The 57,671-nt window shown below is 63.1% G+C and carries 47 protein-coding genes (2 of these 47 running past the window's edge); 23 read left to right on the top strand and 24 right to left on the bottom strand.

What is annotated here, in order from left to right:
- The 6 genes from GIB19_RS18745 to mreB form a co-directional block, all read right to left on the bottom strand.
- Positions 1-1,478: the 5' end (the start) of a YhdP family protein gene (locus GIB19_RS18745; RefSeq protein ID WP_274887568.1), read on the bottom strand. It extends 2,338 nt beyond the left edge of the window; only the first 1,478 of its 3,816 coding nucleotides appear in the window; the start codon lies at positions 1,476-1,478; its stop codon lies beyond the left edge, outside the window.
- A gap of 82 nt (positions 1,479-1,560) precedes the next feature.
- On the bottom strand, positions 1,561-3,018 hold the full coding sequence (rng, locus tag GIB19_RS18740; protein WP_027595592.1) for a ribonuclease G: 1,458 nt from the start codon (positions 3,016-3,018) through the stop codon (positions 1,561-1,563).
- 54 nt (positions 3,019-3,072) lie between these two features.
- Positions 3,073-3,684 carry a Maf family protein gene (locus GIB19_RS18735; protein WP_099428390.1) on the bottom strand — a complete coding sequence of 204 codons (612 nt, stop codon included), beginning with the start codon at positions 3,682-3,684 and terminating at the stop codon, positions 3,073-3,075.
- Positions 3,685-3,717: 33 nt separating this feature from the next.
- On the bottom strand, positions 3,718-4,206 hold the full coding sequence (gene mreD, locus GIB19_RS18730) for a rod shape-determining protein MreD (RefSeq protein WP_027595590.1): 489 nt from the start codon (positions 4,204-4,206) through the stop codon (positions 3,718-3,720).
- Positions 4,206-5,228 carry a rod shape-determining protein MreC gene (mreC, locus tag GIB19_RS18725; RefSeq protein WP_446731393.1) on the bottom strand — a complete coding sequence of 341 codons (1,023 nt, stop codon included), beginning with the start codon at positions 5,226-5,228 and terminating at the stop codon, positions 4,206-4,208. The genes mreD and mreC overlap by 1 nt, the downstream gene beginning before the upstream one ends.
- A gap of 195 nt (positions 5,229-5,423) precedes the next feature.
- Positions 5,424-6,461, bottom strand: a complete 1,038-nt coding sequence (mreB, locus tag GIB19_RS18720) for a rod shape-determining protein MreB (protein WP_003255163.1) — start codon at positions 6,459-6,461, stop codon at positions 5,424-5,426.
- 205 nt (positions 6,462-6,666) lie between these two features.
- Here mreB and gatC point away from each other — a divergent pair, with 205 nt between their 5' ends.
- The 5 genes from gatC to GIB19_RS18695 all read left to right on the top strand — a co-directional run bounded on the left by gatC (position 6,667) and on the right by GIB19_RS18695 (position 11,513).
- Positions 6,667-6,954, top strand: coding sequence for an Asp-tRNA(Asn)/Glu-tRNA(Gln) amidotransferase subunit GatC (gatC, locus tag GIB19_RS18715; RefSeq protein WP_027595588.1), 288 nt, complete (start codon positions 6,667-6,669; stop codon positions 6,952-6,954).
- 15 nt (positions 6,955-6,969) lie between these two features.
- Positions 6,970-8,421, top strand: a complete 1,452-nt coding sequence (gene gatA / locus GIB19_RS18710; RefSeq protein ID WP_274887557.1) for an Asp-tRNA(Asn)/Glu-tRNA(Gln) amidotransferase subunit GatA — start codon at positions 6,970-6,972, stop codon at positions 8,419-8,421.
- A gap of 11 nt (positions 8,422-8,432) precedes the next feature.
- Complete coding sequence (gene gatB / locus GIB19_RS18705; RefSeq protein WP_085272653.1) at positions 8,433-9,878, top strand: Asp-tRNA(Asn)/Glu-tRNA(Gln) amidotransferase subunit GatB; 1,446 nt, start codon at positions 8,433-8,435, stop codon at positions 9,876-9,878.
- Between the two features lie 155 nt (positions 9,879-10,033).
- Complete coding sequence (locus GIB19_RS18700; protein ID WP_027595585.1) at positions 10,034-10,408, top strand: septal ring lytic transglycosylase RlpA family protein; 375 nt, start codon at positions 10,034-10,036, stop codon at positions 10,406-10,408.
- Positions 10,409-10,469: 61 nt separating this feature from the next.
- Positions 10,470-11,513, top strand: coding sequence for a calcium/sodium antiporter (locus GIB19_RS18695; RefSeq protein ID WP_027595584.1), 1,044 nt, complete (start codon positions 10,470-10,472; stop codon positions 11,511-11,513).
- A gap of 25 nt (positions 11,514-11,538) precedes the next feature.
- Here GIB19_RS18695 and GIB19_RS18690 read toward each other — a convergent pair whose 3' ends face one another.
- From GIB19_RS18690 to GIB19_RS18675, 4 genes are all read right to left on the bottom strand, one after another.
- Positions 11,539-12,894, bottom strand: coding sequence for an amino acid permease (locus GIB19_RS18690; RefSeq protein WP_027595583.1), 1,356 nt, complete (start codon positions 12,892-12,894; stop codon positions 11,539-11,541).
- Positions 12,895-12,950: 56 nt separating this feature from the next.
- Positions 12,951-13,892: an AEC family transporter gene (locus GIB19_RS18685; protein WP_085272652.1), complete on the bottom strand. Its 942-nt coding sequence runs from the start codon at positions 13,890-13,892 to the stop codon at positions 12,951-12,953.
- Positions 13,893-14,099: 207 nt separating this feature from the next.
- A complete protein-coding gene (locus GIB19_RS18680) occupies positions 14,100-14,660 on the bottom strand; it encodes a response regulator transcription factor (RefSeq protein WP_027595581.1) in 561 nt (186 codons plus the stop codon).
- Positions 14,660-15,916: an ATP-binding protein gene (locus GIB19_RS18675; RefSeq protein WP_027595580.1), complete on the bottom strand. Its 1,257-nt coding sequence runs from the start codon at positions 15,914-15,916 to the stop codon at positions 14,660-14,662. The genes GIB19_RS18680 and GIB19_RS18675 overlap by 1 nt, the downstream gene beginning before the upstream one ends.
- A gap of 202 nt (positions 15,917-16,118) precedes the next feature.
- Here GIB19_RS18675 and GIB19_RS18670 point away from each other — a divergent pair, with 202 nt between their 5' ends.
- The 9 genes from GIB19_RS18670 (at position 16,119) to GIB19_RS18630 (ending at position 27,839) form a co-directional block, all read left to right on the top strand.
- Entirely contained in the window at positions 16,119-16,835 is a 717-nt protein-coding gene (locus GIB19_RS18670) for an SIMPL domain-containing protein (RefSeq protein ID WP_027595579.1), read from the top strand.
- Between the two features lie 398 nt (positions 16,836-17,233).
- Positions 17,234-18,859: an ABC transporter substrate-binding protein gene (locus GIB19_RS18665; protein WP_186675606.1), complete on the top strand. Its 1,626-nt coding sequence runs from the start codon at positions 17,234-17,236 to the stop codon at positions 18,857-18,859.
- Between the two features lie 153 nt (positions 18,860-19,012).
- Complete coding sequence (locus tag GIB19_RS18660; protein ID WP_274887550.1) at positions 19,013-20,605, top strand: ABC transporter substrate-binding protein; 1,593 nt, start codon at positions 19,013-19,015, stop codon at positions 20,603-20,605.
- A gap of 188 nt (positions 20,606-20,793) precedes the next feature.
- Complete coding sequence (locus GIB19_RS18655; protein WP_274887548.1) at positions 20,794-22,173, top strand: OprD family porin; 1,380 nt, start codon at positions 20,794-20,796, stop codon at positions 22,171-22,173.
- 84 nt (positions 22,174-22,257) lie between these two features.
- Positions 22,258-23,853 carry an ABC transporter substrate-binding protein gene (locus tag GIB19_RS18650; RefSeq protein ID WP_033694295.1) on the top strand — a complete coding sequence of 532 codons (1,596 nt, stop codon included), beginning with the start codon at positions 22,258-22,260 and terminating at the stop codon, positions 23,851-23,853.
- A gap of 91 nt (positions 23,854-23,944) precedes the next feature.
- On the top strand, positions 23,945-24,955 hold the full coding sequence (locus GIB19_RS18645; RefSeq protein WP_016485006.1) for an ABC transporter permease subunit: 1,011 nt from the start codon (positions 23,945-23,947) through the stop codon (positions 24,953-24,955).
- A gap of 10 nt (positions 24,956-24,965) precedes the next feature.
- Positions 24,966-25,892, top strand: coding sequence for an ABC transporter permease subunit (locus tag GIB19_RS18640; RefSeq protein ID WP_027595574.1), 927 nt, complete (start codon positions 24,966-24,968; stop codon positions 25,890-25,892).
- Between the two features lie 10 nt (positions 25,893-25,902).
- A complete protein-coding gene (locus GIB19_RS18635) occupies positions 25,903-26,871 on the top strand; it encodes an ABC transporter ATP-binding protein (protein WP_274887545.1) in 969 nt (322 codons plus the stop codon).
- Positions 26,871-27,839: a peptide ABC transporter ATP-binding protein gene (locus GIB19_RS18630; RefSeq protein WP_099428382.1), complete on the top strand. Its 969-nt coding sequence runs from the start codon at positions 26,871-26,873 to the stop codon at positions 27,837-27,839. Before GIB19_RS18635 ends, GIB19_RS18630 begins: the two co-directional genes overlap by 1 nt.
- Positions 27,840-28,051: 212 nt before the next feature.
- On the opposite strand, the gene GIB19_RS18625 is transcribed toward GIB19_RS18630, so the two are convergent.
- The gene (locus GIB19_RS18625) at positions 28,052-28,942 is read right to left on the bottom strand and encodes a hypothetical protein (protein WP_027595571.1); all 891 of its coding nucleotides are present in this window, start codon (positions 28,940-28,942) and stop codon (positions 28,052-28,054) included.
- 232 nt (positions 28,943-29,174) lie between these two features.
- On the opposite strand from GIB19_RS18625, the gene GIB19_RS18620 reads away from it, so the two are divergent.
- Both GIB19_RS18620 and GIB19_RS18615 read left to right on the top strand, forming a co-directional pair.
- Positions 29,175-29,984 (top strand): AraC family transcriptional regulator, encoded by an 810-nt coding sequence (locus GIB19_RS18620; RefSeq protein WP_274887541.1) that lies wholly within the window; start codon positions 29,175-29,177, stop codon positions 29,982-29,984.
- 64 nt (positions 29,985-30,048) lie between these two features.
- Positions 30,049-31,455, top strand: a complete 1,407-nt coding sequence (locus tag GIB19_RS18615) for an NAD(P)/FAD-dependent oxidoreductase (RefSeq protein WP_274887539.1) — start codon at positions 30,049-30,051, stop codon at positions 31,453-31,455.
- Between the two features lie 506 nt (positions 31,456-31,961).
- On the opposite strand, the gene GIB19_RS18610 is transcribed toward GIB19_RS18615, so the two are convergent.
- Positions 31,962-33,545: a peptide chain release factor 3 gene (locus GIB19_RS18610; protein WP_027595568.1), complete on the bottom strand. Its 1,584-nt coding sequence runs from the start codon at positions 33,543-33,545 to the stop codon at positions 31,962-31,964.
- Between the two features lie 546 nt (positions 33,546-34,091).
- On the opposite strand from GIB19_RS18610, the gene GIB19_RS18605 reads away from it, so the two are divergent.
- The 4 genes from GIB19_RS18605 to GIB19_RS18590 are packed head-to-tail and all read left to right on the top strand — an operon-like array spanning position 34,092 to position 37,534.
- The gene (locus GIB19_RS18605) at positions 34,092-34,805 is read left to right on the top strand and encodes an ABC transporter permease (protein ID WP_027595567.1); all 714 of its coding nucleotides are present in this window, start codon (positions 34,092-34,094) and stop codon (positions 34,803-34,805) included.
- Between the two features lie 13 nt (positions 34,806-34,818).
- Positions 34,819-35,730 (top strand): glycine betaine ABC transporter substrate-binding protein, encoded by a 912-nt coding sequence (locus GIB19_RS18600; RefSeq protein WP_274887536.1) that lies wholly within the window; start codon positions 34,819-34,821, stop codon positions 35,728-35,730.
- Entirely contained in the window at positions 35,727-36,380 is a 654-nt protein-coding gene (locus GIB19_RS18595; protein WP_008090677.1) for an ABC transporter permease, read from the top strand. Before GIB19_RS18600 ends, GIB19_RS18595 begins: the two co-directional genes overlap by 4 nt.
- A complete protein-coding gene (locus tag GIB19_RS18590; protein ID WP_238210423.1) occupies positions 36,377-37,534 on the top strand; it encodes an osmoprotectant ABC transporter ATP-binding protein OsmV in 1,158 nt (385 codons plus the stop codon). Before GIB19_RS18595 ends, GIB19_RS18590 begins: the two co-directional genes overlap by 4 nt.
- Before the next feature lie 96 nt (positions 37,535-37,630).
- Here the strand turns inward: GIB19_RS18590 and GIB19_RS18585 are convergent, their stop codons facing one another.
- The 3 genes from GIB19_RS18585 to GIB19_RS18575 form a co-directional block, all read right to left on the bottom strand.
- Positions 37,631-40,060, bottom strand: a complete 2,430-nt coding sequence (locus tag GIB19_RS18585) for a TonB-dependent siderophore receptor (RefSeq protein ID WP_099428378.1) — start codon at positions 40,058-40,060, stop codon at positions 37,631-37,633.
- Between the two features lie 108 nt (positions 40,061-40,168).
- Positions 40,169-41,131 carry a FecR family protein gene (locus GIB19_RS18580; RefSeq protein WP_274887530.1) on the bottom strand — a complete coding sequence of 321 codons (963 nt, stop codon included), beginning with the start codon at positions 41,129-41,131 and terminating at the stop codon, positions 40,169-40,171.
- Between the two features lie 17 nt (positions 41,132-41,148).
- The gene (locus GIB19_RS18575; RefSeq protein ID WP_027595562.1) at positions 41,149-41,631 is read right to left on the bottom strand and encodes a sigma-70 family RNA polymerase sigma factor; all 483 of its coding nucleotides are present in this window, start codon (positions 41,629-41,631) and stop codon (positions 41,149-41,151) included.
- 505 nt (positions 41,632-42,136) lie between these two features.
- Here GIB19_RS18575 and GIB19_RS18570 point away from each other — a divergent pair.
- A complete protein-coding gene (locus GIB19_RS18570) occupies positions 42,137-43,300 on the top strand; it encodes a type III PLP-dependent enzyme (RefSeq protein ID WP_027595561.1) in 1,164 nt (387 codons plus the stop codon).
- Between the two features lie 156 nt (positions 43,301-43,456).
- Here the strand turns inward: GIB19_RS18570 and GIB19_RS18565 are convergent, their stop codons facing one another.
- Both GIB19_RS18565 and GIB19_RS18560 read right to left on the bottom strand, forming a co-directional pair.
- Positions 43,457-44,206, bottom strand: coding sequence for a tetratricopeptide repeat protein (locus tag GIB19_RS18565; RefSeq protein ID WP_099428376.1), 750 nt, complete (start codon positions 44,204-44,206; stop codon positions 43,457-43,459).
- A gap of 3 nt (positions 44,207-44,209) precedes the next feature.
- Positions 44,210-44,890 carry a Fe2+-dependent dioxygenase gene (locus GIB19_RS18560; RefSeq protein ID WP_027595559.1) on the bottom strand — a complete coding sequence of 227 codons (681 nt, stop codon included), beginning with the start codon at positions 44,888-44,890 and terminating at the stop codon, positions 44,210-44,212.
- Between the two features lie 221 nt (positions 44,891-45,111).
- Between GIB19_RS18560 and GIB19_RS18555 the strand changes: the two genes are divergently transcribed.
- Positions 45,112-47,418: a TonB-dependent receptor gene (locus tag GIB19_RS18555; RefSeq protein WP_099428375.1), complete on the top strand. Its 2,307-nt coding sequence runs from the start codon at positions 45,112-45,114 to the stop codon at positions 47,416-47,418.
- Positions 47,419-47,678: 260 nt separating this feature from the next.
- Positions 47,679-50,234, top strand: coding sequence for a PepSY domain-containing protein (locus GIB19_RS18550; RefSeq protein ID WP_099428374.1), 2,556 nt, complete (start codon positions 47,679-47,681; stop codon positions 50,232-50,234).
- 113 nt (positions 50,235-50,347) lie between these two features.
- Here the strand turns inward: GIB19_RS18550 and GIB19_RS18545 are convergent, their stop codons facing one another.
- The 7 genes from GIB19_RS18545 to ispG form a co-directional block, all read right to left on the bottom strand.
- Positions 50,348-51,139 (bottom strand): amidohydrolase, encoded by a 792-nt coding sequence (locus GIB19_RS18545; protein ID WP_085272641.1) that lies wholly within the window; start codon positions 51,137-51,139, stop codon positions 50,348-50,350.
- Positions 51,127-52,275, bottom strand: a complete 1,149-nt coding sequence (locus GIB19_RS18540; protein WP_085272640.1) for a pyridoxal phosphate-dependent aminotransferase — start codon at positions 52,273-52,275, stop codon at positions 51,127-51,129. Before GIB19_RS18540 ends, GIB19_RS18545 begins: the two co-directional genes overlap by 13 nt.
- Before the next feature lie 211 nt (positions 52,276-52,486).
- Complete coding sequence (gene der, locus GIB19_RS18535; RefSeq protein ID WP_186675552.1) at positions 52,487-53,950, bottom strand: ribosome biogenesis GTPase Der; 1,464 nt, start codon at positions 53,948-53,950, stop codon at positions 52,487-52,489.
- Between the two features lie 117 nt (positions 53,951-54,067).
- Positions 54,068-55,210 (bottom strand): outer membrane protein assembly factor BamB, encoded by a 1,143-nt coding sequence (gene bamB / locus GIB19_RS18530; protein WP_027595553.1) that lies wholly within the window; start codon positions 55,208-55,210, stop codon positions 54,068-54,070.
- A 1-nt stretch (position 55,211) separates the two neighbouring features.
- Positions 55,212-55,853, bottom strand: coding sequence for a tetratricopeptide repeat protein (locus GIB19_RS18525; protein WP_027595552.1), 642 nt, complete (start codon positions 55,851-55,853; stop codon positions 55,212-55,214).
- Between the two features lie 39 nt (positions 55,854-55,892).
- Complete coding sequence (gene hisS, locus GIB19_RS18520; RefSeq protein ID WP_027595551.1) at positions 55,893-57,182, bottom strand: histidine--tRNA ligase; 1,290 nt, start codon at positions 57,180-57,182, stop codon at positions 55,893-55,895.
- Positions 57,183-57,207: 25 nt separating this feature from the next.
- Positions 57,208-57,671, bottom strand: the 3' end of a protein-coding gene (gene ispG, locus GIB19_RS18515; protein ID WP_027595550.1) for a flavodoxin-dependent (E)-4-hydroxy-3-methylbut-2-enyl-diphosphate synthase. Its footprint extends 646 nt past the window's final position; only the last 464 of its 1,110 coding nucleotides appear in the window; its start codon lies off the right edge, out of view; it ends in the stop codon at positions 57,208-57,210.

Genomic DNA, 57,671 nt, shown 5'->3' with positions numbered 1-57,671 from the left:
AAGTCACCGGCGATCTTGCCCTCCTCGCCCAGTACCTTCAGGTAGGGCGCGACGAGGGTGAAGCCTTCTTTGTCGAGGGCCCAGGTCAGGCGCGCATTGGCCTGCTGGTAATGCCAGGGTTTGGCGAAGATCGGGTACAGGTGCAGCATGAACGCATCAGTATCCAGCCGCAGCTCGCCGTGGCCCAGGTCACCACTGACGCTGCCGCTGACATTGCCGGCCGCCGGGGCACCGTGGTAAGCGTTGAAACCAACCTTCTCCAGGTTGGCGGCAAACTGCAGGCGCTGGTCGCCTTCGGCTTTGGGCCGCGCCTCCAGGCGCACGTTGCGCAGCGCGCCGGTGACGTTCAGGCCATCGACCACGGCCATGAGGTTGTCCGGCAGCGGTGCCAGGGCATCGATCAACGGGGTCAGGGGGGTGAGGTCGAGGCGATCGGCCTGCACTTGCCAGCGCTCATCAGCGGGGGCCTGACCTGGGCGCTGACGTAACTGAAGGTGGGATTCCCAACGGTTCTTGCCGATATTCATGGCCAGGGAATCGACCATGACATCAAAACCTTGCTCGTTGCGCTGGAACCACGCAGACAACGCCAGGTTCTCCAAGGTCGCGGCTTTGCGCTCGGCGTAAGCGCCTTGTAGCTGGGGCGCATTGAGCCGGACCACGGCTTGCTGCAACTGGCCTTTGCCCCAGTCGACCCAGAACTCGCCACCCGCGCGCAATGCGCTGGCGTGCCACTTGCCCAGCAGGCTCGGCGGCAACCAGCGTGCCCAATCGCTTTGCGGCAGGCTCAGGTAGGCGGCAACCTGGCCATCGCGCCAGGCCTCGGCCGACGCGCGGCTGCGCAGGTTCAGCGCCAGGGGCTGGCCGTCAGGCAGCGTGGCGCGCAGGTCGAGGGCCTGGCGCGAGGCACCGGCCTGCAAGCCCACGCTCACGTAGGTCAAGGTCAGGGGGTCGCGCTGCCAGGGATGCAGGGTTACCTGGCTGTCGAACACATCGATGCGCCCCAGTTGGCGCAGGCGCTGCAGCAACTCGGCGGGGTCGAGCGGGGCATCATCCTTCTTTGGCAGCCCTTCGAGGTTCCAGGCGCCTTGCGCGTCTTCGCGCAGGATCAGTTGCAAGCCACCCAGCTGGATACGTGCCAGGCGTACCTCACGGGAGGTCAGGCTGGCCCAGAGGTCTGGCACCAGCTTGACCTCGTCCAGGCGCAACGCGCCAGCACCTTCGCCCAATTGCAGATCGCGAACGCGCAGTACAGGCGCAAGCCCGCTCCAGCGGCCCTCCAGGGCACCAACGTGCACCGGCAAGCCCAACGCTTGCTCGGCCTTGTGCTCGACATCGGCCCGGTATTCGGCCACCAGCGGCACCAGTTGCCGGCCAACGCTAACGTACAGCGCCACCAACACCGCCAGCAGCGCGCAAATGCCCAGCCCCCAGCGGGTCGAGGCGACAAGAACGCGGTTCAGACGTCCCATGGCCATGGCCCTCCAGGTCGTTTATCCATGATGGCCCTAAGTGCCGGTTTTGCCAGCCCGGCCATCCTGTGGCGCGTTTCGCGAAGCCTCAGAGCAGCACCACATCGTATTGTTCCTGCGAGTACATCGACTCGACCTGGAAGCGGATAGTTCGGCCGATGAAGGTTTCAAGCTCCGCAACGTTGCCGGACTCCTCGTCCAGCAGCCGGTCGACCACCTTCTGATTGGCCAGCACGCGGTAGCCCTCGGCCTGATAGGCACGGGCCTCGCGCAGGATTTCACGGAAGATTTCGTAGCAGATGGTCTCGGGGGTTTTCAGCTTGCCGCGCCCCTGGCACGCCAGGCACGGCTCGCACAGCACCTGCTCGAGGCTCTCGCGGGTGCGCTTGCGGGTCATCTGCACCAGGCCCAGCTCGGTAATGCCAATGATGTTGGTCTTGGCGTGATCACGCTCGAGCTGTTTTTCCAGGGTGCGCAGCACCTGGCGCTGATGCTCTTCATCTTCCATGTCGATGAAGTCGATGATGATGATGCCGCCGATGTTGCGCAGGCGCAGTTGCCGGGCAATGGCGGTGGCGGCTTCGAGGTTGGTCTTGAAGATGGTCTCTTCGAGGTTGCGATGGCCGACAAAGGCACCGGTGTTGACGTCGATGGTGGTCATCGCTTCAGCCGGGTCGACCACCAGGTAGCCACCGGATTTGAGCGGCACCTTGCGCTCCAGGGCGCGCTGGATCTCGTCTTCGACGCCGTACAGGTCAAAGATCGGCCGTTCGCCAGGGTAATGCTCGAGGCGATCGGCGATTTCGGGCATCAGTTCGCCGACGAACTGCGTGGTTTTCTGGAACGTTTCACGCGAATCGATGCGGATTTTCTCGATCTTCGGGTTGACCAGGTCACGCAGGGTACGCAGTGCCAGGCCGAGGTCTTCGTAGATTACCGTGGGTGCGCCGCAACTCTGGATCTGGCTGCCGATCTGCTCCCACAGGCGGCGCAGGTAGCGAATGTCCTGCAGGATTTCTTCCGCGCGCGCGCCTTCGGCGGCAGTACGCAAGATGAAACCACCGGCATCCTTGATGTTCTCGCTGTCCATGCAGCTGCTGACTACCTGCTTGAGGCGATCACGCTCAGCTTCGTCTTCGATCTTCAGGGAAATACCGACATGGCTGCTGCGCGGCATGTACACCAGGTAACGCGAAGGGATCGACAACTGCGTGGTCAGGCGTGCGCCCTTGGTGCCGATCGGGTCTTTGGTCACCTGTACCACCAGGGCCTGGCCTTCATGCACCAGCGCGGTAATGTTCTCTACCGCCGAGCCTTCGCGCTGGGAGATCTCCGAGGCGTGGATGAACGCCGCCCGCTCCAGGCCGATGTCGACGAAGGCCGCCTGCATGCCGGGCAGCACGCGCACCACCTTGCCCTTGTAGATATTGCCGACGATGCCGCGGCGCAGGGTGCGCTCGACGTGCACTTCCTGCAGCACCCCGTTTTCCACCACCGCCACACGTGACTCCATCGGGGTGATGTTGATCAGGATCTCTTCACTCATGGCAGGCTCTCGTCAAAGGTCTTGGATAATGATGGATCGCGTACGCGGTACTGGCTACCGCGGGTTTGTTACCTCTGAAGAAAGCGCGGGCACTTGCCAGCAGGCAATGCCGAACTGGGCCAGCAAATCGGCAGTCTCGCTCAACGGCAAGCCGACCACGGCGGAGTAGCTGCCCGTCAGGGCGGTGACGAAGACCGCCGCCAGCCCCTGGATGGCATAGCCACCGGCTTTGTCGGCAGGCTCGCCGCTGGCCCAATAACGGGCGGCTTCATCAGCGCTGATGGTACGAAAACGGACGTTGCTGGTGACGCACAGGCTTTGCCTGCGCTGGCCATCGCTCAGGGCGACAGCCGTCAGCACCTGATGCTCGCGGCCAGACAGGTCGGCCAGCATGGCCAGGGCATGTTCACGGTTTTCGGGTTTACCGAGAATACGGCCTTCGAGGACCACCGCCGTATCTGCGCCCAGGACGACAGCAGGGCCCTGGAGGCAGGCCAGGCCAGCCTCTGCCTTGGCCCGGGCAAGGCGCTCGACATAGGCTGCGGCGCCTTCGTCGGCGAGCGGGGTTTCATCGATGGGGGCGCTGACCGTGGTGAACGGTACGCCGATCTGGGTCAGCAATTCACGACGACGTGGCGAGCCAGAGGCCAGGTAAAGCGGGTTCATGTAGACATCTCCCTGTCAGTCGCGGCAACGCCGTCAATTTATACGCAAGCGTCGGCGCAGGTCGCGCAGGGCAAAGCTGATCCATGGCCAGAGCAAGGCACTGATGACCGCTGACCACACCAGCGCCAAGGTCGGCAGGCGGTTACCGGTCAAGGCACTGAGCCACAGCTGGATCAACTGGGCAATACCGAAAATCACCAGAATCACCAGGCTCTGCTGCCACATCGGGAACATGCGCAGGCGCTGTTGCAATGACAGCACCAGGAAGGTGATCAAGGTCAGGATCAGCGCGTTCTGCCCCAGCAACGTGCCATACAGCACATCCTCGGCCAGCCCTAGCACAAAGGCCGTGGTCATGCCGACCTTGCTTGGGACCGCAAGTGTCCAGAACGACACCAGCAGCGCCAGCCACATAGGCCGGAACACTTCCATGAACTGCGGCATCGGCGAAACGCTGAGCAGCAGGCCGATGGCGAACGTCAGCCAGATGACCCAGCCATTATTACGGCGTGATGCAGCCATCATTGCCTCCGAGGTTGGGCGGGCGCTGCCGCAGGTGCGGCCGGCGCTACAGGCGCTGCAGGGGCCGCGGTGGGCTGCGGGGTAGCGGCTGCAGGTGCTGCAGGCGTCGCCGCCGGAGTAACAGGTGCGCCCTGCTCGCCATTGGCGCCAGGCTGGACGCCGACCGATGTGCCTTTGCGATCGGCCTCTTCCTGCGCGATCGCAGCGTCAGTGGCGCGTTGCTCCGGGCTGCGTCGGTCGCTGAACACCAGCAGCATGTAGCGGCTGCGGTTGAGCGCGGCGGTAGGGATGGCGCGAACGATGGCGAACGGCTGGCCGGAGTCGTGAATCACTTCGTTGACCGTGGCCACCGGGTAACCGGCCGGGAAGCGCTGGCCCATGCCGGAACTGACCAGCAGGTCGCCTTCCTTGATGTCGGCGGTATCGGCCACATGGCGTAGCTCCAGGCGCTCCGGGTTGCCGGTGCCACTGGCGATGGCGCGCAGGCCGTTGCGGTTGACCTGCACCGGAATGCTGTGGGTGGTATCGGTCAGCAACAGTACCCGCGAGGTGTAGGGCATCAACTCGACCACTTGGCCCATCAGGCCGCGGGCATCGAGCACCGGCTGGCCGAGGAACACGCCATCGCGCTCGCCCTTGTTGATCAGGATGCGGTGCGTGAACGGGTTGGGGTCGACGCCGATCAACTCGGCCACTTCAACCTTTTCGTTGACCAGGGCGGATGAGTTGAGCAGTTCACGCAAGCGCACGTTCTGCTCGGTCAGGGCCGCCAGCTTCTGCAGGCGCCCCTGCAACAGCAGGGCCTCGGTCTTGAGTTTTTCGTTTTCCGCGATGAGTTCGGTACGGCTGCCGAACTGGCCTGCCACGCCTTGCCACAAACGCTGCGGCAAATCGGTGATCCAGTACGACTCCATCAATACCAGGCCCATCTGACTGCGCACGGGTTTGAGCACGGCAAAGCGCGCATCGACCACCATCAGCGCGACCGACAGCACCACCAATACGAGCAGACGAACGCCCAGCGAAGGGCCCTTGGAGAAAAGCGGTTTAATGGGCCGTTCCTCGTGGACGACTCAGGAGGTCATTGGACATGGGACAACGCACCAGCCTGGTTGCGGGTTGACGGAAACGACGCCCGGACGGACGCCAGCCCAACGCATACAGGTAGCACTGTGCGTGCTACCTGTAAACCGGGCGCTCAGGAACAGCGAGCAGCATCACTCGCTGGAGAGCAGGTCCATCGCGTGCTTGTCCATCATCTCCAGGGCGCGACCGCCGCCACGGGCGACACAGGTCAGCGGGTCCTCGGCGACGATCACCGGCAGGCCAGTTTCCTGGGCCAGCAGTTTGTCGAGGTCGCGCAGCAGTGCGCCACCACCGGTCAGCACCAGGCCACGCTCGGCGATGTCGGAGGCCAGCTCCGGCGGCGATTGCTCCAGGGCGCTTTTGACCGCCTGGACGATGGTCGCCAGGGATTCTTGCAGGGCTTCCAGCACTTCGTTGGAATTCAGGGTGAAGGCACGCGGTACGCCTTCGGCCAGGTTACGGCCGCGGACATCGACTTCGCGCACTTCGCCACCTGGGTAGGCGGTGCCGATTTCCTGCTTGATGCGCTCGGCGGTGGACTCGCCGATCAGGCTGCCGTAGTTGCGGCGCACGTAGGTCACGATGGCTTCATCGAAGCGGTCGCCGCCGACGCGGACGGATTCGGCGTAAACCACGCCGTTCAACGAGATCAGGGCGATTTCAGTGGTACCACCACCGATATCGACGACCATCGAACCACGGGCTTCTTCGACCGGCAGGCCGGCACCGATGGCGGCGGCCATTGGCTCTTCGATCAGGAACACTTCACGGGCACCGGCACCCAGGGCCGACTCGCGAATCGCGCGGCGCTCTACCTGGGTCGACTTGCACGGCACGCAGATCAGCACGCGAGGGCTGGGCTGCAGGAAGCTGTTCTCGTGAACCTTGTTGATGAAATACTGCAACATTTTTTCACAAACGCTGAAGTCGGCAATGACGCCGTCCTTCATCGGACGAATGGCAGCAATGTTGCCGGGCGTACGGCCCAGCATGCGTTTGGCTTCGGTACCGACGGCGACGACGCTTTTCTGATTGCCATGGGTACGGATGGCAACAACCGAGGGCTCATTCAGGACGATACCGCGCTCACGCACGTAAATAAGGGTGTTGGCAGTACCCAGGTCGATGGAAAGATCGCTGGAAAACATGCCACGCAGTTTCTTGAACATGGGAAAGTGACCCTGGGGAAAGCGTGGGTAAAAAAGTGCGGCAAACTCTAACAATGGCAGGGATTTTGGGCAAGGAGCCAATATGTTAAATTGGTCGTTTTTCCGAGCACGCCAGCAGATGATCGCGGCCGTATGACCGCCAGAATGCCGACATGTTCCTCATCACGGACCCTAATTCCGTTCTTTGTTTCCCCTGGAGATCCCCATGGCGCTTGAACGCTGCGACGTGGAAAAGATCGCCCATCTGGCCCGTCTGGGGCTGAATGATGGCGAACTGCCACGCATTACCGATGCACTGAACAGCATTCTCGGGCTGGTCGACCAGATGCAAGCGGTCGACACCACTGGCATCGAGCCCCTCGCCCACCCCCTGGAGGCCAGCCAGCGACTGCGTCCCGACCAGGTCACCGAAAGCAACCAGCGCGAGGCCTACCAGGCCATCGCACCGTCGACCGAAAGCGGTCTGTACCTGGTTCCCAAAGTCATCGAGTAAGGGATAGAGCCTGCCATGCACCAATTGACCCTGGCCGAGATCGCCCGCGGACTCGCCGACAAGTCGTTTTCCTCCGAAGAGCTGACGGGCGCCCTGCTGGCGCGCATCAAACAGCTCGACCCGCAAATCAACAGCTTCATCAGCGTCACCGAGGAACTGGCCCTGGGCCAGGCCCGTGCCGCTGACGCCCGTCGCGCCGCTGGCGAGGCTGGCGCCCTGCTGGGTGCGCCCGTTGCCCACAAGGACCTGTTCTGCACCAACGGCGTACGCACCAGCTGCGGCTCGAAGATGCTCGACAACTTCAAGGCGCCGTACGACGCCACCGTGGTCGCCAAGCTGGCTGAAGCCGGCATGGTTACCCTGGGCAAGACCAACATGGACGAATTCGCCATGGGTTCGGCCAACGAATCCAGCCACTACGGCCCGGTGAAAAACCCGTGGAACCTGGAGCACGTCCCGGGCGGTTCGTCGGGCGGCTCGGCTGCGGCAGTCGCCGCGCGCCTGCTGCCGGCCACCACCGGCACCGACACTGGCGGCTCGATCCGACAGCCGGCAGCGCTGACTAACCTGACTGGCCTGAAACCGACGTACGGTCGTGTTTCGCGCTGGGGTATGATCGCTTACGCCTCCAGCCTCGACCAAGGCGGCCCGCTGGCCCGCACGGCCGAAGACTGCGCGCTGCTGCTGCAAGGCATGGCCGGTTTCGATACCAAGGACTCCACCAGCATCGAAGAGCCGGTGCCGGACTACAGCGCCAACCTCAACGCTTCGCTGCAAGGCCTGCGCATCGGCCTGCCGAAGGAATACTTCGGCGCAGGCCTGGACCCGCGCATCGCTGACCTGGTGCAAGCCAGCGTCAAGGAGCTGGAAAAGCTCGGCGCCGTGGTCAAGGAAATCAGCCTGCCGAACATGCAGCACGCCATCCCGGCGTACTACGTGATCGCGCCTGCTGAGGCATCCTCCAACCTGTCGCGTTTCGACGGCGTGCGCTTCGGCTACCGCTGCGAAGCGCCAAAAGACCTGACCGACCTGTACAAGCGTTCCCGTGGCGAAGGCTTCGGTGCCGAAGTGCAGCGCCGCATCATGGTGGGCACCTACGCCCTGTCGGCCGGCTACTACGACGCCTACTACGTCAAAGCCCAGCAGATTCGTCGCCTGATCAAGAACGACTTCATGGCCGCGTTCGAAGGTGTTGACCTGATCCTCGGCCCAACCACGCCGAACCCGGCCTGGAAGCTCGGCGCCAAGAGCAGCGACCCCGTCGCCGCCTACCTGGAAGACGTCTACACCATCACCGCCAACCTGGCGGGCCTGCCGGGCCTGTCGATGCCGGCTGGCTTCGTCGATGGCCTGCCGGTCGGCGTGCAACTGCTGGCGCCCTACTTCCAGGAAGGCCGCCTGCTCAACGTCGCGCACCGCTACCAGCAAGTGACCGACTGGCACACCCGCGCCCCCAACGGCTTCTGAGGAGTTCACACATGCAATGGGAAGTTGTGATCGGGCTGGAAATTCATACTCAGCTCGCCACCCAGTCGAAGATCTTCTCCGGCAGCGCCACCACCTTCGGCTCCGAGCCGAACACCCAGGCCAGCCTGGTTGACTTGGGCATGCCCGGTGTACTGCCGGTGCTGAACCAGGAAGCCGTGCGCATGGCGTGCATGTTCGGCCTGGCGATCGATGCCGAGATCGGCAAGCGCAACGTGTTCGCGCGCAAGAACTACTTCTACCCCGACCTGCCCAAGGGCTACCAGATCAGCCAGATGGACCTGCCGATCGTCGGCAAGGGCCACCTGGACATCGCCCTGGAAGACGGCACCATCAAGCGCATCGGCGTGACCCGTGCGCACCTGGAGGAAGACGCCGGCAAGAGCCTGCACGAAGACTTCAGCGGCTCCACCGGCATCGACCTGAACCGCGCCGGCACGCCGCTGCTGGAAATCGTTTCCGAGCCGGACATGCGTAGCGCCAAAGAAGCCGTGGCCTACGTCAAGGCGATCCACGCCCTGGTGCGCTACCTGGGCATCTGCGACGGCAACATGGCCGAAGGCTCGCTGCGCTGCGACTGCAACGTGTCGATCCGGCCAAAAGGCCAGGCCGAGTTCGGTACCCGCTGCGAGATCAAGAACGTCAACTCGTTCCGCTTCATCGAACGCGCGATCAACAGCGAGATCCAGCGCCAGATCGACCTGATCGAAGACGGTGGCAAGGTCATCCAGGAAACCCGCCTGTACGACCCGAACAAGGACGAGACCCGCTCCATGCGCAGCAAGGAGGAAGCCAACGACTACCGTTACTTCCCCGACCCAGACCTGCTGCCGGTGGTCATCGAGGACAGCTTCCTCGACACCATCCGCGCCGGCCTGCCAGAGCTGCCGCCGCAGAAGGTCGAGCGCTTCCAGAGCCAGTACGGCCTGTCGGCCTACGACGCGAACGTGCTGGCATCGAGCCGGGAACAGGCAGACTACTTCGAGCAAGTGGTGAAGATTGGTGGCGACGCCAAGCTGGCAGCCAACTGGGTCATGGTCGAGCTGGGCAGCCTGCTGAACAAGCTGGGGGTCGAGATTGACCAGGCGCCGGTCAGCGCCGAGCAGCTGGGTGGCATGCTGCTGCGTATCAGCGACAACACCATCAGCGGTAAGATCGCCAAAACCGTGTTCGAGGCCATGGCCGCCGGTGAAGGCGATGCCGACAGCATCATCGAGAGCCGTGGCCTGAAGCAGGTCACCGACACCGGTGCGATCGACAAGATGCTCGACGAAATGCTGGCTGCCAATGCCGAACAGGTCGAACAGTACCGCGCCGCCGACGAGGCCAAGCGCGGCAAGATGTTCGGCTTCTTCGTCGGCCAGGCGATGAAGGCGTCGAAGGGCAAGGCCAACCCGGGGCAAGTGAACCAATTGCTCAAAGCCAAGCTCGAAGGGTGAGCTGAAAAATGCGGCGAGGGCTACGCCCTCGTTCGCGGGGCAAGCCCGCTCCCACAGGTATTCCACAGTTTCGAAGCCACTGAAATACCTGTGGGAGCGGACTTGCCCCGCGAAGGCCGCACAGCGGCCCCAATGGCAGCACCGGAGCATCAGACTTGCTAAAACGATCCCTCGGCACCCTCGCCTTGTTCTCCCTGCTGGCCGGCTGTGCCAGCCACGATATCGACCCCCGCGGCTACGACAAGACCGGCACCGCCTCCTATTACGGCTCGCGCCACCACGGCAAACGCACGGCCAGTGGCGAACCTTTCAACCAGCACGGCCTTACCGCCGCTCACCGCAGCCTGCCGTTCGGCAGCCGCGTGCTGGTCACCAACCTCGCCAACCAACGCAGCGTGGTGGTGCGCATCAATGACCGCGGCCCGCATACACGCGGCCGGCTAATCGACCTGTCACGCGCTGCAGCAGAAAAAATCGGCATGCTCCGTAGCGGAACGGCGCGCGTGCGGGTACAAGGTCTGAGCGACTGACCCTACTGGAGCCCTGACCATTTTCGACCTGGCCACCCTTCCCACCTTCAGCCTCCTGCAACTGGGCGTCGCCTTGTTGCTGCTGGCCTGCGGTGCCGAGCTGCTGGTACGCATGGCCCTGCGCCTGGCCTTGCGCCTGCACGTGCGCCCACTGATCATCGGGCTGAGCCTGGTGGCCTTCGGCAGCACCGCACCGCAGCTCACGGTAAGCCTACAGGCCGCCTTCCAGGGCGCACCGGATGTCGCCGTCGGCAGCGTGATTGGCAGCAACATCTTCAACGTACTGGTGATTCTTGGCCTGGCCGCGCTGATCATCCCGCTGCGTGTTTCACGCCAACTGGTTCGTCTGGACATCCCCTTGATGATCGTCGCCAGCGCGCTGGTGTATGCGCTGGCCGCCAATGGCTACCTGGGCCGCGGGGAGGGCCTGCTGCTGTTGCTGGCGCTGGTGGGCTACTTGGTCATGCTCTGGCATCAATCACGCCATTACGCTCGCACCTACCCCGCGCCCAGCAACATCAAGGTCAGTGGTGCACGCTTTTGGTCAAGCACGCTGCTGCAGATTGCGCTTGGCCTTGGCCTGCTGAGCCTGGCCGGCCACTTGCTACTGGAAGCCGCCGTTGAGGTGGCGACTGACCTGGGCCTTTCCGAACGCATCATCGGCCTGACCGTGGTCGCGGTCTGCACGTCATTGCCAGAGCTGGCCGCCGCGATGATTGCCGCCCTTCGCGGCGAACGGGAAATCGCCGTTGGCACGGTGATCGGCAGCAACCTGTTCAACCTGCTGGGAGTGCTGGGCCTGACCGCGCTGATCACCCCTGAACCGCTGTCGATCTCACCCAACGCGCTGGCCTTCGACCTGCCCGTGATGCTGGGCGTCGCCGTCTTGAGCCTGCCCGTGTTCTATTCGGGCTACCGGATCACCCGCGCTGAAGGCCTGGTGTTTCTCTGCCTGTACCTGGCCTATGGGCTGCATGTGGTGGCCTTTACCACCGGCATGCCATTGGCCGGCCGCCTGGAGCGGCTCATGCTGTTCTATGTCCTGCCAGTGCTGGCCTTGGTGCTGCTGTACACCACCGTACGTGCGTGGCGGCGGCAGCACTGAGGCCTGCGGAGGGCGCCACAAGCCCTCAGCCCTGCCGGGCCTTCTTCAACCGGAACGCGACCCAAAGCACCGCAATCCAACCCGGAATCAGCATCACCGAGATGCGAATCGGCGGCGTCAGGTACATCACGACCAGGATCAGCACGATGAACGCCAGGCACAGGTAATTGGTAACCGGGTGCCCCCAGCTCTGGTAGAACGGGGTAATACCCGACGCCAGCTTGGCTTTGCGGAATTTGAGGTGGGTGATGCTGATGCTCGCCCAGTTGATCACCAGCGCCGACACCGCCAGGGCCATCAGCAAGCCAAAGGCTTCACCGGGCATCAGGTAGTTGATCAGTACGCACATGCCCGTGGCAAACGCCGAAACACCCAGCGCCGTCAGAGGCACACCACTGCGGCTGACTTTGAGCAGCTGGCGCGGCGCATCACCCTGGCTGGCCAGGCCGAACAGCATGCGGCTGTTGGCGTAGACGCAGCTGTTGTAGACCGACAGCGCCGCCGTCAGCACCACGACATTGAGGATGGTCGCCACCAGGTCGCTGTCCAGCTCATGGAAAATCATCACGAACGGGCTCCCCCCCTGCACCACCTTCTGCCACGGGTACAGCGACAACAGCACCGCCAAGGCGCCGATGTAGAAAATCAGGATGCGGTAGACCACCTGGTTGGTGGCCTTGGGGATGCTCTGGCGCGGGTTATCTGCCTCGGCGGCGGTGATACCCACCAGCTCCAGCCCACCGAAAGAGAACATGATCACAGCCAAGGCCATGATCAGGCCAGTAACGCCATTCGGGAAGAACCCGCCGTATTGCCACAGGTTGGCCACGCTGGCGTCCGGGCCGCCGTGGCCGCTGCTCAGCAGCCAGGCACCAAAGCCAATCATGCTGACGATGGCCACTACCTTGACCAAGGCGAACCAGAACTCCATCTCGCCGTAGACCTTCACTTGGGTCAGGTTGATGAGGTTGATCGCCACGAAGAAGATCGCCGCCGTCGCCCAGGTGGGGAAATCGGGCCACCAGTACTGCACATAGATGCCCACGGCGGTCAGTTCGGCCATGCCCACCAGCACGTACACCACCCAGTAGTTCCAGCCCGAGACGAAGCCTGCGAACTCGCTCCAGTACTGGTGGGCGAAGTGGCTGAAGCTGCCGGCGACCGGCTCTTCGACCACCATTTCGCCCAACTGGCGCATGATGAAGAAAGCCATCAGGCCGGCGATGGCGTAGCCCAGCAAAACGGAAGGGCCGGCCAGTTGAATGGTCTGGGCGATCCCCAGGAACAGCCCGGTGCCGATGGCCCCACCCAGCGCGATCAGCTGGATATGGCGATTCTTCAGCCCGCGCTGCAAGCGCTCGGGCGTGCTCTGGTCTTGCATGAAGTGTCCTTTAGCTCAGTGAGGCAGTGTTATTGCTGTTATTTGCAGTCAAGGATCTAGATCCATCCGCCCCACTGCAAGATGAAAATACCGATATTGGTGGTGATCGCCGCCATTAGCGTAGTGATCACGATGATCGAAGCCGCCAACTCATGGTTGCCGTTGGCCGCCCGCGCCATGACATAGCTGGCTGCCGCCGTCGGGCTGCCGATATACAGGAACAAAATGCCCAGCTCGGCACCGCGGAACCCGCACAGCCACGCACCCAGTGTGCCGATCAGCGGCAACCAGACCATCTTCACCAGGCTGGCATCGATGGCCAGCCTGCCACTGTCACGCAGCGCCGCCAGCGACAGGGTGCCACCGATGCACATCAATGCCAGCGGCAAGGTCATCTGCGCCAGGTAGTCGCCTGAAGTGAGCAACCAGTTGGGCAACGGCACCTGGCCATAGGCCATGGGCGTTGCCACCAGCACACTGATTATCAATGGGTTGCTGAAGATGTTCTTGCAGATGCTCCACGGGTCGGACTTGAGGTCCGGGCTGTACACCGCTAGCACCACCGCCGACAGCGAGTTGTACAGGAGGATCACCAGGCCTGCCAGCACCGCGCCCAGCGAGATGCCGTAGTCGCCATACAGGCTGGCGGCCAGGGCCAGGCCGATTACGCCGTTGTTGCCGCGAAATGCGCCTTGGGTGTAGATGCCGCGGTCCGCTGGCGGGCAACGCCAAATGGCCAGCCCCCAGGCCACGCCAAAGCCAACCAGGGTGGCCGCGACGAAATACAGCAGCACGCCCGGTTTGACCGCCGTTGCCAGGTCGGCGTGGTAGATGCCGAGGAACAGCAGCGCCGGCATGCAGACGTTGAACACCAGCTGTGAGGCGACGCGGTTGAAGTTGTCGTCGATCAGGTGGATGCGTTTGAGCAGCACGCCCATGAACAGCATGGCGAAGACCGGTGCCGTGATGTTCAGCGTCTGGATAAGAAGGGCGAGCATGCGCAAGCGATCCTGCAGGGGTTGCCGTTAGGGGGCTAATGATACGTCAACGGCTGCGAGTTGCGGGGATCGGGATGCGATACTGGGCAATTTCTGTCAGTGGCGACCCCTTCGCGGGGCAAGCCCGCTCCCACAGGTGCCCACCCTTCTCGGGCTCAGTGGTGTCCCTGTGGGAGCGGGCTTGCCCCGCGAAGGGTCAACGCCGATTCAGCGCCGAACCGGCCGCTTCTGCAGTTTGCGCTGCAAGGTCCGCCGGTGCATGCCCAGCGCCCGCGCCGTGGCCGAGATATTGCCCTCGTGCTCGTTCAGCACGCGCTGGATGTGCTCCCACTGCAGGCGGTCGACCGACATCGGGTTTTCTGGCACCAGGGCATCCAGGTCGGCATGCTCGGAAAGCAACGCAGCCAGTACATCGTCGGCATCGGCCGGCTTGCACAGGTAGTTGCAGGCGCCGCGCTTGACCGCCTCGACCGCGGTGGCGATGCTGGAATAACCCGTCAGGATCACCACGCGCATTTCCGGGTCCAGCTCTAGCAGCTTGGGCAGCAGCACAAGCCCCGAGTCGCCTTCCATCTTCAGGTCCAGCGTGGCGTAGTCCGGCAGGTCCTGCTGGGCCAGGATCAGCCCTTCTTCGGCGGAGCCTGCAGTGCTCACGCGGAACCCGCGACGGCTCATGGCGCGCGCCATGACCCGGGTGAAGGTGGCATCGTCATCCACCAGCAGCAGGTGCGGCAGCTCTTCGCTTTCAAGCTGGGTTTCGTCACTCATCATTCATCTCCTCGCTTGCCATGGGGCAGGCGCAATTCGGTCAGGGTGCCACCCTGCTCATGACTATAGAGTTTCACCGAACCGCCCGCACGCGTCACGCTGGCCTTGCTCAAGAACAGGCCCAGGCCGAAGCCTTTGCCCTTGGTGGTAATAAAGGGTTTGCCAATCGCCTCGGCGATCGCTGGGGGTACACCGGGGCCATGGTCACGGATACTGATGACAATGTCCTGGGCGTCCCAGTCAAGGCGCACCTCAAGGTCGTCCGGACACGCGTCGGCTGCATTGTTCAGCAGGTTCAGCAGCGCCTGGGTCAGGTCCGGTGGCGGGGTCAGGCGCGGTACCTGGCCATCCCTGAGGCGCTGGAAGCGGTAGCTGGCCTCGGGCCGCATCAGGTGCCAACGGTTCAGCGCTTCGTCCAGCCAGGCAGTAACGTCCTGCTCGACCATCGCCAGGCGGCGGTTGGCCTCGGCAGCACGCACCAGTTGCTGCAAGGTCTCCTTGCACAGTTTGACCTGGTCCTGAAGGATCTGCAGGTCTTCCTGCAACAGCGGGTCGGGGTGGTCCTGGCGCATTTCGTTGAGCAGCACGCTCATGGTCGCCAGCGGGGTGCCCAGTTCGTGGGCAGCGCCAGCGGCCTGGGTGGCCACGGCCAGCAACTGCTCATCGCGCAGGCTCTCCTCACGGCGCTCGGAACGCAGCTGTTCCTGGCGGCGGAGTTCTTCGGCCATGCGCGCGGCAAAGAAGGTAATGACCGCTGCCGCCAGGGCGATGCTCAGCCACATGCCGTAGACCTGCATCTTGTCGCGCGCCAGCGGCAGCCCTTCCAGCGGGTAGAACTGCACCAGCAGCAGGCTGTAGGCCGTCAGGGCAATGCCCGAAAGAATCAGCGAATAGAGCCAGGGCAAGGTCACCGCAGCAATGGCCAGCGGCACCAGGTAATACGAAACGAACGGGTTGGTCGAGCCGCCGGAGTAATACAGCAAGGCACTGTGGATCAGCAGGTCACAGGCAAGCTGCAGTGCATATTCCATTTCGGTAACGGGCAGCGACAGGCGCAGGCGCAACGCGGTGAAGGCGCACAAGATGGACGACAGGGCCAGCGTCGCCGCCAGCGAAAACCACGGCAAGGGCAGCAGGTCGGTCCAGTAGGCGACGCCCACGGAGCCTGCCTGGGCAGCCAGGACCAGCACGCGAATAACAGTCAGGCGCCAGAGGTTCTGACGTGTAGCGGACAACGGTTGTACGTCGGCGAGCATGAGCTCTCCTGATGAGTGCTCCAGAAAATCGGCTGGAGTATACCGAAGCCGGGCGCCTCGCTGCAGCGATGCGGCAAAGCGCCACACTTTGTCACAGGTTCATGATGGCACTTTTGAACCCACTACACTGTTCCCGGTCTGATGGGCCATGCGTGGAATGGAGAGCCAGCACCCACGCCCTTTTATTGCCAAGGAGTCTTACATGCAAATCCCTCGTCGCGGCACTGCCTTGATCCTGTCTTGCGGCCTGCTCGCCAGCCTGCCTGCGCTGGCGGCCGATGAGCCGCGCTTCAACCAGGTGTCGCTGCGTGCCGAAGTCAGCAAGGAAGTGCCACGCGACCTGATGGTCGTGACCCTCTACAGCGAAGCGCAGAACACCGACCCGGGCAAACTTGCCAAAGAGATCACCGAGACCATGAACAAGGCTGTGCAGCAGTCTCGCCAGGTCAAGGATGTGAAGATCAGCCAGGGCAGCCGCAACAGCTACCCGGTCTATGACAGCAAAGGGCAGAAGATCACCGGCTGGCGTGAACGCGCCGAGCTGCGCCTGGAAAGCGCCAACTTCCCGGCCCTGTCGCAATTGACCGCCGACCTGCTGCAAGACCTGAAAATGGGCGGCATGGACTTTTCCATCGCCCCGGCCACGCGCAAGGCCAGCGAAGATGATTTGCTCAAGGACGCGGTCAATGCCTTCAAGGCACGCGCACAGCTGGCCACCGAGGCGCTGGGTGGCAAGGGCTACAAAGTGGTCAACCTGAACCTCAACAGCAGCGGCTACCCACGCCCGTACCTGCGCAGCGCACCGATGGCCATGAAAGCCATGGGCGCTGACGAAGCGGCGCCGGCCCCGGATATCGAAGCGGGTACCAGCGAAGTGAGCATGAATGCCGATGGTTTGATCGAAGTTCAGATGCCCTGATCTGAATGGGGCCGCCTTGCGGCCCAATCGCCGGCAAGCCGACTCCTACAGGTGCAGCGCAGATCCTAAGGCTTGCGCTGCACCTGTAGGAGCGGCCTTGCGTCGCGCTGGGCTGCAAAGCAGCCCCAATTCTGCAATTTAAGACATTTCCTACGCACTTTTAAGGTGCGGCTTACAGATTCCTCCCCCTCGAAACATCCTGCAATTGCCATCATTTTGCCCGCGCAAACGTTCAACTTCGTCGAAAGTTATACCGATGCGACATCCATGTACGCTCGTGCCACCTTTCTGGCGCCAACTATCCTTCTGAGTGTTGCATTGGGAACAGCCCCTGCATAAGTATCCTCAGGTCGGCTCACGAGGCCACCTCAATCAAAAATGACAACAATGAGGCCACCATGCTCAAACACGCAGTCATTCCGTTCCTGCTAGGTGCAGGTTTGCTGGCCGGCGCCCCGCTCGCCCACGCAGCGTCCAACCTGGTGTTCTGCTCCGAAGGCAGCCCGGCTGGCTTCGACCCAGGGCAATACACGACGGGAACCGACTTCGACGCCTCGGCCGAGACCGTGTTCAACCGCCTGACCCAGTTCGAACGCGGCGGTACCGCCGTGATCCCGGGCCTGGCGACTAAATGGGAAGTGTCCGACGACGGCAAGACCTACACCTTCCACCTGCGCGAAGGGGTCAAGTTCCACACCACCGACTACTTCAAGCCCACCCGCACATTCAATGCCGATGACGTGCTGTTCACGTTCAACCGCATGCTCGACAAGAACCACCCGTTCCGTAAGGCCTACCCCACCGAATTCCCCTACTTCACCGACATGGGCATGGACAAGAACATCGCCAAGCTCGAGAAGGTCGACGAGCACACCGTGCGCTTCACCCTCAACGAGGTGGACGCCGCGTTCATCCAGAACCTGGCGATGAGCTTCGCGTCCATCCAGTCTGCCGAGTATGCCGACCAGTTGCTGAAAGGCGGCAAGGCCGCCGACCTCAACCAGAAACCGATCGGCACCGGCCCATTCGTGTTCAGCAAGTACCAGAAAGACGCGCAAATCCGCTTCAAGGGCAACAAGGACTACTGGAAACCCGAGGACGTGAAGCTCGAAAACCTGATCTTCGCCATCACCACCGATGCCTCGGTGCGCATGCAGAAGCTCAAGAAAGGCGAGTGCCAGGTCACGCTGTTCCCGCGCCCGGCCGACATCGAGCCGCTCAAGGCCGACAAGAGCCTGCAGATGCCGCAACAGGCCGGCTTCAACCTCGGCTACATTGCCTACAACGTGATGGACAAGATCAAGGGCAGCAGCGTGCCCAACCCCATGGCCAAGCTCGAAGTGCGTCAGGCACTGGACATGGCGGTGGACAAGAAGAAGATCATCGAATCGGTTTACCAGGGTGCCGGCCAGCTGGCGGTAAACGGCATGCCGCCTACCCAGTGGTCCTATGACGACAGCATCAAGGACGCCCCCTACGACCCGGAAAAGGCCAAGCAGTTGCTCAAGCAAGCCGGCATCCCGGAGGGCACCGAGATCACCCTGTGGGCCATGCCCGTGCAACGCCCGTACAACCCCAATGCCAAGCTGATGGCCGAAATGCTGCAATCGGACTGGGCCAAGATCGGCATCAAGGCGAAGATCGTCAGTTATGAATGGGGCGAGTACATCAAGCGCTCCAAAGGCGGTGAACAGGGCGCCATGCTAATCGGCTGGAGCGGCGACAACGGTGACCCGGACAACTGGCTAGGTACGCTTTATGGCTGCGATGCGATCGACGGCAACAACTTCTCCAAGTGGTGCTACAAGCCCTACGACGACCTGATCAAACAGGCCAAAGCCACCTCTGACCAAGCCAAACGCACCGAGTTGTATCAACAGGCGCAGCACATCCTCAAGCAGCAGGTGCCGATCACCCCGATCGCCCACTCCACCGTGTACCAGCCCATGAGTGTCAAGGTGAAGGACTTCAAGATCAGTCCGTTTGGGCTGAATGCCTTCTACGGCGTCAGCGTGGACAACTAATAGGGTAGCCCCCGGCACCCGCCGCGCGGCGGGTGCCTGCCCCACCACAGCCAACCTCCATAACGCCTGCCTGCTGCTACCCGCAGCGGGATAGGCAACCTGTTGCCGCCATTCGTACCCCGAGGCGGCGAAACAGACGAACAAGGACTTGCCATGCGCCATGCCACCGCCGTTTCGACCCTGCTCGCGCTGGGCCTGATGAGCCAATCCCCGGCCCTGCTCGCGAAAAACCTGGTGTTCTGTTCCGAAGGCAGCCCGGCGGGTTTCGACACCGCCCAGTACACCAGCGCCACCGACAACGACGCCGCCGAGCCGATCTACAACCGCCTGGTCGAATTCGAACGCGGCGGCACTGCCGTGCACCCGGCCCTGGCAACCAAATGGGACATCTCCGAGGATGGCCTGCGCTACACCTTCCACCTGCGCGAGGGCGTCAAGTTCCACGCCAACAAGGCGTTCACCCCAGGCCGCGACTTCAATGCCGACGACGTGCTGTTCACCTTCAACCGCATGCTCGACAAAGGCCACCCGTTCCGGCTGGCCTACCCCACCGAGTTCCCCTACTTCGTCAGCATGGGCCTGGACAAGAACATCGCCCGCATCGAGAAGGCCGGCCCGCTGACCGTGGTGTTCACTCTGAACAAGGTCGACGCCGCGTTCATTCAGAACCTTGCCATGAGCTTCGCGTCCATCCTGTCTGCCGAATACGCCGAGCAATTGATGACCCGCGGGCGCCCTAGCGACATCAACCAGCAGCCCATCGGCACCGGGCCGTTCGTGTTCCAGCGCTACCAGAAGGACGCGCAGATCCGCTTCAAGGGCAACAAGGACTATTGGGCTCCGGATGAGGTGAAGATCGACAACCTGGTGTTCTCGATCAACACCGACCCTTCGGTGCGCATCCAGAAGCTGCGCCGCAACGAATGCCAGGTCACCTTGCACCCTCGGCCGGCCGACCTGCCAGCGCTCAAGGCCGACAAGACGCTCGAGGTGCTGCAACGGCCCGGCTTCAACCTCGGCTACATCGCCTACAACACCCAGCACCCGCCCTTCGACCGCCTGGAAGTGCGCCAGGCCATGGACATGGCAGTCAACAAGCAGGCGATCCTGCAGGCGGTGTATCAGGACTCCGGGCAACTGGCAGTGAACGCCATGCCGCCCACCCAATGGTCCTATGACGACAGCCTCAAGGACGCTCCCTTCGACCCGGAAAAAGCCAAGCAACTGCTCAAGCAGGCCGGGGTCAAGGACGGCACCGAAGTCACCCTATGGGCCATGCCGGTGCAGCGCCCGTACAACCCCAACGCCAAGCTGATGGCCGAGATGCTCCAGGCCGACTGGAACAAGCTGGGCTTCAAGGTGCGCATCGTCAGCTACGAATGGGGCGAGTACCTCAAGCGCATGAAAAGCGGCGAGCACGACATCGCCCTGATCGGCTGGACCGGTGACAACGGCGACCCCGACAACTGGCTCGGCACCCTCTACAACTGCGACGCCATCGGCAGCAACAACTACTCCCTGTGGTGCGACCCGCAGTACGACAGCCTGGTCAAGCAGGCCAAGCAGGTGACTGACCGCGACCAGCGCACCGCCCTCTACCGCCAGGCCCAGCAGCGGCTCAAGCAACAGGTGCCGATTACCCCGGTGGCGCATTCCACGGTGAACCAGCCGATCAGTGTCAAGGTTTCCGACTTCAAGGTCAGCCCCTTTGGCCGCAATGATTTTTCCGGTGTGAGTGTTGATTGATTTTTCAACCTGCGCCGGCCTCTTCGCGGGTAAACCCGCTCCCACAGGTTCCCCACGAAGAGGTCAGTGCAGGCAACACCTCTCCCCCTGATTAGCCCGGCAACCCCAGGCAAACCTGGCAACACCGCAGCAAAACACCCGGCTCACAAGGCCGGTAATAACTAGAAAAAGGAAAGGGAGCTTTCACCTTGAGAATATTCACCTCAACCGCACTGGCCTTAACCATCGGCAGCTTTTGCTCCGTGGTCGGAGCCGACCCTCAGCGCCAGGACTACGTCCCGCTCACCCTCAAGACAGGCAGTGAGCAAGACCAGGCGACCGGCTTCGTCGACGGCCAGAGCCTGTCTGGCTCTACCCGCAACTGGTATGCCCGCGAGCGCGCCGCCCGCGGGCCGTTGTGGAAGTACTACAAAAGCGACGGCACCCGCCACGACACCCACAGCCGCGAGAACTGGCTGCAAGGCACCATCCTCAACTACAGCTCGGGCTTTACCCAAGGCACCGTGGGCTTTGCCGTCGAGGCGGCCGGCTACAACGCCGTTGCCCTGCTACAAGACCGCGAGGCCATCGCCGGCCCCAACAACCGGACGCTGACCCACAGCGACGGCGACCCCATCGGCCAGTGGAGCAAGCTGGGCCTGGGCAACATCAAAGCCCGTGTGTCCAACACCACACTCACCGTCGGCCGCCAGTCGGTGGACACGCCGATGATCGCTTACATCGGCAACCGCGCCCTGCCTTCGAGCTTCCAGGGTGCCTTTCTGCACAGTGCCGAATTCGACAACCTCTCGTTCGACCTGGGCACCTTCGACCGCGTCTCGCCGCGCACCGAGCAAAGCCTCAGCAAGTTCCGCAGCGAGTATGGCGCCGCTGGCGTCGAGACCGACCGCGCCAGCACCACCGGGGTCAACTACCAGCCGTTCAAGAGCCTGACCACCAGCCTGTACGCCACCAAAGTCGACGACTTCTGGAACCAGTACTACTTCGGCGCCAACCACGTGCTGGGCGACAGCGCCGTACTCAGCCTGAGCACCGGTCTGAACTACTACAAGACCGTGGACGAAGGCAGCAAGAAGATGGGTGAGATCGACAACGACACCTACAGCCTGTCGCTTGGCCTGACCCACCAGGCCCACACACTCTCCGCCGCCTGGCAGCAGGTCAACGGCAACGAGTACTTCGACTACCTGCACGAAACCAACGGCATCTACCTGGCCAACTCGCTGCTCTCGGACTTCAACGGCCCCAACGAGAAATCCCTGCAGATTTCCTATGTGCTGAACATGGCGCCCTACGGCGTGCCGGGCCTGAAGTTCAACCTGTACAACGCCCGCGGCTGGGGCATCGACGGCACCCACTACCGCGGCACCGCCTATGACGTGAAGGGGCTGGACGGCGAGACCCACTACGAGTGGGGCATCGGCACCAGCTACGCGGTGCAGAGCGGCCCGCTGAAAGACACCAGTATCCGCGCCACCTACACCGCACACCGCGCCAGCAAGGCCCAGGCCGATGGCAGCCTGGACGAGTTCCGCGTGGTGACCACCATTCCGTTCAACATCCTCTGACCCATGACGCCACGGCCTGCTTCGCCCACTGAAAAAAACAGGCCGTGGCGGCTACGCTGGAATCAAAGCTTGCAGGGAGTATTCATGAAATCGCTACCGCTCCGCGCTGCCCTGGCAGCGCTCATCCTGGGCAGCGCCGCGCCGCTTGCGGCCAAGCCGCTGGTGGTGTGTACCGAAGCCAGCCCCGAGGGCTTCGATGTCGTCCAGTACACCACGGCCGTGACGTTCGATGCCTCGTCCGAAACCCTGTTCAACCGCCTGGTCGATTTCACCCCCGGGACGACCGACATCCAGCCGGCACTGGCGGAACGCTGGGACATCTCCGCTGATGGCCTGACGTACACCTTCCACCTGCGCCAGGGGGTGAAGTTCCACACCACCGACTACTTCACGCCCACCCGCGACTTCAATGCCGACGACGTGCTGTGGAGCCTGCGCCGCCAGCTCGACCCTCAACACCCCTGGCACGACAAGACCAGCGTCGGCTACCCGTATTTCGAAAGCATGGCCTTTGGCAAATTGCTCAAGTCGGTAGACAAGACTGACGATCACACCGTGGTGATCACCCTCACCCGCCCGGAAGCACCGTTTCTGCGTGACATGGCCATGGGCTTCACCTCGATCTACTCCGCCGAATACGGCGACCAGTTGCTGAAGGCAGGTAAGACAGGCGACCTCAACAGCAAGCCGATCGGCACCGGCCCGTTCATCTTCCAGCGCTACAGCAAGGACGCACAGGTCCGCTACAAGGCCAACCCAGACTACTTCCGTGGCAAACCACCGGCCGATGCCCTGATCTTTGCCATCGCCAGCGACAGCAACGTCCGCCTGCAGAAGCTACGCGCCAACGAATGCCAGGTAGCGCTATACCCCAAGCCCGAGGACGTGCCGTCGATCAAGGCTGACCCTAAGCTCAAGATCGCCAACACCGAAGCACTGGTTACCGGCTACATCGCCATGAACACCGAGCACAAATACCTCAGTGATGTGCGGGTGCGCAAAGCCATCGACATGGCCTTCGACCGCCAGTCCCACGTCGATCAGCTATTCGGCAAAGGCAACGCCCTGGTCGCTATCAACCCCTACCCGCCGTCAATGATCGGCTTCAACCGCGACAACAAAAACCCACCCCGCGACCTGGACAAGGCACGTGCGCTGCTCAAGGAGGCCGGTGTGCCGGAGGGTACGGTCATCACCCTGTTCACCCGCAACGGCGGCGGCCCGACCAACCCCAACCCGCGGCTGTCGGCCGAGATGTTGCAATCAGACCTGGCCAAGGTTGGCATCAAGCTCGACATCCGCGTCATGGAGTGGGCCGAGATGCTGCGCCGGGCAAAAAAAGGCGAAGCCGACCTGGTGTCCACCGGCTGGGCCAGCGACAACGGCGACCCAGACAATTTCCTCACCCCGCTGCTCAGCTGCGAGGCGGCGAAAAATGGCGAGAACTACGCGCGCTGGTGCAACTCGAAATTCCAGGCGTTGATCACCCAAGCCCGCGAGGTGATCGATAACGACGCGCGTGCAAGGCTCTATAGCGAGGCATTGAAGGTGTACGATGACGACCAACCCTGGATCAGCATGGCCCACCCGAAGGTGTTTACCGCCATGCGTGACAACGTGGAGGGTTACGTGATCAACCCTCTGACCAACAACAACTTCGCCACCACCCGGGTGAAGTAGAAAAACAACGACCGCCGGCAGCCCACACGGGGACCGGCGGCACTGCCGTGGCGTGCTGACTGCCGCCAGGCCTGAAGAGGTAACCCCGACAATGTTGAGTTTTATTGCCCGGCGCCTGGGCCTGCTGATCCCGACCTTCTTCGGTATCACCTTGCTCACCTTCGCGCTCATACGCCTGATCCCCGGCGACCCGGTGGAAGTGATGATGGGCGAGCGCAGGGTCGACCCCGAAATGCACGCCCAGGCCATGGAGCGCCTGGGCCTGAACAAGCCACTGCCGGTCCAGTACCTGGACTATGTGGGCAAGCTCGCCCAGGGTGACCTGGGCGAATCGCTGCGTACCCGCGAGAGCGTGTGGACCGAATTCCTCACCCTGTTCCCCGCCACCTTGGAGCTGGCCTTCGCCGCCCTGCTGTTCGCCGGCATCGTCGGCCTGCTGGCCGGGGTGATCGCGGCACTGAAGCGGGGCTCGCTGTTCGATCATGGGGTGATGGGCATCTCGCTCGCTGGCTACTCCATGCCGATTTTCTGGTGGGGCCTGATCCTGATCATGTTCTTCTCGGTCAGCCTGGGCTGGACGCCGGTGTCCGGGCGCATCGACCTGCTCTACGACATCGAGCCGAAAACCGGTTTCATGCTGATCGACACCCTGCTCAGTGACGAAGAAGGCGCGTTCAAGGATGCGGTGATGCACCTGATCCTGCCGGCCATCGTACTGGGCACCATTCCGCTGGCGGTGATCGCCCGCATGACCCGCTCGTCGATGCTCGAAGTACTGCGCGAAGACTATATCCGCACCGCCCGCGCCAAGGGCCTGTCGCCCGCCCGCGTGGTGTTCGTGCACGGCCTGCGTAACGCGCTGATCCCGGTGCTCACCGTGTTCGGCCTGCAAGTCGGCACACTGCTGGCCGGCGCCGTGCTCACCGAAACCATCTTTTCCTGGCCGGGCATCGGCAAATGGCTGATCGAAGCCATTGGTGCCCGTGACTACCCCGTGGTCCAGAACGGCATCCTGTTGATCGCCTGCCTGGTGATTCTGGTCAACTTCGTCGTGGACATCCTCTACGGCCTGGCCAACCCACGCATCCGTCATCAGCGCTGAGGCCTTTGCCATGACTAGCCCGATTGCAAAATCCGTCGCACCGGCCAGCCCGGTGGACCAAAGCCTGCTCTACCCCTCGCCGTACAAGGAATTCTGGCACGCCTTCTCGCGCAACAAAGGCGCGGTGATGGGCCTGGCCTTCATGTGCCTGGTGGTGTTCTGCGCCCTGTTCGCCCCTTGGGTCGCACCGCATGACCCGAGCGAGCAGTACCGCGACTTCCTGCTGACCCCGCCGGTGTGGCTCGAAGGCGGTACCTGGCAGTTCATCCTCGGCACCGACGAACTGGGCCGCGACCTGCTGTCGCGCTTGATCCAGGGCGCCCGGCTGTCATTGCTGATCGGCCTGTCGTCGGTGGTGATGTCGCTGATCCCGGGGATTCTGCTGGGCCTGCTGGCCGGCTTCTTTCCGCACTTCCTCGGCCCCTCGATCATGCGCCTGATGGACGTGATGCTAGCCCTGCCCTCGCTGCTACTGGCCGTGGCCATCGTCGCCATCCTCGGCCCTGGCCTGATCAACACCGTGATCGCCATCGCCATCGTCTCGTTGCCTGCCTATGTGCGCCTGACCCGCGCCGCGGTAATGGGCGAACTCAACCGCGACTACGTCACCGCCGCCCGCCTGGCCGGTGCCAGCTTGCCGCGGCTGATGTTCGTCACCGTGCTGCCCAACTGCATGGCGCCGTTGATCGTGCAGGCCACCTTGAGTTTCTCCTCGGCGATCCTCGACGCCGCGGCCCTGGGCTTCCTCGGCCTGGGCGTGCAACCGCCCACTCCCGAGTGGGGCACCATGCTGGCCTCGGCCCGCGACTACATCGAGCGGGCCTGGTGGGTGGTGAGCCTGCCGGGGGTGACCATTCTGCTCAGCGTGCTGGCAATCAACCTGATGGGCGACGGACTGCGCGATGCGCTGGACCCGAAACTCAAGAACGCCGCCTGAGGAGAACGCCATGTCACTGTTGCAGATCAACAACCTCAATGTGCGCTTCGGCGACGCCCATGCAGTACCGGTGGTGGATGGCCTGGACCTGGCCGTGGATGCCGGTGAGATCCTGGCCATCGTCGGCGAGTCCGGCTCGGGCAAATCCGTCACCATGATGGCCCTGATGGGCCTGATCGACGCCCCCGGGCGCATCACCGCCGATACCATGACGTTCAACGGCACCGACATGCTCAAGCTCAGCGGCCGCCAGCGCCGCAAGGTGGTGGGCAAGGACATCGCCATGGTCTTCCAGGACCCGATGACCGCGCTCAACCCGAGCTTCACCGTGGGCTACCAGATCGAAGAAGTGCTGCGCCAGCACCTGGGCCTGAAGGGCAAGGCTGCGCGCCAGCGGGCCCTGGAACTGTTGAAAAAAGTCGAGATCCCGGCCGCGGAAAGCCGCCTGGACGCGTATCCGCACCAGCTGTCTGGCGGCATGAGCCAGCGCGTGGCGATCGCCATGGCGATTGCCGGCGAACCCAAGCTGCTGATCGCCGACGAACCCACCACCGCCCTCGACGTGACCATCCAGGCGCAGATCATGGAGCTGCTGGTCAACCTGCAGAAAGAGCGCAACATGGCGCTCATTCTCATTACCCATGACCTGGCCGTAGTGGCTGAAACCGCCCGCCGCGTGTGTGTGATGTACGCCGGGCAAGCGGTAGAAGTGGGCCAGGTGCCCGAGCTGTTCGACGTCCCCGCACACCCCTACACCGAAGCCCTGCTGGCGGCGATCCCCGAGCACAGCCTGGGCGCCGAGCGCCTGGCCACCCTGCCCGGCATCGTCCCTGGCCGTTACGACCGGCCACAAGGTTGCTTGCTGTCGCCGCGTTGCCCGTACGTGCAGGACAACTGCCGGCAACAGCGCCCGCCCCTCGCCCCCCAGGCACACAGCCTGGTGCGTTGCTTCTACCCGCTGAACCAGGAGGTGGCGTGATGGCCGTCGTACTTACTGCCCGCGAGCTGACTCGCCATTACGAAGTGTCCCGCGGCCTGTTCAAGGGCCATGCCCTGGTGCGTGCGCTCAATGGCGTATCGTTCGAGCTGGAGGCCGGCAAGACCCTGGCTGTGGTCGGTGAATCCGGCTGTGGCAAATCGACCCTGGCCCGCGCCCTGACCTTGATCGAAGAGCCCTCCTCCGGCTCGCTGCAGATCGCCGGCACCGAGGTCACAGGCGCCAGCAAGGCCGAGCGCAAGCAACTGCGCCGCGATGTGCAGATGGTCTTCCAAAGCCCGTATGCCTCGCTGAACCCGCGCCAGAAGATCGGCGACCAATTGGCCGAGCCACTGCTGATCAATACCTCGCTGAACAAGGCCGAGCGGCGCGAGAAAGTGCAGAAGATGATGGAGCAGGTCGGCCTGCGACCCGAGCACTACCAGCGCTACCCGCACATGTTCTCGGGGGGGCAGCGTCAGCGTATCGCCCTGGCCCGGGCCATGATGCTGCAGCCCAAGGTGCTGGTGGCGGACGAGCCGACCTCTGCACTGGACGTGTCGATCCAGGCACAGGTGCTGAACCTGTTCATGGACCTGCAGAAGGAATTCAACACCGCTTACGTATTCATCTCGCACAACCTGGCGGTGGTGCGGCATGTGGCGGATCAGGTGTTGGTGATGTACCTGGGGCGGCCGGCGGAGATGGGGCCGAAAGCGGATATCTACGAGAAGCCGCTGCACCCTTATACCCAGGCATTGCTGTCGGCAACACCGGCGATTCATCCAGACCCGTTGAAGCCTAAGATTCGCATTGCGGGGGAATTACCCAACCCGTTGAACCCGCCGGATGGCTGCGCGTTTCACAAGCGTTGCCCGTATGCGACGGAGCGGTGTGCTGTTGAAGTGCCGGCCTTCAGGCAAGTGGGAACCCGGCAAGTCGCCTGCCATTATGCAGAGCAATTTCTCTAGGTCGGTGTGACATTCTTCGCGGGGCAAGCCCGCTCCCACAGATATCACACTGCCCTCAAGAACAGTGTGAGATCTGTGGGAGCGGGCTTGCCCCGCGAAGGGCCGCAAAGCGGCCCCATGTCTCAATGCATGAATATCGCGATCAGGATGATCACCGGAATCGGTACCCCAAGCATCCACAGCAGTAATGAGCGCATATTGTTTCTCCTTCCTTAACGTTGAATGCTTCGATGGGTCGTGTAGCCCACGCCTTCCCCTTCCAGCCACAGCACGCGATCACGCTGACGGCCACCGAACAACGCAGCCAGGCTGGCAAAGAACGCACCGCAGAGCAGCGCAACGAAGGTCCACAGCGCCGTCCAGGCCGCCACTTTGGCCGCCGTATCAGCCGCCTGTTTTGCCTGCACCTTGGCCTGCTGCACTTGGGCGTACACTTCATCTACCCGTGCTTCGGCTTCCGCCTGGCTCAAGCGGGTACGCTGGGCCACCAATTGCGCGAGATACGCGCGGTCACCTTCAGCCAGCGTGCCACCCTGCGCGATGGACTTGGCCAGGATGCGCGCCGCTACGCCGTTGGCAGCATCGTCGCTGACCGCTGCTGGGCCATCGCTACGGAACAGGCTGTCGACGAAGTAACCATTGGCATCAGGCTTGGGCGCCATGCTCGCAGCCGCCCCAACCGCCGTCGCCCCGGCCTGCACGCCCGCACCGGCCAAACCACCGACGGTGCCAACGATCAGCATGGCCGCAACCAGCGTGGCCACTGCCCAGGCGAGGAAGCCATGGGCCGTGTCGCGGAAATACACTTCATCGCCATGCAAATTGGCCCACTTCACCCGCAGCCGGCCGGCGATATAGCCGCCCAGGCCTGAAGCGAGAATCTGCGTCAACAACAACCAAATGATCGCCGACACGCCCAAGGTCTGGGCGCTGGCACCTTCATCTGCCCAGGGCGAAGTGGCGGCAAAGCCAAGCCCCGCACCGAGCACCACAAGGATCAAAGACAGCGCGGCAGCAGCAGCGGCACCCGCGAAGATGGCCGCCCAGGACACGCCTGAACGATTCTGGGAATCGACATACGGATATTCGGCAGAGGGGATCATGGTTTTTCGCCTTTATTGTGAGCATCGGGACCAGTCGCGTGATGATCGGTGCAGAGGCCGTGCCACATGTGTCAAAAAATGACTTTCAAGCGAATCAACGGGTTAGCTCAAACACGTTTCCTGGAGTCGTGCAAAACACCCGGTTTGCTCGTACAGGCTCAGGGTTTATGCAATGTCTTCTGGCCGCGCCCACTGGCTTGCCTACCGCCACTGCCACCGGCACTATTTGCCAATGCGTTCTACCCCCCCTGCCGACGGCCCCGAACAGACGCCCATCACCGCCGAAACCGTGATGCGCTATCACCTGTGCTGGAAGCACCGCGACCTCGACGGCGTCATTGCGCTGTATCACCCAGACGTGCGGTACCACGACTTCTTCCAGAACCGCGTGCTCGGCTTCAACGACCTGCGCGACTACGTGCGCGCCAGCCTGCCACGTGAGGCGGGTGAAGATATCGTCCACAGCGACCGCATCCGCGTCGATGGCTGCACTGCCTTCATCCAGTACCAGGTCACCGTGCAGGGCGGCGAAGGCCTAGTCGCGTTCCAGTCCAGCGAGGCCATCACCGTCAAGGATGGCCTGATCTGGCGGGTCAACGAATACGCCACGCTGGTGCGACAGCAGGGCAAGGGGCTGACCAACGCCGGGCCGCGACCGGCCACCAGCCGCCTCGGCCTTTCGCCGCGCCAGCTGTCGACCATGGCCCAGGACCTGGAGCACTACTTCCAGCGTCAACGCCCCTACCTCGACCCGGAACTCGACCTGCAACAGGTCGCCGATGCCAGCGGCTACAGCCGCAACCAGATCTCCTACCTGCTCAACCAGGTGCTGGGCCAAAGCTTCTACCGCTACGTCAACCAGGCGCGCCTGCAGCACCTGATGGCCAGCCTGGATGACGACACTGCCCAGGCTCCGATCGACGACCTGGCATTCAGCGCGGGCTTCAATTCGCTGTCGGCGTTCTACAAGTGCTTCCGCGAGCACACCGGGCTCACGCCCAAGGCCTACCTCAAGCAAATTTCTCTGCGTGCACGCACGTAAGACAGCCGCTGGCTGACAGCACTAGGATCGCCCACAGACCTTGACCGATGTGGAGCCGAACCCGATGCAACCCCTGCGCACGCTCAGCCTGTGGATGGACCAGCTCGACGAGCCGCTGCGCGCGCGCCCGGCACTGCGCGATGACCTCGACGTTGACGTGTGCATCATCGGCGCCGGTTATACCGGCCTGTGGACCGCGTACTACCTCAAGCGCCAGGCGCCACAGCTGAGCATCGCGGTGATCGAAGCCAACGTCGCCGGCTTCGGCGCATCGGGGCGCAATGGCGGCTGGCTGATGGGCAACCTGCTCGGCGAGGACCGCCTGCTGGCCAGCCTGTCGCCGCAACAACGCCGCGCCAGCATCGACCTGCTGCACGGCATTCCCGATGAAGTGCACGCCGTGCTGCAACGCGAAGCCATCGACTGCGACTACCGCAAAGGTGGCGTGCTGTATTGCGCTGCCCGCTACCCCGAGCAGGAGCGCAGCCTGCGCGCCTACCTGGACGACCTCTACCGCCAGGGCATGACCGAGGATGACTACCGCTGGCTGCGCCCCGAGCAGCTGGACGCCCAGTTGCGGGTCAGCAACGCCTACGGTGCGATCTACAGCCCGCACACCGCAACGATCCAGCCGGCCAAGCTGGCGCGCGGCCTGGCCCGGGCGGTAGAAAACCTCGGCGTGCCGATTTACGAGAACACCCCTGCCATCGACTGGCAGCCGGGTGAAGTGCGTACCCCGCTGGCACGCATCCGCTGCCAGTGGACGGTGCCCGCTGTGGAAGGTTACGCCGCCAGCCTGCCACCGCTGGGCAAGCATCAGTTGCCAGTGCAGAGCCTGCTGGTGGCCACCGAGCCACTGCCGGAATCGACCTGGGAGCAGATCGGCCTGAGCCAGGGCCAGGCGTTCAGCGAAAGCAGCCGCCAGGTTACCTATGGCCAGCGCACGGCCGACAATCGCCTGGTGTTCGGCGCCCGCGGCGGCTACCGCTTCGGTGGCCGGCTACGCGAAGACTTCACCCTGACCGATGCCGAAGTTGACCTGCGCCGCTACCTATTCAGCGAGCTGTTCCCCCAGCTCAAGCATGTGCGCATCACCCATTCCTGGGGCGGCAACCTGGGCATGGCCCGGCGCTTCCGCCCGCACATGCTGTGCGACCGCCAACGCGGTATTGCCCTGGCCGGTGGCTATGGCGGCGAAGGCGTCGGAGCCACCAACCTCGGCGGGCGCACCCTGGCTGCGCTGATCCTCAACCAGCACAACGCACTGACCGCACAACCCTGGGTGCTCGACAACCGTCCGCTGTCGAGCCTGGCCACCTGGCCGGCCGAGCCCTGCCGCTGGCTGGGCTACAACGCGATCATCCAAAGCTTCGTGCACGAGGACCGAACCCTCGCCAACCCCGCCAGCGCGCCTTGGAGGCGGCGCCTGGCCAGCTCGCTCGCAGACTTCATGGAAGGCTTCATGCAGTGATAAAGCTGCAGGTGCAATTAGCATGGCTTTTGTAGGAGCAGCCTTGCGCTGCGAAGAGGCCGGTGAAACCAACACCAATATGGGTGTTATTACCGGCCTCTTCGCAGCACAAGGCTGCTCCTACAGGGGGCTTGATCAGCCCTGGGATCAGTGGTGTTCGCGGGTAGCGCGCAGACGCGGATTTGGGCAATCAGCATCAACAGGGCTTTTTGTAGGAGCAGCCTTGTGCTGCGAAGAGGCCGGTGAAACCAACACCAATATGGGTGTTATTACCGGCCTCTTCGCAGCACAAGGCTGCTCCTACAGGGGGCTTGATCAGCCCCGGGATCAGTGGTGTTCGCGGGTGGCGCAGACACGGATCTGGGCAATCAGCATCAACAGGGCTTTTTGTAGGAGCAGCCTTGTGCTGCGAAGAGGCCGGTGAAACCACCACCTAATGTGGGTGATATTACCGGCCTCTTCGCAGCACAAGGCTGCGCCTACAGGGGGCTAGATCAGCCCTGGGATCAGTGGTGTTCGCGGGTAGCGCGGAACTTGACGTCCGGCCAGCGCTCTTCCATCAGCGACAGGTTGACCCGGGTCGGCGCCAGGTAGGTCAGGTGACCGCCACCGTCGATGGCCAGGTTCTCCATGGCCTTGGTCTGGAATTCCTCGAGCTTCTTCTTGTCGTCACAGCTGATCCAGCGCGCGGACCACACAGTGATCGGCTCGTAGGCGCATTCGACCTTGTACTCTTCCTTCAGGCGGCTGGCGACCACATCGAACTGCAGCACACCGACCGCACCGAGGATGATGTCGTTGCTGCGTTCTGGGAAGAACACCTGGGTCGCGCCCTCTTCGGCCAATTGCTGCAGGCCCTGACGCAACTGCTTGGACTTGAGCGGGTCTTTCAGGCGCACACGGCGGAACAGCTCTGGAGCGAAGTGCGGAATACCGGTGAAGCCCAGCGCCTCGCCTTCGGTGAAGGTGTCGCCGATCTGGATGGTGCCGTGGTTGTGCAGGCCGATGATGTCGCCAGCAAAGGCTTCTTCCAGCTGCTCGCGCTCGGAAGAGAAGAAGGTCAGCGCGTCACCGATGCGCAGGTCCTTGCCGGTACGCACGTGGCGCATTTTCATGCCCTTCTCGTACTTGCCCGAGCAGATGCGCATGAAGGCGATACGGTCGCGGTGTTTCGGGTCCATGTTCGCCTGGATCTTGAACACGAAGCCTGTGAACTTCTCTTCCACCGGCTCCACGGTACGCTCGTGGGCCACACGGGCCAGCGGGCGCGGCGCCCAGTCGACAACGGCGTCGAGTACATGGTCGACACCGAAGTTGCCCAGTGCGGTACCGAAGAACACCGGCGTCAGCTGGCCATTGATGAACTCGTCCTGATCGAATTCATGGCAAGCGCCCTGAACCAGCTCAAGCTGCTCGAGGAAGCGATCATATTCGTCACCCAGGTGCGCACGGGCTTCATCGGAATCGAGCTTCTCGATGATCTTGACCTCGGTACGCTCATGGCCGTGGCCCGGGGTGTAGACGATGATGTAGTCGCCGGCCAGGTGGTACACGCCCTTGAAATCGCGGTAGCAACCGATCGGCCAGGTGATCGGCGCGGCCTTGATCTTCAGAACGGCTTCGATCTCGTCGAGCAGTTCGATCGGGTCGCGGATGTCACGGTCGAGTTTGTTGATGAAGCTGACGATGGGCGTGTCGCGCAGGCGGCAGACATCCATCAGGGCGATGGTGCGCGGCTCTACACCTTTACCGCCGTCGAGCACCATCAGCGCCGAGTCCACTGCGGTCAGGGTGCGGTAGGTGTCTTCCGAGAAGTCTTCGTGGCCGGGGGTGTCGAGCAGGTTGATCATGTGCTCGCGGTACGGGAACTGCATCACCGAGGTGGTGATCGAGATGCCGCGCTGCTTCTCCATTTCCATCCAGTCGGAGGTGGCGTGGCGGTCGGACTTGCGCGACTTCACGGTACCGGCGACGGCAATGGCCTTGCCCATCAGCAGGAGCTTCTCGGTGATGGTGGTCTTACCGGCGTCGGGGTGGGAAATAATGGCGAAAGTGCGGCGCTTCGCGACTTCGGCGGCCTGGTTGGTCATGGGAAATCGCCTGACTGGGGGATTCAAAAAGGGGCGATATCATACCTGAAGTTGGGCCTGGACCAAAACTGGAGGAATGAGTGGTGCCTGTGCCGGCCTATTCGCGGGTAAACCCGCTCCCACAGGGACCGTACAAGGCTTAACCCTGTGGGAGCGGGTTTACCCGCGAAAGGGCCGGCACAGCCAATACAAATTCAGAAGGCACACGCTTTATCACGACAAAAGGCTACAGGCCAGTTATTTCAACGCCTTCAGCGCGTTAAGTCGCTGTTTTTTCTCGCCATATTTAATATCCACCAGTGATTAACACTGGCCAAATGCCGCCTCAGATGGGAACCTTTACGCCCTCGGAGACGTCCACTCCCCTGCAACCCGCTTCGGTTGGGGACTGGTTTCATCAGCTTTTTCGGGCCCGACGGGGTTCGGCTCATGGCCTGATCGCAGCCTTCGGTTGCTTCACGCTGCTACTCGCGAACACACCACTCGCTGCCAGGTATGGCCGGCCAAAAAAAGAGTGTGCTCGCCGACAACACAAGGAGTCCGCCTGTGGCTACACGCTACGGAAAAGGGCTGTTGGGATGCGCCACCGTGCTCGTCATCCTGGCCCTGCTGATCCACTGGATCGGCATCGACACGATCGCGCGTTACCGCGACGATCTTGGGTTCTACCTGCAAGCGCATCTGATACTGGTGCTGGCTTCGATGGCGGCGGCGTTGGCCGTGGGCATCCCCGCTGGCATTGCGCTAAGTCGACCGCACCGGGTCGACAAAGCCGAGCGCTTCATGCAGTTCTTCAACGTTGGCAACACCATCCCCCCGCTGGCCGTTCTGGCCATCGCGCTCAGTATCCTGGGCATCGGCGCCGGGCCCGCGATCTTCGCGCTGTTCCTCGCCTCCCTCCTGCCCATCGTGCGCAACACTTACGAAGGCCTGAAAAACGTCCCCGCCTCGCTCAAAGAAGCCGCCACCGGCATCGGCATGACCCCGCGCCAGCAACTGTGGCAGGTGGAACTGCCCAATGCCGTGCCAATCATCGTCGGCGGTGTGCGTGTGGCCCTGGCGCTGAACGTGGGCACCGCACCCCTGGCATTCCTGATTGGCGCCAACAGCCTGGGCAGCCTGATTTTCCCTGGCATTGCCTTGAACAACCAGCCGCAGCTGCTGCTGGGTGCCGCGTGTACGGCGCTGCTGGCATTGCTGCTCGACGCCCTGGTGAGCTTCTCCAGCAAGCGCTGGCTGGAACGTGGCCTGGCCCAATAAGACGAGGGAACGTATGAAGAAGAGAATCGCCTTGCTGCTCGGCGCAGCCCTGCTGTTTACAGGTGTTGCCCAGGCAGCGGACAAACCGCTGGTGCGTATCGGTGCGAGGGTGTTCACCGAACAGACCGTGCTTGCCGAAATCACCGCCCAATACCTGCGCGCCAACGGCTTCGATGTGCGCGTGACCACCGGCCTTGGCAGCAGCATTGCACGCCAGGCGCAGGAAACCGGCCAGCTCGACCTGATGTGGGAGTACACCGGTGTGTCGTTGGTGTCGTACAACCACATCGATGAACGCATGCCAAACGCCGAAGCCACCTACGCCAAGGTCAAGGCGCTTGATGCGAAAAAAGACCTGATCTGGCTGACCCCGTCGAAATTCAGCAACACCTATGCCCTTGGCCTGCCTAAAGAGGTCGCCGAGGCCTACCCGCAGGTGAATACGATCAGCGACCTCAACCAGGTGCTACGTGACGAAAGCAAACGCAACCACCTGGTGGCCCTGGACACCGAGTTCGCCAATCGCCCGGACGGCCTGGTCGGCCTCAAAGCCATGTACAACCTGCAAGTCGGCAGGGCCAACATCCGCCAGATGGACGCGGGGCTGGTTTACACCGCCATGCACAACAACCAGGTGTTCGCCGGGCTGGTCTACACCACCGACGGGCGCCTGAACGCGTTCGACCTCAAGTTGCTCGAAGACGACAAGCACTACTTCCCTGACTACACCGCTGCGCCTGTCGTACGCAAAGCCGTGCTCGACGCCAACCCGCAATTGGCCGCCCTGCTCAAACCGCTGGCCGAGCAGCTCGACGACGAAACCATGCGTCAGCTCAACGCCAAGGTCGACGTCGAACACCAGAACCCGACCGCCGTGGCCGCAGCCTTCCTGCGTGAACACCCCTTGAAGGAGGTACAGCCATGAGCCTGCTCGACACCTTCGCCCACCTCGATTGGGCCCAGGTCCTGCAATTGACCTGGCAGCACATCATGTTGGTCGGCATTGCCGTCAGCCTGGCCATCCTCGTCGGCGTGCCACTGGGCATCCTGATGACTCGCTTCCCGGCCGTCGCCGGCCCCCTGCAAGCCAGTGCCACGGTGCTCCTGACCATCCCCTCGATCGCCCTGTTCGGCCTGCTGCTGCCGTTCTACTCCAAGTTCGGCCAGGGCCTCGGCCCGCTGCCGGCGATCACCGCCGTGTTCCTTTATTCACTGCTGCCGATTCTGCGCAACACCTACCTGGCGCTGACCAACGTCGAGCCCGGCATCCGTGAAGCCGCGCGCGGCATCGGCATGACCTTCGGCCAGCGCCTGCGCATGGTCGAGCTGCCCATCGCGGTGCCGGTGATCCTGGCCGGCGTGCGCACCGCCGTGGTGATGAACATCGGCGTGATGACCATTGCCGCGACCATCGGTGCCGGCGGCCTGGGCGTCCTCATCCTCACCTCCATCAGCCGCAGCGACATGTCGATGCTGCTGGTCGGCGCCGTATTGGTCAGCCTGCTAGCGATCATCGCCGACCTGCTGCTGCAAACCCTGCAACGTGCCCTGACTCCAGAAGGACTGCGCTCATGATCGAACTCAAGAACCTCAGCAAAACCTTCAACGTCAACGGCAAGGACGTCAAAGCCGTCGACGCGGTCAACCTCACCGTCAACGAGGGCGAAATCTGCGTGTTCCTCGGCCCCTCGGGCTGCGGCAAGAGCACCACGCTGAAGATGATCAACCGCCTGATCACCCCCACCTCGGGCCAAGTGTTCATCAATGGCGAAGACACCAGCGCGCTGGACGAAGTGACCCTGCGCCGGCGCATCGGCTACGTGATCCAGCAGATCGGCCTGTTCCCCAACATGACCATCGAAGAGAACATCACCGTGGTCCCGCGCCTGCTCGGTTGGGACAAGCAGAAGTGCCACGACCGCGCCCGCGAGCTGATGCACATGATCAAGCTCGAACCCAAGCAGTACCTGCAGCGCTACCCACGCGAGCTGTCCGGCGGCCAGCAGCAGCGTATTGGTGTGATCCGTGCGCTGGCGGCCGAGGCCCCGGTGCTGTTGATGGACGAGCCGTTCGGCGCGGTCGACCCGATCAACCGCGAGATGATCCAGAACGAGTTCTTCGAGATGCAGCGGGCGCTGAACAAGACCGTGATCATGGTCAGCCACGACATCGACGAAGCGATCAAGCTGGGCGACAAGATTGCCATCTTCCGTGCCGGCAAGCTGTTGCAGCTGGACCACCCGGACACCCTGCTGGCGCACCCGGTGGATGATTTTGTCAGCAACTTCGTCGGCCAGGACAGCACATTGAAACGCCTGTTGCTGGTGCGCGCCGAGGATGCGGCAGACAACGCACCGTCGGTAAGCCCGGAGACGCCGGTGAGCGATGCGCTGGAGCTGCTGGACGAGCACGACCGCCGCTATGTGGTGGTGACCGATGCGCAGAACAAAGCGCTGGGCTATGTGCGCCGGCGCGACATGCACCGCCAGCAAGGGACCTGTGGCGACTTCCTGCGCCAATTCAACGCCACGGCGTCGCACGATGAGCACTTGCGCATCCTGCTGTCGCGGATGTACGAGTTCAATCGGTCGTGGTTGCCGGTGCTGGATGCCGAGCAGGTGTTCTTGGGCGAGGTGACGCAGGAGTCGATTGCGGCTTACCTGAGCTCGGGGCGTTCGCGGGGGGCGAAGACCAGCATTGTTTCGCCGGCTGAGGCGGTGGTCTCCTGAAGAAATGAGTTGGCCTCTTCGCGGGTAAACCCGCTCCCACAGGTCCTGCGTAATTCCTGTGGGAGCGGGTTTACCCGCGAAGCAGGCGACGCTACATCAGAACCCTACACTGGCCTGCACATAGAACGTCCGCGGCTCACCCACATAAATCCCCGCATTGTTATCGCTGGAGCGGGTGAAGTACTGCTTGTCGAACAGGTTCTTCACCCCCGCCGCCAGCGTCAGGTTGGACAGCTTCGGCCCGAAGTCGTACCCACCGCGGGCATGCCAGGTCACGTAGCCCGGAATGTCGCCATACTGCCCATCGGCGCTCGGCTCGGTGATGTAGTCGCCATTGAAGCTGCCATCGGCATTGATACCGGTACCCGGCGCGCGCTGCTTGGATTGGGCGTAGGCGTCCAGGTTCCAGGTCCAGTGGTTGACCGCGTAACGCACGCCGGCAGTGGCCACCTGGCGTGAATAGAACGGCAGATCACGGCCCTTGAAGCCAGGAATCTCCCCCTCGTAGGTCGCGCGGGTATAGGTATAGCCGCCATTGACCGACAGCCCCTCCAGCCGTGCATCCAGCCCGGCCAGGTCATAGCGCACCGACGCCTCGATCCCTTGGTGCTTGGTGGCGCCCAGGTTGGTCCAGCCGACATCGTTGCTGATGTACTGCAGCTCGTCATCGAAGTCGATGTAGAACGCTGTCAGCTCACCGGCGAAGCCGCCATTGTCATAACGCGTACCCACCTCGTAGGTCTTGGCCTTTTCCGGCTCCAGGCCATTGGCCGTGCTGTTGCCGGTGCCGCCTTGGCCCAGCTGGAAGTACTGCAGGCTGCCGAACGAGGTCTCGTAGTTGGCGAACACCTTCCAGGCATCGGAGAGGTGGTACATCACACTCAGCGCCGGCAGCGGCTCGTTGCTGGTGATGCTGCGCTTTTTCTCCGCCACCGGGCGGTTGTTGGCGTCCAGCACCGGGCGGTCGCGCCAGTCGGTGTTGATGTGCTCGAAACGCACGCCCGGGGTGATGGTCCAGTTGCCGACGTCGATCTTGTCATCGATGTAGTAGGCGCTGGCTTCGGTGCCGCCGCTGCGGTCCTGGAACACGTGGCCATCGGAGGTCGGGGTCGACGTCGGTACGTTGTCGATCAGCGCCAGGCGGGTCGACTGCTCGCGCATGGCTTCTTTCAGGTAGCGATAGCCAACACTGACTTCCTGGGTGGTCGGGCCGGCGAAGAAGATCCGCGACACCCGCGGCTCGATGGCGAAGGTGTGGTAGTTGCGCGGGTACGAGGACAGGGTCTTCATGTCACGCGAGGCGATGGCACTGCCGCGAAAACTGTCGGTGTAGTAGGTCAGCACTTCGAACTGGGTGGCGTCGTCGAGCTGGCGCTGCCACTTGAACGACACGTCCTTGCGCCGGCCGGCAAAGTAGTCGTAGTCACGCAGCGACTGGTACGGGTTGCTGTCGTACTGAGCCTGGGTCAGGCCACCGGGCATGTCGGCACGGCCATCGTAGTAGTGGAAGTTGAGCCAGAACTCGTCGACGTCGGTCGGCGCCCAGTGGGTCTTGAGGATGACGTCGTCGATGTCGTTGCCGTTGTTGCTCTCGCGGTAGCCGTTGCCGTTCACCCCGGTGTACAACAGCGCAACGCCCATGCCGTTGTCGGCGGTGCCGCCGACAAAGGCCGATTCGGTGTGCTTCCAGCCGCCGTGCTGCGAGGTTTCCAGGGTGGTGGAAAGTTGTGCCGAGGCCTGCTCCGGGATTGCCCGGGTGACGAAGTTGATTACCCCACCGACGTTCTGCGGGCCATAGCGCACAGAGCCGGCACCGCGCACCACGTCGATGCTGTCGAGGTTGCCCGAAGAGATCGGCGCCATCGACAACTGCGGCTGGCCATAGGGGGCGAAGGCAGCCGGGATGCCATCGATCAACACGGTCGAGCGTGGCGACAAACGCGAGGTCAGGCCGCGCACGCCAACGTTCAGTGACAGGTCGCTGCCACCGGTGCCGTTGGAATCCTGCACCTGCACGCCGGGGATACCGCGCAGCACGTCGCGCACGTTCATCGCGCCCTTCTCCACCATGGCCTCACGCCGCACCACGGTGCGCGCGCCTGGGTGGTTCTGGACCACGGCCTGGTCAGCATCGCCCAACCAGTCGCCGACAACCTTGATGTCGGTGGGCGCCAGCTCCAGGCTACCGCTGCCCAGGTCGAGCGTGGTGGGCAGTGGCTTGACCACCACGGTGTCCTGCGACACCTCGAACGTCAGCCCGCTGCCTTGCAGCAACTGTTGCAGCGCCTGCACCGGCGCCAGGTTGCCGGACACTGCCGGGGCCTGTTTACCGGCCACGAGTTCCGGGCTGTAGAACAGCTGCAGGTTGGTTTGCTGGCCCAGCTGGCTTAGCGCCGAAGCCAGCGGTTGCGCCTGGATCTGAATGGCAGTGCCGGCCTGCTCGGCCTGGCTGTTGACGGCCACGGCACTGACCGCAAGGGCCAGCGCCAGGGCGCGCACGCGTGGGAAAGGCTTGTTGTTGTTCACGTCGTCAAGACATCCTGAAGTTCGGGATAAACGCCAACCGCATGCAAATGGAAATGCTTGGCAGTTGCAGCTGGCGAGGAAGACGAACGGGCTGAAAAAAACCTGAATCTATTTCGCGATTATTTCGCGAGAACCGTCTTCATGGGCTTTGATGGCCACCGGCAGAATGCTCGGCAAGGCGCGCAACAAGGCATCGGTGTCGTCGCTGCTGAAGGTGCTGGACAGGCGCAACTGCGCCACCTTGCCGGGGGCAACGCGCAGCGGCTCAGTGCGGTAGCGCGACACTTCGGCCACCACCTCGGCCAGGGTGGCGTTGTCGAACACCAGCTTGCCCTGGCGCCAGGCGGTGAGCGCGGCGGCATTGACCGCGTAGGAAGGCGTCACCTTGCCTTGTGCATCTATATGCGCGCCCAGGCCGGCCGTCAGTTGCGCCTGCGAGGCATCCTTGCCCTGCACACGCACCGAACCCTGCTCCACCGCCACCCGGGTGGCGGCCGGGTCCAGGCGCACATCGAAGCGGGTGCCGGTGACGGTCACGCTGCCTTGGGCGGTATCGACCACAAACGGCCGGCTGCTGTCGTGGGCCACGATGAACATCGCTTCGCCGGCATTCAGCTGGATGTGCCGACGCCCGGCGCTGAAATCGACCTGCAGTTGCGTGCCGCCGTTCAGCGTCAGTTGCGACCCATCCGGCAACTCGACCTGCCGACGTTCGGCAAAGGCGGTCTGCAACTGGCCCTGGTGGTTGAGGCGCTGGTACTGCCAGCCACTCCAGGCCACCCCCAGGGCAACCACCGCCACCCCGGCCGCCAATGCCTGGCCTACCAGGCGCCGGCGTGGCAGTTGATGCACGGGCTCTGCTTGGCACAGCGCCTCGAGCCGCTGGCGTGGAATGAAGTCGGCGGCGCGCCACAGGCTGGCAAGCTGCTCGAATTCATCGCGATGGCGCGGGTCCGCTGCCAACCAGGTGCGCAAGCGCGCCTGCAGCTCGGCATCCCGCGGCGCGTCCTGCACGCGGGCGAACCATTCGGCCGCCTGCTCGCGGACGGTGTCGGTGCCGTGCTGTTTCATCGAGGTCTCCTGACTCATCATCCCGACACATCCAGGTGTTCACGCAGGTGTCGGAGCGTGCGGATCATATACTTTTCGACCATGTTCTTGCTCAAGCCCATGCGCTGGGCGATCTCGGCCTGGGTCAGGCCTTCGAGCTTCTGCCAGATGAACACCCGGCGGCAGTTGAGGGGCAATTCGGCCAGCGCCCGTTCGACGCTGTCGGCCAGCTCCAGGGCGTGCACGTAGGCTTCGGGGTCGCCGCTGCTGCTTGTGCTGCTTTCATCGAACACTTCCAGCGCCTGACGCCGGTCCTCGCGGCGAAAACCATCCACGGCAATGTTGCGCGCCGTCTGGTGCAGGTAGGCGCGTGGCTGCTCGACCTGCTCGCGGGGGTTCTCCAGAACCCTGACGAAGGCATCGTGCGTGAGGTCCTCGGCCTGCTGGCGACTGCGCAGCTTGCGCGTCCAGGTGCCGATCAGCTCATGGTAGTGGTCGAGGAAGCCTTTGTGTGCGGACACGGTGGGGGTCGTCAGGGAGGCAGACAAGGGTGCGAATAGTAATTTTTCTCATCAAAACCGGCAAATCCGCCAGTCGGTAACAAAAAATTTTTGCGGATTTCATGGACGGAAGTGCCAGCAAATCGTGGCCATAAATATGAACACCACCGGCCCCTTCGCGGGTAAACCCGCTCCCACAGGCATAGCGTAATCCCTGTGGGAGCGGGTTTACCCGCGAAAGGGACAACACGGTCTATTCCACAATTTTTTACGCTTGCGAACCCCAGGGGAACATCTGCCGGTCACATGAGTCGGTTATTCAAATGGCAGGTCGTCGATCCGCGACGAACATGCCCGGATTGCCTGTTGATCTTGCATTCTTCACGCCCTAAAGTGCGCGCCGAACGTCCATGCTGGAAACGATCCATCCGGCTCAAGTACTGAGTAGGCGAACCAAAGTGGGGATACGGAGGACGTTCAGTTTGCAGCCACTTATCTTTTCAGTTTGCCCATGGAGTCCCTGAGCATGTCGATCCAGGTCGAAGACTATTTCGCGCGTGACACCTTCCAGAAAATGAAAGCGTTCGCCGACAAGCAGGAAACCCCGTTCGTACTCATCGATACCCAGATGATCAGCCAGGCCTATGACGACCTGCGCGCCGGTTTCGAATTCGCCAAGGTCTACTACGCGGTCAAGGCCAACCCGGCGGTCGAGATCATCGACCTGCTCAAAGAAAAAGGTTCGAGCTTCGACATCGCCTCGATCTACGAGCTGGACAAAGTGATGGACCGTGGCGTCAGCGCCGACCGCATCAGCTACGGCAACACCATCAAGAAGTCCAAGGACATCCGCTACTTCTACGAGAAGGGCGTGCGCCTGTATGCCACCGACTCGGAAGCCGACCTGCGCAACATCGCCAAGGCCGCACCGGGCTCCAAGGTTTACGTGCGTATCCTCACCGAAGGCTCGACCACTGCTGACTGGCCGCTGTCGCGCAAATTCGGCTGCCAGACCGACATGGCCATGGACCTGCTGATCCTCGCCCGCGACCTGGGCCTGGTGCCCTACGGCATTTCCTTCCACGTGGGCTCGCAGCAGCGCGACATCAGCGTCTGGGACGCTGCCATCGCCAAGGTCAAGGTGATCTTCGAACGCCTGAAAGAAGAAGACGGCATCGAACTGAAGCTGATCAACATGGGTGGCGGCTTCCCGGCCAACTACATCACCCGTACCAACAGCCTCGAAACCTACGCCGAAGAAATCATCCGCTTCCTGAAGGAAGACTTCGGTGACGACCTGCCGGAAATCATCCTCGAGCCAGGCCGTTCGCTGATCGCCAACGCCGGCATCCTGGTCAGCGAAGTGGTGCTGGTGGCGCGCAAGTCGCGCACCGCGGTCGAGCGCTGGGTATACACCGACGTGGGCAAGTTCTCCGGCCTGATCGAAACCATGGACGAGTCCATCAAGTTCCCGATCTGGACCGAGAAGAAAGGCGAGATGGAAGAAGTGGTCATCGCCGGCCCGACGTGCGACAGCGCCGACATCATGTACGAGCACTACAAGTATGGCTTGCCGCTGAACCTGGCGATCGGTGACCGCCTGTACTGGCTGTCGACCGGTGCCTACACCACCAGCTACAGCGCGGTGGAATTCAACGGCTTCCCGCCGCTGAAGGCCTACTACCTGTAATGAACAACGGGGCCGCAAGGCCCCGTTTTCATGTGTGCTGGCTTGTGCCGGCCTCTTCGCGGGGCAAGCCCGCTCCCACAGGCCCCTGATGTGCCACAGGCAACAGATAACGTGTGGGAGCGGGCTTGCCCCGCGAAGAGGCCAGCAGTCTAGACATCATTCCCCGCGCTGTTCGAGTTCCTCGGCATACCCTGCTGCATACCCCGCCAGCAACGGCCCAGCCCCGCGCAATGTGGCCACCGCACTGCGCAAGAAATTCACATTCCCCTCAACCCGCGCCCGCTCCAGCCAAGGCCCGGCTTCAGCCAGTTGCCCCCGCTCGACCAGCACCATCGCCAAACTGAACATCCCGCGAAAGTCCCCCGCCTCGGCCGAACGCCGATACCAGCGCACCGCCCGCGCCGGGCTTGCCGCCGTGGCAATGCCCTGCTCCAGGTAACGCCCGTACAGGTTCATCGACTTGGCATGCCCCAACTGCGCGGCCTTCTCGTAACAGACCAAGGCCTGGGCCTGATTGGCCGGCACCCCGCGCCCGGTGGCCAGCAGGTTGCCCAAATTGTAAAGGCCCCAGTCCAGCCCGGCGTCTGCCGCCCGGGCATAGTGAATGGCCGCCTGCGTCAGGCTGGCTTCACCGCCCCAGCCATGCTCCAGGCAACGCCCCAGCATGTTGCAGGCCATGACACTGCCTCCCTCCGTGGCAATGGCGAACCAGCGCCGGGCCAGGTCTACATCCTGCTCGATACCGCGCCCATCGAGCAGAATCTGCCCCAGCAGCAACTGCGCCTCAACCACCCCCTCCCCCGCTGCTGCCAGGATCGCCTGGGCCGCCTTGCCGGGGCTGTCTTCGAGCATGGCCTTGAGCCCTGCAACATCCACCACTTCTTCACGACGCAACGGGTATGACACGGTTCAGACCTCAGCCCAGCGGCGCAGCAGGTTGTGGTAAGTCCCCGTCAACTGCAGCAGCGATGGGTGATCGGGCACATCGGCAGTGAGTTGCTGGATGGCATTGTCCATCTCGAACAGCAGCGCACGCTGGCTGTCCTCGCGCACCAGGCTCTGCGTCCAGAAAAACGCAGCATAACGCTGGCCGCGGGTCACCGGGTTGACCTTGTGCAGGCTGGTGCCGGGGTACAGCACCAGGTCGCCAGCTGCCAACTTGACCTGCTGCACGCCGTAAGTGTCCTGAATCACCAGTTCGCCGCCGTCGTAGCTGTCCGGGTCGCTGAGGAACAGCGTCGAGGACAGGTCGGTACGCACGCGCTCCGGGCTGCCCTTGGGCTGGCGCAATGCATTGTCGATGTGGAAGCCGAAGTTGCCGCCTTCGCGGTAGCAGTTGATCAGCGGTGGAAACACCTTGTGCGGCAGCGCTGCTGACATGAAGCGCGGCGTGTTCCACAGGCGGTCAATCAGCGCGCTGCCCAGTTCCTTGGCCAGCGGGTGGCCTTCAGGCAACTGCAGGTTGTGCTTGGCCTTGGCCGATTGATACCCGGCAGTGACCTTGCCATCGGCCCAATCAGCCTGCTCCAGCGCCTCGCGGATACGCGTGAGTTCGTCGGCATCGAACAGGCCGGGAATGTGAAGCAGCATGGCGGCGGCACCTGGGCAAATGTAAAGGCGTCAATGATATTGATTCCCTTTTACATACCACAAGCCCCATTCGCCGCTTAAGACGTTTCAGCCACTGAAAACCGTAAGGGCAAACTGTAAAGATTGTAAATTCTTCACGAATGGTAACGACTCTCAATTGTTAGTCACAATTGCTTACATTAAGATCCGCCGCCTTATCACCTTGGGGAAGGTCCTTACCAATGCGTCACTACGTGCCATCTGCTGTGAGTTCACCACGCCTGATCGTGACCGCCATCGGCGTCGCCATCACTGCTTCGACCGCCTACGCTGCCGAGCCTGCCGCCAACAACGCTGTCACCCTTGACGCCACCAGCGTCAACGGCAAGGCCGAACAAGCCAGCACCGACTACAAGGTCGAGAAGGCCTCATCGCAGAAGTACACCGCGCCGCTGGTAGACACCCCACGCTCGGTCACGGTGATCCCGCAGCAGGTCATCAAGGACACCAACGCCCTCAGCCTGCAGGACGCCCTGCGCACGGTACCTGGCATCACCTTTGGTGCCGGTGAAGGCGGCAACCCGCAAGGTGACCGGCCATTCATCCGCGGCTTCGACGCCCAGGGCGACACCTACCTGGACGGCGTACGCGATACCGGCGCGCAAACCCGCGAGATCTTCGCCATCGAGTCGGTGGAAGTGGCCAAGGGCCCTAACTCGGCCATCGGCGGCCGTGGCGCCGCGGGCGGCACCATCAACCTGGTGAGCAAGCGCGCGCACCTGGGCAACTCGCTGGATGGCGCGTGGACCTGGGGCAGTGACCAGACCCAACGCTACACCTTCGATGGCAACTACCAGTTCAGCGACACAGTGGCCGGTCGTCTCAACTTGATGACCCACGAGAGCAACGTCGCCGGCCGCGACAAGGTCAACTACGACCGCTGGGGCATCGCCCCGTCCCTGGCTTTCGGCCTGGGCACCCCGACCCGCGTCAACCTCGACTACTACCACCTGGAAAGCGACGACCTGCCGGATTCCGGCATCCCGTACACCATTCCTACCGGTGGTAGCGGCGCCCGTACCTCGGCGCACCCGAGCAAACCGTACGATGGTGGTGACAGCGACAACTTCTATGGCCTCACCGGCCGCGACTTCCGCAAGAGCCGCGTCGACATCGCCACCTTCGCGATCGAGCACGACCTGACCGACGCGCTGACCATCAAGAATACCCTGCGTCACGGCAACAGCATGCAGGACTACATCCTGACCCAGCCTGACGACAGCAAGGGCAACGTCAACAACGGCAGCGTCTGGCGCCGCGCCAACAGCCGCGTTGGCAACACCGCCACCACCACCAACCAGACCGACCTGTTTGGTGAGTTCTATGTGGGTGGGATGAAGAACAGCTTCTCCACCGGTATCGAGCTGAGCCGGGAAGAGAGCAAGCGTTCGTCGTACACCGTTGATACCAACACGGGGGGCTCTACTGCCTCGACGTGCAACCCGAGCCTGATCGGCGCCAACAGCGGCTACAACTGCACCTCGTTGAGCAATCCGAACCCGGATGATCCGTGGAATGGCGCGATCTCGCGCAACTACGCCGGCACCGACACCAAGAGCAACACCCGCGCTCTGTACGTCTTCGACACCTTGGAGCTGACGCCTGACTGGCTGCTGAACATGGGCCTGCGCTACGACCACTTCGATACCCAGTACCGCACCTACGATGCCGCTGGCGCCACCGTGGTCAACGCCAAGGGCGTGGCCTCCAAGGGCCGTGATACCAGCGAGTTCATCACCGGCCAACTGGGCCTGGTCTGGAAGCCGGCCGAAAACGGCAGCATCTATGTCTCCTACGCCACCTCCGCGACGCCACCCGGCGCGATGCTCGGCGAGGGCACCGAAGGCAACCCACTGGGCAACACCAGCGACCGCGCCGGCAACCTGCTGAGCAGCGACATGGAGCCGGAAGAAACCACCAACTACGAAATCGGCACCAAGTGGGACCTGCTCGACCAGCGTCTGTCCCTGGCCGCCGCGCTGTTCCGCACCGAGAAGGAAAACGCCCGCGTTCAGGTGGACACCACCACCTACGAAAACGTCGGCGAAACCCGCGTCCAGGGTATCGAGCTGTCGGCCAGCGGCAAGCTCACTGACAAGTGGCAGGTCTTTGCCGGCTACACCTACATGCAGGCGCGCCAGATCGATGGCGGCCCGCTGGGCAAGGCCAACGATGGCAACCAACTGCCGAACACGCCGAACAACAGCGCCAGCCTGTGGACCACGTACTCGATCACGCCGAAGCTGACCGTCGGGGGTGGCGCGTTCTATGTGGATGACGTGTACGGCAGTGTGGCCAACACCACCATGGTCGACAGCTACGTGCGCTACGACGCCATGGCCGCCTACAAGCTGACCAAGAACGTCGACCTGCAGCTGAACGTGCAGAACCTGACCAACGAGGTGTACTACGACAAGGCGTTCTCCACCCACTTCGCCAACCAGGCGGCTGGGCGGACGGCGCTGCTGACCACCAGCGTCCACTTCTGATGTCGGGATTGGGTTGATCTGTTGAATGGGCTGTGCCTGTGCCGGCCCTTTCGCGGCTAAAGCCGCTCCCACAGGTATTCCACTGACCTCGAGTTTCGTGGTGTCCCTGTGGGAGCGGCTTTAGCCGCGAAGAGGCCGGCACAGGCTACATACAACCGGTAAACAACACCCACCCCTGCCCCGTTCATTGAGCGGGGCTTTTGCGTATCAAGGCATAATGCACACCGCGCAGGCTGCGGCAGCTACACAAGGTGATCGATGTGGTGAAGAAGACGCTGTTCCAATTGCACTGGTTCTTTGGCATCACCGCTGGCCTGGTGCTGGCCTTGATGGGCATCACCGGGGCGATCTGGTCGTTTCAGGAAGAACTGCTGCGGGCCTTCAATGCCGATGTGCTGAAGGTCGAAGTACGCCCCGAGGGCGTGTTGCCGCCCGCCGAACTGGTGCAGCGGGTCGAGGCCGCGCGAGGCGACAAGGTCGCGATGCTGTGGGTGGACCTGCACGAAGGCAATGCTGCGCGGATCTTCTTCACCCCGCCGCCGGGCCAGCGCCGTGGCGAGCTGCGTTATGCCGACCCGTACACCGGCGAGCTCAAGGGTGAAGTGGCCGGGCAGGACTTCTTCAACCTGATGCTCAACCTGCACCGGTTCCTGGCCATGGGCGACAGCGGCCGGCAGATCACCGGTGCCTGCACCCTGATGCTGATCTTCTTCTGCCTCTCCGGCCTGTACCTGCGCTGGCCGCGCAAGGCGCTCAACTGGCGGGTCTGGCTGACCTTCGAGTGGGCCAAGAAAGGCCGCGCCTTCAACTGGGACCTGCATGCCGTGGCCGGTACCTGGTGCCTGCTGTTCTACCTGCTGTTCGCCCTCACCGGCCTGTTCTGGTCCTATGAATGGTATCGCGAAGGCCTGAACAAGCTGCTGGCCGATGCGCCGGCAGCGGGCCAGCAGCAAAAACGCGGCGAAGGCCGTGGCCGCCACGGGCCACAGAAGGTCGACAAGAACGCACCGCCGCTGGTGGTCGACTACGACGCCATCTGGGCCAACCTCAAAGAGGCCGCAGGCCCGGGCCTGGCCATGTACAACCTTCGCCTGCCACCGGCGGGTGGCCAGCCGGCCAACCTGTTCTACCTGCTGGACGATGCCGCGCACCCGCGCGCGTTCAACACGCTGGTCCTCGACCCGGCCACCGGCCAGGTGAAAAGCCACGACCGCTACACCGATAAATCCTTCAAGGCGCAGTTGCTGCAGAGCGTTTACGCCCTGCACGTGGGCGAATACTTCGGCTTGCCGGGCCGGATCATCGTCACCCTCGCCAGCCTGACCATGCCGCTGTTCTTCGTCACCGGCTGGCTGCTGTACCTTGACCGCCGCCGCAAGAAACGCCAGGTTCGCGCTGCCCGAGGCGGCGTCGACAGCACCCAGGCTGGCAGCGACAGCTGGCTGATCGGCTTTGCCAGCCAGAGCGGCTTCGCCGAACAGCTGGCCTGGCAAAGTGCCGGGCAATTGCAAGCGGCTGGTCTGCCGGTGCAAGTCCGCGCCTTGGCCGAGCTGGGCGAGGATGACCTGCGCCAGGCCCGTCGTGCCTTGTTCGTGGTCAGTACCTTCGGCGATGGCGAAGCGCCAGATAGCGCCCGCGCGTTCGAGCGCAAGGTGCTTGGCCAACCCTGGGCGCTGAACAACCTGCACTATGCCGTGCTCGCCCTGGGCGACCGCCAATACCCGCACTTCTGCGGCTTTGCGCGTCGCCTGCAGGCCTGGTTGGGTGAACGCGGTGCCAGCACGGCGTTCAGCCCGGTGGAAGTGGACAACGCCGACCAGGCGGCGCTGCAGCAATGGCAACAGGCACTGGCGCAGCTGACGGGGGCCCAGCCGGTTACGGCCTGGCAGCCGCCGAGTTTCGGCAACTGGACGCTGGTGCAACGTGAGTTGATGAACCCGGGCAGCCAGGGCTTGCCGGTCTACCTGATCGGCCTGCGCCCCGAGGAGCCAGCCAGCTGGCAAGCCGGCGACCTGGTGGAAATCCTGCCGCGCAATGCTCAGCTGCGGGTCGACGCCTTCCTCGACGGCCTGGGCCTGGATGCCAACGCCCCCGTGCAGCTCGACGGCCTGAGCGAGACCTTGGGCCAGGCGCTGGCCAGCCGTCAGTTGTCCAGCCGGCGCGATCAGTTGGTGGGCTTGCACGCGCAGGCGCTGGTCGATGCGCTGGTACCGATCGGCACGCGTGAATACTCCATCGCTTCGATCGCCAGTGACGGTGTATTGGAATTGATCGTGCGCCAGGAACGTCACCCGGATGGCAATTTCGGGCTGGGGTCTGGTTGGCTGACCGAGTACCTGCCGGTGAATGGCCTGCTGAACGTGCGCCTGCGCCGCAACAGTGGCTTCCACCTGCCCGAGTCACCGGTGCCGATGATTCTAATCGGCAACGGTACTGGCCTGGCTGGCCTGCGCAGCCTGCTGCGCGCGCGGGTCAACGCGGGCGAACAACGCAATTGGCTGCTGTTCGGTGAACGTAACCGCGCGCATGACCTGCTGTGCGGCAGCGAACTGCAAGGCTGGCTCGACAGCGGCGATTTGGCACGCCTGGACCTGGCGTTTTCGCGGGATCAGGCCGAGAAGGTGTATGTGCAGGATGTGTTGCTGCAGCAGGCTGATGCGTTCAAACGCTGGGTGGCGGATGGCGCCTGTGTGTATGTCTGCGGCAGCTTGCAGGGCATGGCGGCCGGCGTTGATGCGGCGCTCAAGGGCATGCTTGGAGAAGCCGTTGTACAGCAACTGATCGAGGATGGGCGGTATCGGCGGGATGTGTACTGATCAGATATTGATGTAAAGGCATCTGGCCCTTTCGCAGCACAAGGCTGCTCCTACAGGTGTAGCGCATAACGTGTAGGAGCAGCCTTGTGCTGCGAAAGGGCCAGTGCAGGCTGTTAGTGCAGCTCGAAGGTATCGGCATCCAGGTTCGCCGGGAACTTGGCCCGGTATGCCGCCAGCTCCGCCGCTCTCAACACCACCGTGAACACCCCGTCCGCTTCGCCAGCACTGAGCAGGCTCTCGCCCTGGAAGTCCAGTACCTGGCTGTCACCGGAATAGGCGAAGCCTTTGCCATCGGTGCCCACGCGGTTCACCGCCGCGACAAAGCACAGGTTCTCGATGCCCCGCGCCGGCAGCAGTCGGTTCCAGTGCTGGCGGCGCGCCGCCGGCCAATTGGCGGTGTACAGCAACAGGTCGGTGTCCTGGGCATCACGGCTCCACACCGGGAAGCGCAGGTCGTAGCAGATCAACGGGCGCACCCGCCAGCCCTTGATCTCGAACTGCACCTGACGCTCACCGGGGGTGTAATGCTTGTGCTCGCCCGCCATGCGGAACAGGTGGCGCTTGTCGTAGTGCAAGATCTCACCGTCCGGGCGCGCCCACAGCAGGCGATTACGGTGGCTGCCATCGGCGGCCTGGATGATCACGCTGCCGGTGATCACCGCGTTGTACTTCTTCGCCTGGGCCTTGAGCCATTTGTAGGTCGGGCCGTTCTCGGGCTCGGCCAGGCTTTCGGACTCCATCGAGAAGCCGGTGGTGAACATCTCTGGCAGGATCACCAGGTCCACCTCACCCACTTGCTTCAGCAGTTCCTCGAAGTGCGCATAATTGGCCTCGCGGTCGTGCCAGGCCAGGGTGGTCTGCACCAAGGCGATTTTCAGGTCGGGCAGTGTACTCAGATCGCGCATAGTTTTTCCGCCGCCTGACGCAGCGTCTCCTCACGTTTGGCAAAGCACAGGCGCACCAGGCGTTGCTCGGGGATGGGTTGCTGGTAGAACACCGACACCGGAATGGTCGCCACGCCGTGCTCACGGGTCAGCCACAACGACATCTCGACATCGTTCAGGTCCGGGCGGATCTGCGAATAGTCCACCAGCTGGAAATAGGTGCCGGCCGTGCGGCGGAAACTGAAGCGCGAACCTTCGAGCAAATCGCAGAACAGGTCGCGCTTGGCCTGGTAGAAGCCTGGCAGTTCATCGAGGTGCTCGGGGTGCTCGGCCATGAAGTCGGCCAGCGCGCACTGCAACGGCGTGACGCCGCAGAAATTGACGTACTGGTGCACCTTGCGCAGCTCGGCGCTCAGGGCCGGAGGCGCGATCACGTAGCCGGTTTTCCAACCGGTCACATGGTAGGTCTTGCCGAACGAACTGACCACGAAGGCACGGTTATAGAGCTCGGCATGGGCCAGCACGCTGGCGTGGCGTACGCCGTCATACACCAGGTGCTCGTAGACTTCGTCGCTGACCAGGTAGATATCGCGATCAGCGATCAGCTGCGCCAGCTGGTCCAGGTCTTCACGGGTGATCAGCGCGCCGCTGGGGTTGTGCGGCGAGTTGAGAATGACCATGCGTGTACGCGGGCTGAGGGCGTCGCTGAACCGCTGCCAGTCGATGCGGAAGTCGCCGTCGCTCAATTGCACATGCACACAACGGCCACCGGCCAATTCCACCGACGGCTCGTAGCTGTCATAGCACGGGTCGAAGACGATGACTTCGTCACCGGCCTGGATCACCGCTTGAATGGCGCAAAAGATTGCCTCGGTGGCACCTGGGGTGATGGTCACTTCGTGATCGGCATCCACCTGTGCGCCATACAACCGTGCGACCTTGGCCGCTACCTGCTGGCGCAGGGCCGGCAGGCCAGTCATTGGCGCGTACTGGTTATGCCCGGCGGCCACATGCCGGCCCACTGCATCGAGCAACGCCTGCGGGCCGTTGAAGTCGGGGAAGCCTTGGGAAAGGTTGAGCGCACCGGTCTGCACGGCGAGCTGGGACATGGTGGTGAAGATGGTCGTGCCGACATTCGGCAGTTTGCTGCGGATCATGGAGCCCTCTTTCCTGGGGTTTATCCGGCACGGGGTGGAGTCCGAGCATAGCGGATCGAGCGGTCAGGAAAAAGGTTGAAACAATAGGGGGATTGCGTTGGATCAAAGGGCCCCTTCGCGGCTAAAGCCGCTCCCACAGGTACTGCGCTGCACTCGATGACTGCGCTATCCCTGTGGGAGCGGCTTTAGCCGCGAAGAAGTCGACGCGAAATCAGCGCTTGTCGCGGCGCTTCTTCTCGGCCTTCTTGTGGTGCGACATCAAGCGGCGCTTCTTGTTGACCTGGCGATCGGTGAGGGTGTTTTTCTTGCCCTCGTACGGGTTCTCACCACCTTTGTACTCGATGCGGATCGGCGTACCGACCAGTTTCAGCACGCGGCGGTAGGTGTTTTCCAGGTAACGCGAGTACGACTTGGGAATGCTCTCGGTCTGGTTGCCGTGGATCACGATCAGCGGCGGGTTGGCGCCGCCCAGGTGGGCATAACGCAGCTTGATGCGGCGGCCATTGACCAACGGCGGCTGGTGCTCGCTGACCGCATCTTCAAGAATTTGCGTCAGGCGGCTGGTCGGCCAACGGGTGACCGCCGACGTGAACGCGGCCTGTACCGACTTGTACAGGTTGCCCACGCCCGTGCCGTGAAGCGCGGAAATGAAGTGGATGTCGGCGAAATCGACGAAGAACAGCCGGCGTTCCAGCTCGGTCTTCACGTAGGCGCGCTCACCCGGCTCCATGCCATCCCATTTGTTCAGGGCGATGACGATGGCGCGGCCGGCTTCGAGGGCAAAGCCCAGCAGGTTCAGGTCGTGGTCAACCACACCTTCGCGGGCATCCATGACGAAGATGACCACGTTGGCGTCTTTGATCGCCTGCAGTGTCTTGACCACCGAGAACTTCTCGACTTCCTCGTGGATCTTGCCGCGCTTGCGCACCCCGGCGGTGTCGATGAAGGTGTACTTGTCGCCATCGCGCTCGAACGGGATGTAGATACTGTCTCGGGTGGTGCCTGGCTCGTCGTAGACCACCACGCGCTCTTCGCCGAGCATGCGGTTGACCAGGGTCGACTTGCCGACGTTCGGGCGGCCGATGATGGCGATCTTGATGCCATCTTTTTCGCTTGGGCCAGGAATGCGCGCGGCTTCCTCGCCTTCGGCGACGTCCTGGTCGAGGGCTTCGTCCTCGGCATCACGCGGCAGGTGGCCGAGCACGGCTTCCATCAGGGCGTTGATACCACGGCCCTGGGAGCCCGCCACCGGAATGGCGTTGCCCATGCCCATCGGCGAGAACTCGGCGCGCGCAACGTCGGGGTCGATGTTGTCGATCTTGTTGGCAACCAGAATCGCCGACTTGTTCCGCTTGCGCAGGTGCTCGGCAATCATCTGATCGGCTGCGGTCATGCCCGCACGGGCATCGACCAGGAACAGCACATAGTCGGCTTCTTCGATGGCCATGAGCGACTGCTCGGCCATTTTCTCGTCCATGCCCACTTCGTCACCGGTGATACCGCCGGTGTCGATCAGGATGAAAGAACGACCCTGCCAGGAGGCATCACCATACTGGCGGTCACGGGTCAGGCCCGACAGGTCACCGACGATGGCATCGCGGGTCTTGGTCAGGCGGTTGAACATGGTGGATTTGCCGACGTTCGGCCGTCCCACCAGGGCGATTACGGGAACCATGCGGCTCTCCACTCTTGAATTCTTGAAAATGCAAAGGCCGCTGCAAGGCAGCGGCCGGAGTTTGTGCGGTGTTTCCTACACCGCGGCTCAAGACCGTTGGCGGTCTTGAGCTTAGCTTCAGCGGACGGTCAGTGCCTCGAGCTTGCCGCTGTTGCCAAAGACGTAGATGGTGTCGCCGACCACCAGGGGCCGGGCGCGCAGGCCATCGCTGTCGATTCGTTCACGGCCGACGAAGCGACCATCGACCTGGCTGAGCAGGTGCAGGTAACCCTCGAAGTCCCCGACAGCCACGTAGCTGGAGAACACTTCCGGTGCCGACAGCTGACGGCGAGCCATGGAATCGTTGGTCCACAGGGCGCTGGAAGAGCGCTCGTCGACGCTTTCAACGGTACCCGAGGCTTCGCTGACATAGACGTTACCGTAACCCTGGGCGACACCCACGTAGCTGGACGCATCACGCTGCCACAGCACGCGGCCGCTTTCCAGGTCCAGGCCCGCTACGCGGCCCTGGTAGGTGCTGACGTACAGGGTACCACCGGACAGCAGCAAGCCGCCGTCGATATCTACCACGCGGTCCAACTCGGAACGCCCCTGCGGGATGGCCACACGGCTCTCCCACACTGGCACGCCGTTGTTGATATCCACCGCGATCACTTTACCGGTGGACAGGCCGGCAACCGCCAGGCGGTTGGTCGCGATCGGTGCACCGGTGCCGCGCAGGGTCAGTACGGCCGGGGTGTTTTCGTAGATCCAGCGGCGGTCGCCGGTCGCGGCATCGAGGCCGATCAGGCGGTCGTCCTGGGTCTGCACCACCACCACGTCGCCGTTGTTGGCGGGCGGTGCCAGCACTTCACTGGTCACGCGCGAACGCCAGCGCTCTTCACCGGTGCTGGAGTCCAGCGCGATGACCTCGCCTTTGAGGGTGCCGAGCATGACCAGCCCGTAACCCACACCGACAGCGCCCGACACTTGCAGGTCCAGGTCTTTTTTCCACACCACGTCGCCGGTGATACGGTCGAGGGCGAAGACTTCGCCGTTGACGTCGGAGGCGTAGATACGGTCGTTTTCGATGGCCGGTACCAGGGTGTTGTACGTCTCGCCCTGGCCGTCACCGATCGAGCGGCTCCACTGCTTCTTCAGTACCACTTCCTCGGTGAACTTGGTCAGCTCGGCCGGGGGCAGTTCCTTCTTGCTGTTGCTGCTGCAACCCGCGGCCAGTACGGCCAGGGTCAGCACTGCTGCTTGTTTCCAACCGATCACGTCACGCGTCCCCTTTGGCCAAGTCATCCAGCTTCAGTTGCAGGCCACCGACCGCTGCTTCATCCGACAGCGAGGCCTTGGCTTTCTCATAAGCGCTGTGAGCATCGTCGGCGCGACCCAGCTGCACCAGCAGGTCACCCTTCAATTCTTCGCGGCTGGCCAGGAACGCCTTGTCGGCATCGCCGTCGAGCAGCTTGAGTGCCTCTTCGGCCTTGTCCTGGGCAGCCAGTACACGGGCCAGGCGCTGGCGCGAGATCTCGCCCAGGGTGGCATCGGCTGGCTTGTCCAACACAGCTTTGAGCTCGGCAGCGGCGTCGTCGAGCTTGCCGCTCTCGACCGCGACCTTGGCCACGAACAGGCTGCCGTACTGGGCGTAGGCGGTACCACCGAACTCGCTCTTGAGCTTGCCGGCCAGTTCCGCGACCTTGGTTGCGTCAGGCTGGCCACTCGGCGTCAGGCTGGTTTCAAGCAAAGCCTGGTACAGCTGCGAGGCACCTTGCGACTGGTTGTTCTGGTACTTGTGCCAGGTATTCCAGCCCAGTACCACCACACCGGCCAGCAACGCGCCCGTCAGCAGCGGCTTGCCGTTGCGGTTCCACCAGTCCTTGACCCCTGCCAGGTCATCATCATCGGTACTCGACACCCCAATACTCCTTTTCGCCTATTCGCTTGTTGGACCGCGTTACGCCTGTGCGACCGCGGTTTCCAGGTGCTCAGCCAGAGCATCCCAGGCAATGTTCTGTTGTTCGCCCTGACCACGCAGGGGCTTGAAGCCGATCGCTTGCTGGGCCAGCTCGTCGTCGCCAAGAATCAGGGCGAACAGCGCGCCGCTCTTGTCGGCTTTCTTGAACTGGCTCTTGAAGCTGCCACCCCCAGCGTTGACCACCAGGCGCAGGCCCGGCAGACGATCACGCAGGCGTTCGGACAGGCGCAGGCCAGCCAGCTCGGCCTGTTCGCCGAAGGCGCAGAGGTAGACATCGACCTGACGGCTGATCGACTCGGGCACCTTGCCCAGGGTCTCCAGCAGCAGAATCAGGCGCTCGATACCCATGGCGAAACCAACGCCGGTGGTCGGCTTGCCGCCCATCTGCTCGACCAGGCCGTCGTAGCGGCCACCGGCGCAGACAGTGCCCTGGGCGCCGAGCTTGTCGGTGACCCACTCGAACACGGTCTTGCTGTAGTAGTCCAGGCCACGCACCAGCTTGGTGTTGATCACGAACGGGATACCGGCAGCCTCCAGACGGGCCTTGAGGCCCTCGAAGTGCACGCGGGATTCTTCGTCCAGGTAATCTTCGAGCTTCGGCGCGCCAACCAGCACCGCCTGGGTGTTCTGGTCCTTGCTGTCGAGGATGCGCAGCGGGTTGCTCTTCAGGCGACGCTGGCTGTCTTCGTCCAGCTGCTCGAGGCGTGCCGAGAGGAACTCGACCAGCGCATCACGGTAGCGGGCACGGGCTTCGCTGGTACCCAGGCTGTTGAGCTCGAGCTTGACCGCGTCCTGGATGCCCAGCAGGCCCCACAGGCGCCAGGTCAGCATGATCAGCTCGGCGTCGATGTCCGGCCCGTCAAGGTTGAACACTTCTACGCCGATCTGGTGGAACTGGCGGTAGCGGCCCTTTTGTGGGCGCTCGTGGCGGAACATCTGGCCGATGTACCAGAGTTTCTGCACCTGGCCGTTGCCGGTGATGCCATGTTCCAGCACGGCACGCACACAGGCGGCAGTGCCTTCGGGGCGCAGGGTGAGCGAATCGCCGTTGCGGTCCTCGAAGGTGTACATCTCTTTTTCGACGATGTCGGTCACTTCACCGATGGAGCGCTTGAACAGCTCGGTGAACTCGACGATCGGCGTGCGGATCTGGCTGTACCCGTAGGTGTCCAGCAGGCCGGCCACGGTGCCCTCGAAGTAGCGCCACAGTGGCGACTGTTCAGGCAGGATGTCGTTCATGCCACGGATGGCTTGCAGCGATTTGCTCACGAAAAGTCCTTACGAATTCTGTGTGTCAGCCACGGGCGATCAGCGCCGCGTCGGCTTCGACCTTTTCGGCCGCTTTCTGGCGGATGAGTTTTTCGAGCTCATCGACCAGGTTGTCATTGGTCAGCTTCTGCGCCGGCTTGCCGTCGATGTAGATCAGGTTCGGCGTGCCGCCGGTCAGCCCTACGTGGGCTTCCTTGGCTTCGCCGGGGCCGTTGACCACGCAACCGATCACCGCGACGTCCAGCGGCACCAACAGGTCTTCCAGGCGCCCTTCCAGCTCGTTCATGGTCTTGACCACATCGAAGTTCTGCCGCGAGCAGCTTGGGCAGGCGATGAAGTTGATGCCACGCGAACGCAGATGCAGCGACTTGAGGATGTCGTAACCGACTTTCACTTCCTCGACCGGGTCAGCAGCCAGCGAGATACGAATGGTATCGCCGATGCCTTCGGCCAGCAGCATACCGAGGCCGACGGCGGATTTCACTGTCC

The sequence above is a fragment of the Pseudomonas sp. ITEM 17296 genome (assembly GCF_028895205.1).
GTDB classification, from domain to species: domain Bacteria; phylum Pseudomonadota; class Gammaproteobacteria; order Pseudomonadales; family Pseudomonadaceae; genus Aquipseudomonas; species Aquipseudomonas kermanshahensis.
This window is presented reverse-complemented; position numbering and strand designations above follow the sequence as displayed.

What these genes read in the sequence shown, in the direction of transcription:
- rng (WP_027595592.1), bottom strand. Translation starts at nt 3,018, where the DNA reads ATGAGTGAAGAGATCCTGATCAACATCACCCCGATGGAGTCACGTGTG.
- GIB19_RS18735 (WP_099428390.1), bottom strand. Translation starts at nt 3,684, where the DNA reads ATGAACCCGCTTTACCTGGCCTCTGGCTCGCCACGTCGTCGTGAATTG.
- mreD (WP_027595590.1), bottom strand. Translation starts at nt 4,206, where the DNA reads ATGGCTGCATCACGCCGTAATAATGGCTGGGTCATCTGGCTGACGTTC.
- mreB (WP_003255163.1), bottom strand. Translation starts at nt 6,461, where the DNA reads ATGTTCAAGAAACTGCGTGGCATGTTTTCCAGCGATCTTTCCATCGAC.
- gatC (WP_027595588.1), top strand. Translation starts at nt 6,667, where the DNA reads ATGGCGCTTGAACGCTGCGACGTGGAAAAGATCGCCCATCTGGCCCGT.
- gatA (WP_274887557.1), top strand. Translation starts at nt 6,970, where the DNA reads ATGCACCAATTGACCCTGGCCGAGATCGCCCGCGGACTCGCCGACAAG.
- gatB (WP_085272653.1), top strand. Translation starts at nt 8,433, where the DNA reads ATGCAATGGGAAGTTGTGATCGGGCTGGAAATTCATACTCAGCTCGCC.
- GIB19_RS18690 (WP_027595583.1), bottom strand. Translation starts at nt 12,894, where the DNA reads ATGCAAGACCAGAGCACGCCCGAGCGCTTGCAGCGCGGGCTGAAGAAT.
- GIB19_RS18685 (WP_085272652.1), bottom strand. Translation starts at nt 13,892, where the DNA reads ATGCTCGCCCTTCTTATCCAGACGCTGAACATCACGGCACCGGTCTTC.
- GIB19_RS18680 (WP_027595581.1), bottom strand. Translation starts at nt 14,660, where the DNA reads ATGAGTGACGAAACCCAGCTTGAAAGCGAAGAGCTGCCGCACCTGCTG.
- GIB19_RS18675 (WP_027595580.1), bottom strand. Translation starts at nt 15,916, where the DNA reads ATGCTCGCCGACGTACAACCGTTGTCCGCTACACGTCAGAACCTCTGG.
- GIB19_RS18670 (WP_027595579.1), top strand. Translation starts at nt 16,119, where the DNA reads ATGCAAATCCCTCGTCGCGGCACTGCCTTGATCCTGTCTTGCGGCCTG.
- GIB19_RS18665 (WP_186675606.1), top strand. Translation starts at nt 17,234, where the DNA reads ATGCTCAAACACGCAGTCATTCCGTTCCTGCTAGGTGCAGGTTTGCTG.
- GIB19_RS18660 (WP_274887550.1), top strand. Translation starts at nt 19,013, where the DNA reads ATGCGCCATGCCACCGCCGTTTCGACCCTGCTCGCGCTGGGCCTGATG.
- GIB19_RS18650 (WP_033694295.1), top strand. Translation starts at nt 22,258, where the DNA reads ATGAAATCGCTACCGCTCCGCGCTGCCCTGGCAGCGCTCATCCTGGGC.
- GIB19_RS18645 (WP_016485006.1), top strand. Translation starts at nt 23,945, where the DNA reads ATGTTGAGTTTTATTGCCCGGCGCCTGGGCCTGCTGATCCCGACCTTC.
- GIB19_RS18640 (WP_027595574.1), top strand. Translation starts at nt 24,966, where the DNA reads ATGACTAGCCCGATTGCAAAATCCGTCGCACCGGCCAGCCCGGTGGAC.
- GIB19_RS18635 (WP_274887545.1), top strand. Translation starts at nt 25,903, where the DNA reads ATGTCACTGTTGCAGATCAACAACCTCAATGTGCGCTTCGGCGACGCC.
- GIB19_RS18630 (WP_099428382.1), top strand. Translation starts at nt 26,871, where the DNA reads ATGGCCGTCGTACTTACTGCCCGCGAGCTGACTCGCCATTACGAAGTG.
- GIB19_RS18625 (WP_027595571.1), bottom strand. Translation starts at nt 28,942, where the DNA reads ATGATCCCCTCTGCCGAATATCCGTATGTCGATTCCCAGAATCGTTCA.
- GIB19_RS18620 (WP_274887541.1), top strand. Translation starts at nt 29,175, where the DNA reads ATGCGTTCTACCCCCCCTGCCGACGGCCCCGAACAGACGCCCATCACC.
- GIB19_RS18615 (WP_274887539.1), top strand. Translation starts at nt 30,049, where the DNA reads ATGCAACCCCTGCGCACGCTCAGCCTGTGGATGGACCAGCTCGACGAG.
- GIB19_RS18610 (WP_027595568.1), bottom strand. Translation starts at nt 33,545, where the DNA reads ATGACCAACCAGGCCGCCGAAGTCGCGAAGCGCCGCACTTTCGCCATT.
- GIB19_RS18600 (WP_274887536.1), top strand. Translation starts at nt 34,819, where the DNA reads ATGAAGAAGAGAATCGCCTTGCTGCTCGGCGCAGCCCTGCTGTTTACA.
- GIB19_RS18595 (WP_008090677.1), top strand. Translation starts at nt 35,727, where the DNA reads ATGAGCCTGCTCGACACCTTCGCCCACCTCGATTGGGCCCAGGTCCTG.
- GIB19_RS18590 (WP_238210423.1), top strand. Translation starts at nt 36,377, where the DNA reads ATGATCGAACTCAAGAACCTCAGCAAAACCTTCAACGTCAACGGCAAG.
- GIB19_RS18580 (WP_274887530.1), bottom strand. Translation starts at nt 41,131, where the DNA reads ATGAAACAGCACGGCACCGACACCGTCCGCGAGCAGGCGGCCGAATGG.
- GIB19_RS18570 (WP_027595561.1), top strand. Translation starts at nt 42,137, where the DNA reads ATGTCGATCCAGGTCGAAGACTATTTCGCGCGTGACACCTTCCAGAAA.
- GIB19_RS18560 (WP_027595559.1), bottom strand. Translation starts at nt 44,890, where the DNA reads ATGCTGCTTCACATTCCCGGCCTGTTCGATGCCGACGAACTCACGCGT.
- GIB19_RS18555 (WP_099428375.1), top strand. Translation starts at nt 45,112, where the DNA reads ATGCGTCACTACGTGCCATCTGCTGTGAGTTCACCACGCCTGATCGTG.
- GIB19_RS18545 (WP_085272641.1), bottom strand. Translation starts at nt 51,139, where the DNA reads ATGCGCGATCTGAGTACACTGCCCGACCTGAAAATCGCCTTGGTGCAG.
- GIB19_RS18540 (WP_085272640.1), bottom strand. Translation starts at nt 52,275, where the DNA reads ATGATCCGCAGCAAACTGCCGAATGTCGGCACGACCATCTTCACCACC.
- der (WP_186675552.1), bottom strand. Translation starts at nt 53,950, where the DNA reads ATGGTTCCCGTAATCGCCCTGGTGGGACGGCCGAACGTCGGCAAATCC.